Annotated in this window: 50 protein-coding genes, 1 tRNA gene and 1 pseudogene (2 of these 52 cut by a window edge); 15 read left to right on the top strand and 37 right to left on the bottom strand. The window is 39.6% G+C overall.

The window, feature by feature from the left end:
* Positions 1–881: the 3' portion of a HipA domain-containing protein gene (locus VAHSUH02_RS03210; RefSeq protein ID WP_005384442.1), read on the top strand. 313 nt of this gene lie to the left of the window's left edge; only the last 881 of its 1,194 coding nucleotides appear in the window; the start codon falls outside the window, past its left edge; the stop codon is at positions 879–881.
* 164 nt (positions 882–1,045) lie between these two features.
* On the opposite strand, the gene VAHSUH02_RS03205 is transcribed toward VAHSUH02_RS03210, so the two are convergent.
* The 6 genes from VAHSUH02_RS03205 to VAHSUH02_RS03180 all read right to left on the bottom strand — a co-directional run bounded on the left by VAHSUH02_RS03205 (position 1,046) and on the right by VAHSUH02_RS03180 (position 7,752).
* Positions 1,046–2,374, bottom strand: a complete 1,329-nt coding sequence (locus tag VAHSUH02_RS03205; RefSeq protein WP_005384436.1) for an S-layer homology domain-containing protein — start codon at positions 2,372–2,374, stop codon at positions 1,046–1,048.
* A gap of 107 nt (positions 2,375–2,481) precedes the next feature.
* Complete coding sequence (gene pcp, locus VAHSUH02_RS03200; protein WP_005384435.1) at positions 2,482–3,135, bottom strand: pyroglutamyl-peptidase I; 654 nt, start codon at positions 3,133–3,135, stop codon at positions 2,482–2,484.
* Between the two features lie 53 nt (positions 3,136–3,188).
* Positions 3,189–4,118, bottom strand: coding sequence for a DUF979 domain-containing protein (locus tag VAHSUH02_RS03195; RefSeq protein WP_005384434.1), 930 nt, complete (start codon positions 4,116–4,118; stop codon positions 3,189–3,191).
* Position 4,119: 1 nt separating this feature from the next.
* Entirely contained in the window at positions 4,120–4,869 is a 750-nt protein-coding gene (locus VAHSUH02_RS03190) for a DUF969 domain-containing protein (protein WP_038149042.1), read from the bottom strand.
* Positions 4,870–5,026: 157 nt separating this feature from the next.
* The gene (locus VAHSUH02_RS03185; protein ID WP_005384432.1) at positions 5,027–5,512 is read right to left on the bottom strand and encodes a GNAT family N-acetyltransferase; all 486 of its coding nucleotides are present in this window, start codon (positions 5,510–5,512) and stop codon (positions 5,027–5,029) included.
* Positions 5,513–5,751: 239 nt separating this feature from the next.
* Entirely contained in the window at positions 5,752–7,752 is a 2,001-nt protein-coding gene (locus tag VAHSUH02_RS03180; protein WP_005384431.1) for an S-layer homology domain-containing protein, read from the bottom strand.
* 710 nt (positions 7,753–8,462) lie between these two features.
* Here VAHSUH02_RS03180 and VAHSUH02_RS03175 point away from each other — a divergent pair.
* Positions 8,463–8,738 carry a hypothetical protein gene (locus tag VAHSUH02_RS03175; RefSeq protein ID WP_005384429.1) on the top strand — a complete coding sequence of 92 codons (276 nt, stop codon included), beginning with the start codon at positions 8,463–8,465 and terminating at the stop codon, positions 8,736–8,738.
* Positions 8,739–8,863: 125 nt separating this feature from the next.
* Here VAHSUH02_RS03175 and VAHSUH02_RS03170 read toward each other — a convergent pair whose 3' ends face one another.
* The 7 genes and pseudogenes from VAHSUH02_RS03170 to VAHSUH02_RS03140 form a co-directional block, all read right to left on the bottom strand.
* Entirely contained in the window at positions 8,864–9,364 is a 501-nt protein-coding gene (locus VAHSUH02_RS03170) for an ECF transporter S component (protein ID WP_005384427.1), read from the bottom strand.
* A 59-nt stretch (positions 9,365–9,423) separates the two neighbouring features.
* Positions 9,424–9,828: a PACE efflux transporter gene (locus VAHSUH02_RS03165; RefSeq protein ID WP_005384425.1), complete on the bottom strand. Its 405-nt coding sequence runs from the start codon at positions 9,826–9,828 to the stop codon at positions 9,424–9,426.
* A gap of 217 nt (positions 9,829–10,045) precedes the next feature.
* Entirely contained in the window at positions 10,046–11,512 is a 1,467-nt protein-coding gene (locus VAHSUH02_RS03160) for a DASS family sodium-coupled anion symporter (RefSeq protein WP_005381470.1), read from the bottom strand.
* 581 nt (positions 11,513–12,093) lie between these two features.
* Positions 12,094–12,918, bottom strand: a complete 825-nt coding sequence (locus VAHSUH02_RS03155) for a MetQ/NlpA family ABC transporter substrate-binding protein (RefSeq protein ID WP_005384421.1) — start codon at positions 12,916–12,918, stop codon at positions 12,094–12,096.
* A gap of 54 nt (positions 12,919–12,972) precedes the next feature.
* A pseudogene (locus tag VAHSUH02_RS09835) lies at positions 12,973–13,645 on the bottom strand (methionine ABC transporter permease).
* The gene (locus VAHSUH02_RS03145; protein WP_038149040.1) at positions 13,645–14,667 is read right to left on the bottom strand and encodes a methionine ABC transporter ATP-binding protein; all 1,023 of its coding nucleotides are present in this window, start codon (positions 14,665–14,667) and stop codon (positions 13,645–13,647) included. The pseudogene VAHSUH02_RS09835 and the gene VAHSUH02_RS03145 overlap by 1 nt, the downstream one beginning before the upstream one ends.
* A 207-nt stretch (positions 14,668–14,874) precedes the next feature.
* Positions 14,875–15,741 carry a DMT family transporter gene (locus tag VAHSUH02_RS03140; RefSeq protein WP_038149038.1) on the bottom strand — a complete coding sequence of 289 codons (867 nt, stop codon included), beginning with the start codon at positions 15,739–15,741 and terminating at the stop codon, positions 14,875–14,877.
* A gap of 378 nt (positions 15,742–16,119) precedes the next feature.
* Between VAHSUH02_RS03140 and pflB the strand changes: the two genes are divergently transcribed.
* From pflB to pflA, 3 genes are all read left to right on the top strand, one after another.
* Positions 16,120–18,237: a formate C-acetyltransferase gene (gene pflB / locus VAHSUH02_RS03135; RefSeq protein WP_005384415.1), complete on the top strand. Its 2,118-nt coding sequence runs from the start codon at positions 16,120–16,122 to the stop codon at positions 18,235–18,237.
* A gap of 67 nt (positions 18,238–18,304) precedes the next feature.
* Positions 18,305–18,544, top strand: coding sequence for an autonomous glycyl radical cofactor GrcA3 (gene grcA3, locus VAHSUH02_RS03130; RefSeq protein WP_005376651.1), 240 nt, complete (start codon positions 18,305–18,307; stop codon positions 18,542–18,544).
* A gap of 12 nt (positions 18,545–18,556) precedes the next feature.
* Positions 18,557–19,342: a pyruvate formate-lyase-activating protein gene (gene pflA, locus VAHSUH02_RS03125; protein ID WP_005384413.1), complete on the top strand. Its 786-nt coding sequence runs from the start codon at positions 18,557–18,559 to the stop codon at positions 19,340–19,342.
* A gap of 117 nt (positions 19,343–19,459) precedes the next feature.
* Here the strand turns inward: pflA and VAHSUH02_RS03120 are convergent, their stop codons facing one another.
* On the bottom strand, positions 19,460–20,410 hold the full coding sequence (locus VAHSUH02_RS03120) for a 2-hydroxyacid dehydrogenase (protein ID WP_005384412.1): 951 nt from the start codon (positions 20,408–20,410) through the stop codon (positions 19,460–19,462).
* 230 nt (positions 20,411–20,640) lie between these two features.
* On the opposite strand from VAHSUH02_RS03120, the gene alr reads away from it, so the two are divergent.
* Positions 20,641–21,753, top strand: coding sequence for an alanine racemase (gene alr, locus VAHSUH02_RS03115; RefSeq protein ID WP_038149036.1), 1,113 nt, complete (start codon positions 20,641–20,643; stop codon positions 21,751–21,753).
* A 686-nt stretch (positions 21,754–22,439) separates the two neighbouring features.
* On the opposite strand, the gene VAHSUH02_RS03105 is transcribed toward alr, so the two are convergent.
* Positions 22,440–22,515, bottom strand: a tRNA-Thr gene (locus tag VAHSUH02_RS03105).
* Between the two features lie 49 nt (positions 22,516–22,564).
* A complete protein-coding gene (locus VAHSUH02_RS03100) occupies positions 22,565–23,134 on the bottom strand; it encodes a PepSY domain-containing protein (protein WP_005384409.1) in 570 nt (189 codons plus the stop codon).
* Positions 23,135–23,306: 172 nt separating this feature from the next.
* Here VAHSUH02_RS03100 and fliB point away from each other — a divergent pair, with 172 nt between their 5' ends.
* A complete protein-coding gene (gene fliB / locus VAHSUH02_RS03095) occupies positions 23,307–24,224 on the top strand; it encodes a flagellin lysine-N-methylase (protein ID WP_005384407.1) in 918 nt (305 codons plus the stop codon).
* A gap of 74 nt (positions 24,225–24,298) precedes the next feature.
* Here fliB and VAHSUH02_RS03090 read toward each other — a convergent pair whose 3' ends face one another.
* Both VAHSUH02_RS03090 and VAHSUH02_RS03085 read right to left on the bottom strand, forming a co-directional pair.
* Positions 24,299–24,967, bottom strand: coding sequence for a hypothetical protein (locus tag VAHSUH02_RS03090; protein WP_005384405.1), 669 nt, complete (start codon positions 24,965–24,967; stop codon positions 24,299–24,301).
* 180 nt (positions 24,968–25,147) lie between these two features.
* Entirely contained in the window at positions 25,148–26,053 is a 906-nt protein-coding gene (locus VAHSUH02_RS03085; protein WP_005381389.1) for a metal ABC transporter substrate-binding protein, read from the bottom strand.
* 148 nt (positions 26,054–26,201) lie between these two features.
* Here VAHSUH02_RS03085 and VAHSUH02_RS03080 point away from each other — a divergent pair, with 148 nt between their 5' ends.
* From VAHSUH02_RS03080 to VAHSUH02_RS03070, 3 genes are read left to right on the top strand one after another with little or no spacing between them, the layout of a single operon-like run.
* Positions 26,202–26,975 carry a metal ABC transporter ATP-binding protein gene (locus VAHSUH02_RS03080; protein ID WP_005384402.1) on the top strand — a complete coding sequence of 258 codons (774 nt, stop codon included), beginning with the start codon at positions 26,202–26,204 and terminating at the stop codon, positions 26,973–26,975.
* On the top strand, positions 26,968–27,786 hold the full coding sequence (locus tag VAHSUH02_RS03075; protein ID WP_005384400.1) for a metal ABC transporter permease: 819 nt from the start codon (positions 26,968–26,970) through the stop codon (positions 27,784–27,786). Before VAHSUH02_RS03080 ends, VAHSUH02_RS03075 begins: the two co-directional genes overlap by 8 nt.
* A gap of 59 nt (positions 27,787–27,845) precedes the next feature.
* Positions 27,846–28,250 (top strand): Fur family transcriptional regulator, encoded by a 405-nt coding sequence (locus VAHSUH02_RS03070; RefSeq protein WP_005384398.1) that lies wholly within the window; start codon positions 27,846–27,848, stop codon positions 28,248–28,250.
* Positions 28,251–28,310: 60 nt separating this feature from the next.
* On the opposite strand, the gene VAHSUH02_RS03065 is transcribed toward VAHSUH02_RS03070, so the two are convergent.
* The 5 genes from VAHSUH02_RS03065 to VAHSUH02_RS03045 all read right to left on the bottom strand — a co-directional run bounded on the left by VAHSUH02_RS03065 (position 28,311) and on the right by VAHSUH02_RS03045 (position 33,439).
* Positions 28,311–28,607 carry a YciI family protein gene (locus VAHSUH02_RS03065; RefSeq protein WP_005384396.1) on the bottom strand — a complete coding sequence of 99 codons (297 nt, stop codon included), beginning with the start codon at positions 28,605–28,607 and terminating at the stop codon, positions 28,311–28,313.
* Between the two features lie 171 nt (positions 28,608–28,778).
* The gene (locus tag VAHSUH02_RS03060) at positions 28,779–30,119 is read right to left on the bottom strand and encodes an anaerobic C4-dicarboxylate transporter (protein WP_005384395.1); all 1,341 of its coding nucleotides are present in this window, start codon (positions 30,117–30,119) and stop codon (positions 28,779–28,781) included.
* A gap of 124 nt (positions 30,120–30,243) precedes the next feature.
* Positions 30,244–31,632 carry an adenosylmethionine--8-amino-7-oxononanoate transaminase gene (gene bioA, locus VAHSUH02_RS03055; protein WP_005384394.1) on the bottom strand — a complete coding sequence of 463 codons (1,389 nt, stop codon included), beginning with the start codon at positions 31,630–31,632 and terminating at the stop codon, positions 30,244–30,246.
* 75 nt (positions 31,633–31,707) lie between these two features.
* Complete coding sequence (gene bioD, locus VAHSUH02_RS03050; RefSeq protein WP_005384393.1) at positions 31,708–32,460, bottom strand: dethiobiotin synthase; 753 nt, start codon at positions 32,458–32,460, stop codon at positions 31,708–31,710.
* 433 nt (positions 32,461–32,893) lie between these two features.
* The gene (locus VAHSUH02_RS03045; RefSeq protein WP_005376646.1) at positions 32,894–33,439 is read right to left on the bottom strand and encodes a beta-class carbonic anhydrase; all 546 of its coding nucleotides are present in this window, start codon (positions 33,437–33,439) and stop codon (positions 32,894–32,896) included.
* Positions 33,440–33,713: 274 nt separating this feature from the next.
* On the opposite strand from VAHSUH02_RS03045, the gene VAHSUH02_RS03040 reads away from it, so the two are divergent.
* Together VAHSUH02_RS03040 and VAHSUH02_RS03035 are read left to right on the top strand one after the other, a co-directional pair.
* Positions 33,714–34,757: a YeiH family protein gene (locus tag VAHSUH02_RS03040; RefSeq protein WP_038149031.1), complete on the top strand. Its 1,044-nt coding sequence runs from the start codon at positions 33,714–33,716 to the stop codon at positions 34,755–34,757.
* A gap of 134 nt (positions 34,758–34,891) precedes the next feature.
* The gene (locus VAHSUH02_RS03035; RefSeq protein ID WP_005384391.1) at positions 34,892–35,503 is read left to right on the top strand and encodes a LysE/ArgO family amino acid transporter; all 612 of its coding nucleotides are present in this window, start codon (positions 34,892–34,894) and stop codon (positions 35,501–35,503) included.
* 86 nt (positions 35,504–35,589) lie between these two features.
* Here the strand turns inward: VAHSUH02_RS03035 and VAHSUH02_RS03030 are convergent, their stop codons facing one another.
* From VAHSUH02_RS03030 to VAHSUH02_RS02995, 8 genes are all read right to left on the bottom strand, one after another.
* Positions 35,590–36,477, bottom strand: coding sequence for a LysR family transcriptional regulator (locus VAHSUH02_RS03030; RefSeq protein ID WP_005384390.1), 888 nt, complete (start codon positions 36,475–36,477; stop codon positions 35,590–35,592).
* A gap of 57 nt (positions 36,478–36,534) precedes the next feature.
* Complete coding sequence (locus VAHSUH02_RS03025) at positions 36,535–37,728, bottom strand: MFS transporter (protein ID WP_005384386.1); 1,194 nt, start codon at positions 37,726–37,728, stop codon at positions 36,535–36,537.
* Between the two features lie 204 nt (positions 37,729–37,932).
* Positions 37,933–38,544, bottom strand: a complete 612-nt coding sequence (locus VAHSUH02_RS03020) for a hypothetical protein (RefSeq protein ID WP_005384384.1) — start codon at positions 38,542–38,544, stop codon at positions 37,933–37,935.
* A 292-nt stretch (positions 38,545–38,836) separates the two neighbouring features.
* Positions 38,837–39,508 (bottom strand): respiratory nitrate reductase subunit gamma, encoded by a 672-nt coding sequence (gene narI, locus VAHSUH02_RS03015; protein WP_005376692.1) that lies wholly within the window; start codon positions 39,506–39,508, stop codon positions 38,837–38,839.
* The gene (gene narJ / locus VAHSUH02_RS03010; protein WP_038149029.1) at positions 39,505–40,029 is read right to left on the bottom strand and encodes a nitrate reductase molybdenum cofactor assembly chaperone; all 525 of its coding nucleotides are present in this window, start codon (positions 40,027–40,029) and stop codon (positions 39,505–39,507) included. The genes narI and narJ overlap by 4 nt, the downstream gene beginning before the upstream one ends.
* A complete protein-coding gene (gene narH / locus VAHSUH02_RS03005) occupies positions 40,029–41,456 on the bottom strand; it encodes a nitrate reductase subunit beta (RefSeq protein ID WP_005376657.1) in 1,428 nt (475 codons plus the stop codon). Before narH ends, narJ begins: the two co-directional genes overlap by 1 nt.
* The gene (locus tag VAHSUH02_RS03000) at positions 41,446–45,120 is read right to left on the bottom strand and encodes a nitrate reductase subunit alpha (RefSeq protein WP_005384382.1); all 3,675 of its coding nucleotides are present in this window, start codon (positions 45,118–45,120) and stop codon (positions 41,446–41,448) included. The genes narH and VAHSUH02_RS03000 overlap by 11 nt, the downstream gene beginning before the upstream one ends.
* Positions 45,121–45,192: 72 nt before the next feature.
* Positions 45,193–45,879 carry a Crp/Fnr family transcriptional regulator gene (locus tag VAHSUH02_RS02995; protein ID WP_038124720.1) on the bottom strand — a complete coding sequence of 229 codons (687 nt, stop codon included), beginning with the start codon at positions 45,877–45,879 and terminating at the stop codon, positions 45,193–45,195.
* 318 nt (positions 45,880–46,197) lie between these two features.
* Here VAHSUH02_RS02995 and VAHSUH02_RS02990 point away from each other — a divergent pair, with 318 nt between their 5' ends.
* Positions 46,198–47,535 carry an MFS transporter gene (locus VAHSUH02_RS02990; protein WP_005384381.1) on the top strand — a complete coding sequence of 446 codons (1,338 nt, stop codon included), beginning with the start codon at positions 46,198–46,200 and terminating at the stop codon, positions 47,533–47,535.
* A 533-nt stretch (positions 47,536–48,068) separates the two neighbouring features.
* Here the strand turns inward: VAHSUH02_RS02990 and VAHSUH02_RS02985 are convergent.
* Positions 48,069–48,668 carry a TetR/AcrR family transcriptional regulator gene (locus VAHSUH02_RS02985; RefSeq protein ID WP_038149027.1) on the bottom strand — a complete coding sequence of 200 codons (600 nt, stop codon included), beginning with the start codon at positions 48,666–48,668 and terminating at the stop codon, positions 48,069–48,071.
* A 160-nt stretch (positions 48,669–48,828) separates the two neighbouring features.
* On the opposite strand from VAHSUH02_RS02985, the gene VAHSUH02_RS02980 reads away from it, so the two are divergent.
* Positions 48,829–49,614 carry an MBL fold metallo-hydrolase gene (locus VAHSUH02_RS02980; RefSeq protein WP_005384379.1) on the top strand — a complete coding sequence of 262 codons (786 nt, stop codon included), beginning with the start codon at positions 48,829–48,831 and terminating at the stop codon, positions 49,612–49,614.
* 467 nt (positions 49,615–50,081) lie between these two features.
* Here the strand turns inward: VAHSUH02_RS02980 and cooS are convergent, their stop codons facing one another.
* The 5 genes from cooS to VAHSUH02_RS02955 form a co-directional block, all read right to left on the bottom strand.
* Positions 50,082–52,235, bottom strand: a complete 2,154-nt coding sequence (gene cooS / locus VAHSUH02_RS02975) for an anaerobic carbon-monoxide dehydrogenase catalytic subunit (protein ID WP_005381535.1) — start codon at positions 52,233–52,235, stop codon at positions 50,082–50,084.
* 568 nt (positions 52,236–52,803) lie between these two features.
* Positions 52,804–54,432: a phosphoenolpyruvate carboxykinase (ATP) gene (locus VAHSUH02_RS02970; RefSeq protein ID WP_105112043.1), complete on the bottom strand. Its 1,629-nt coding sequence runs from the start codon at positions 54,430–54,432 to the stop codon at positions 52,804–52,806.
* A 219-nt stretch (positions 54,433–54,651) separates the two neighbouring features.
* Positions 54,652–55,980 carry a DUF438 domain-containing protein gene (locus tag VAHSUH02_RS02965; protein ID WP_005384377.1) on the bottom strand — a complete coding sequence of 443 codons (1,329 nt, stop codon included), beginning with the start codon at positions 55,978–55,980 and terminating at the stop codon, positions 54,652–54,654.
* A 223-nt stretch (positions 55,981–56,203) separates the two neighbouring features.
* Positions 56,204–56,554 (bottom strand): energy transducer TonB, encoded by a 351-nt coding sequence (locus VAHSUH02_RS02960; RefSeq protein WP_038149024.1) that lies wholly within the window; start codon positions 56,552–56,554, stop codon positions 56,204–56,206.
* Positions 56,555–56,617: 63 nt separating this feature from the next.
* The gene (locus VAHSUH02_RS02955; RefSeq protein ID WP_038149022.1) at positions 56,618–57,094 is read right to left on the bottom strand and encodes an energy transducer TonB; all 477 of its coding nucleotides are present in this window, start codon (positions 57,092–57,094) and stop codon (positions 56,618–56,620) included.
* A gap of 506 nt (positions 57,095–57,600) precedes the next feature.
* Between VAHSUH02_RS02955 and VAHSUH02_RS02950 the strand changes: the two genes are divergently transcribed.
* A protein-coding gene (locus VAHSUH02_RS02950; RefSeq protein WP_005384370.1) for a metal ABC transporter solute-binding protein, Zn/Mn family crosses the window boundary here: on the top strand, positions 57,601–57,671 show its beginning. The gene runs 871 nt beyond the window's last position; 71 of the gene's 942 nt are visible here — the first part of the coding sequence; it begins with the start codon at positions 57,601–57,603; its stop codon lies beyond the right edge, outside the window.

The following is a 57,671-nucleotide window of genomic DNA, read 5'->3' as shown; positions in this document are numbered from 1 at the left end:
CGACTCATTCCACTATTTCATGGTCAGATGTTAATTTATACGACAATCCATTTAGTGAAATTGTGTCAGGCATCGCTTTCACAGGCGAAGATAGTCATATACAAGGGATTGTGACGACCCCCGAATACACAACAAACGGCATGCTCCGTAAGTGTTGGCATCGTGAAAATGATGTCATTTATTTATATAAAGGTTCAACACCTCGCTATGCCAATGGAGGGCTTGAGGCACTCAGTGAAGTATATGCTAGTCAGATTGCAGCAGCTATGGGGTTAGCACATGTGGAATATAAACTCACTACATTCCACGACCAACTAGTTAGTGCGTGCCCTCTATTCACATCGGAACAGGTCGGATACATGCCTATATCTGGTCTTCTAAAAGAAACGATATCTCGTGACGAGCTTATGTTATATGACACACAGCACGATATAGCTAGCTTGTACGGTATTATCCCATTTTCTGATATGATGGTATTCGATGCACTCATTCATAATACTGACCGACACCTCAATAATTTTGGTGTTCTCATCGATAATGAAAGCAATCGTATCCTAGGTCCTGTACCTTTATTTGATCATGGAAATTCATTATTCTACAATATAACTAACGATGAATATGCCAATTTAAATGGTGTGAAAGATATCAGTTTTTGGGGACTCTCCTTTGATACATTGGCAAAATTATATCTTCACGATTCGCACCGTGCCATGTTAACACCATTACTAAATTTTAAATTTAATCGTATTCCATCAGATATACTAACAGATGCAAAATTAGATATATTAGAATCCTATATCCAACAACGATCTGCTTATTTCATACGTTTACTCGACGAAAAAAACATCAATTTTATTCATCCCAATATAGCTCAACAATAGCAAAAGAGGCTGTCAATAATGACAGCCTCTTATTACATTTTGAACAACCCCTACTACAAAATAGAACAGGCCTGTTCTATTTTGTAGTACCCCTATATATCCTTTCTGAGAATTAGTACAGGCCTGTACTAATTTTGAAACCACATGTATAGGGCGTTCTGAGATTAGAACATAAAGTTCACGTCTGTACGCCAGTAATCACCTAATTTATTACCGTCCATGTCTTTATTGCCAAAGCCATAGTAAGCACCGATGGATACATTTTGGAATGGTACGTAGTTTACATTAGCTACAAAGCCTTTAAAACCATTACGTACATGAGCAACGCCCTTAGTATCCACATAGTGTTGATTGAAGAAGCTATAGGCCGGTGCAAAGGCACTACTGAAGACAGGCGAGTTAGCTTCTTCATAGTAATATTGACCACGTACGCTATAAGTACGAGCTTTACTAATATTGTAATTACCATAACCTACACTAGCCATCCAAGCTTGGGAATTGGATATGCCTGGTGCTGTAAGCCATTCGCCGAATGCGTTCCAACGGTTGAAGTTCATATTCGCGTTAAGGCCCCAAATATTTTTGTACGGGGAATCGATAAAGGATTTAACTTGTTTACCTGTAGCCGCATCAATGTCTTGACCTTGGTATAATTTACCATTATGGAATCGGCCATACATACCGCCAAGGGTAACATGTTTGTTAAGTTTACCTTTCACTTCTAGCATAGCTGCAGAGATAGTGTTTTCCTTATTTTGGTACGTACCTGCACCACCCCACCAGTAACCATAGCTAGCGGATACATCTAGCTTACCATGTTTATACATGAGGCGCGCCCCATCGATGAGGTCATCATACATGAGCCCTAGTGCAGGCGTATAAAGTTGACGACCTACGCGCAATGTTGTGTCCTTGCCAAAATGATGATCTACATAGGCAAGATTTACCTGAGCTATATTAGCATTGCTATTGCCGAGCTCACCGGAACCTTGTACACGGACAACAGCATCGGTTTTATCATTGACCTTAGCATTAAAAATCACACGCGCCCGATAATCAAAGGAGGAATGCTTTCCATAAGCATACGCATCATTTTTCAATTGGCTGCCGCGATAGCGTAAACGATAATTTCCTGTTACCTTCACATTGCCCACTTGATCTTCTAATTTTGCTACACGCACGCCCAATGTATTGAGTTCATTACTAAATTCATCGGCCAAGCGATTAATCATAGCTTGTTGTTCCGCATTAGCGCGGTCTTGATTCGCCATGGCTTTCGCTACCATTTGAGCCATTTCATAGCGTGTAATATCTTTATTGCCTTTGAAAGTCCCATCTGGGTAGCCATTAATAATACCGGCAGATGCCAATTGTTCTACTGATTGATAGGCCCAACTAGAAGGATCTACATCACTAAATGGATTGGCTGCATAGGCACTGACAGAACCCAATACAAAACAAGAAACTAAACTTGCTACTAATTTTTTATTCATAGAGATAACCCACTCTCATCTATACACAAACAAAATATATGAATCTATATTCTCTACACCGCATCATCATACTATATAACATGCGATACACGTATTAAAGATACCGCCTATTCATGAGGTGTTGTATAGTTAATATCTTGTGCCTTGTAGCTTTCACCATGAGCCAATACATGCACGATGGTTTCCAATGTGGCACGCACAGTTTCAACAGCCATGCTAGGTTGATTTGGTTTATCCACCACTTGAGATGGCAAGTACGGAATGTGCATAAAACCAGCCTTGATATTGCCCTTTTGTGCCGCATAATGGCATACACCATACATCAAATGATTGCATACAAAGGTACCAGCCGTATTAGAAACCTTTGCAGGAATGCCATTTTGATGCAATGCGTTAACAATGTTTTTAATTGGCAACGTTGCAAAATAGGCACTAGGCCCATCAGCTACGATTGGCTCATCCTCTGGTTGATTGCCTGCATTGTCTGGAATGCGGAAGTCATCGCAGTTAATAGCAACTCGTTCTACCGTAATATCTGGACGGCCCCCTGCTTGACCTACACATAGAATAAAGTCTGGTTGGCATTTTTCAGCAGCTGCTTTCACAGTATCAACAGAAGTATAACGTACAGTTGGCACCATTTGAGTTACCACCTTGTAATCGCCATCAGTATAACCATCCATCGTTTTTACAGCTTCCCATGCAGGATTAATAGGTTCGCCACCAAATGGATCAAATCCAGTAATTAAAATAGTTTTCATCATAACACCTCATAAGGATATTTCAAAAGATTGTTCATCCACAGAACAAGGTCTTAAATAAAATAGTACATCAATAGGATATTCAACACGAGCATAATCAATGCAATTGGAAGTTGAGCTTTAATAACACCGTATTGATCACGCATTTCAAGAAGCGCTACCGGTACAATGTTAAAGTTGGCAGCCATAGGTGTCATCAAGGTACCGCAATAGCCAGCAAGCATTGCGATAGCACCAATAGCAGCTGGGTTTGCACCATGAGCTACAACGAGCATTGGAACACCGATAGCACTTGTAATCATCGCAAAGGCTGCAAAAGCGTTACCCATGATCATTGTGAAGATGACCATACCGATGCAGTATGCTACAACTACGAGGAATACATTATCTGCAGGCACAACACTAGCTACAGCACTTGAGATAATTTTACCAACGCCAGCCAAATTAAATAGATAGCCTAGGGCCGCTAATAATTGGGACAAGATAGCAGTCCAACCGATAGCATCGATAAGACGACGACCTTCATGGAAACCTTGGTTAAATGAACCCTTAGTGATGTAAAGAGCAGCGCACATAGCGATGATGGCCGCAATACCAATGCCTACAAGAGCACCTAATTTAGTAAAGAAGCCAATGATGAACGTGATGATACCAACAAGTAAAGCCGGTACGAAAATAACATTACCAATACGGACTGCTTCGTCTTTTTTGAATTCAATAGGAGATTCAAAGTAATGACCTTTGCCGAGTTGTTTTACCAAGACGATAGCAGCCATGGCGATAACGAGCCAGCCATTTATTTCCTTTGATAGATAAGAGCCAAAGATAAAGGACACGCTGTACAAGAGCCAGAATAAACCTGTACCAATGCGATATTTATGTTCTTTATCAAGGAATGATTGAATGGCAAAGATAAATAGAATAATCCCTACGAGAAGATATACATAATCTAAGGGCTGCATTTTATAGATAAGTTCTAACATATTATTCAGCCTCCTTCTTTAATTCTTCTGGTGTAACAAGGATATTAAATTCATTAGGTACTAATTTACCAGATTTCATATCCTCTTCGTCACGAGCTACAGAGGCTTGAATTGTTTTATCAAAGATAATAAAGCGAATGAAGTTAACGATATAGGCACAAACAGCAGTTGGCAATCCGTATAACACCATATCTGTTAACTCTACAGAATAGCCTAATTGTTCCATAACGCCTTTGATAAGCAATAACCCACCAGCAGCAAGGAACAAGTTTTGACCGAAGAAATTGCCTGTATTATCTGCAGAAGCAGCTATACCACGCACCTTATCAAGAGTACGTTGAGATACTGGGCGACCTTGAGCTACTGCAGCTTCACTCATAGGTGCGATCAACGGACGTACCATGGCAACCATACCGGACATGTTAATACCAAAAGCCACAGTTACTTGGCGCACAAATAAGTAAATCATAAAGATACGACCAGCCGTAGCAGCGTTGATCTTGCCGATCAAAATTTCTGCCCGTTCACGCAAGCCATGACGTTCCATAAGACCAATAACAGGTAAAATCAAAATAAATAATGACATATAACGATTTTTAACGAAAGCCTCCCCAATGGCACCAACGATATCGTTGATACTGAGACCACCTGCAAGGCCCGTTACAAAACCTGCGGCTACGACAACTAACAAGGCATTAAAGCGCAGCATCAGACCGATGACCATCACTAAAATACCAGATAAGACTAACATAGTCTCACATCCTTTCAATAAACCATCTACCATTCAAAATGAACGCATAGATATGACATACATGTATATATTATATATCCAAATGTAAAAATCCTGCACTATCTTGTACAAAAAAATACACCTCATGAGGAATATCCTTACGAGGTGCTTGTATTAGTTATATCAAGTCTTTTTTAAACAATACCGTTGTATGTTGTTTTCCTCTAAAATGTACTTGATCATAAGCTTTAAATCCAAAGGATTCATACATCTTAGGCAACCATGGATGCTCTTTAGCCGTACCCAATGTAACGGCTGGTGTCTTAAATTGAGTTTTTAACAACTCTTCTGCATAACCAAGTGTTTCCCGTGCATAGCCTTTGCCTTTGAAAGCTGGTGCTGTTACGAAATGGGCAATATGTGGAAATTTATCCGGTGTAGAGTATTTAACCCATGGCATGCAGAATGTAATAGAGCTCACTAATTGTCCGTCAATATACAATCCATATACAGGATAGTTTTCAATCCACCCTTTAGATTCTTCTTCGGTAAAATCGATGGCATCAAAGGTAATTGGAAAATCTTTAATAGCTGCATAACCATCAATTAAAACCTTATGGTATTCCGCTGTATCTTCTACTGTTAATTGTCTGAATTCTTTCATTGTCTTGCCCTCATTTTATATCTTTATCAAACTACTATTTTTATATTTTATACATATATTCTGTATATTTATTATCACGAATGTAATTATACTACTATATGTATCTAAATGCAATAATTCTACATAAATATTTGATGAAGTTTTATAATCTTTATAATAAAACAAAAACAGGATGCATCACGAGGATACATCCTGTTTTGGAGCTTTCACAAGCTCGAAGGGAAGTTATAGTCAATGTATTATTGGCTAATACGGGAACCATATACGTCGCGTTGGTTTTTAGGTTCGTTGTTAACGCGAACACGTTCTGTTTTATGACGGTCATTATCGCCACCAGAAATACGGTCAACACGGTAATGGTTAAGACGAATATTTTGTAATTCAGGTTGGAATTCGTCCATAGCACGACGCATGTTATCATCGATAGGTGCACCGTTTTGAAGAGCACGGTACAACATAGTTGCGAATTCGTAACGAGTCATTGTTGCATCGCCTTTGAATGTGCCATCAGGGTAACCAACAAGGATACCATTACCAGCCAATTGGCTAATGTATTGGTAAGCCCAGTGATTGCGAGGAACATCTGGGAATTCAGCAGTTTTGCTAGGATCAATTGCATGTGGATTCAATACTTGTAACAAGTTATTGTATTTATTTTCAATATCTTGAAGACGTGCGTTCAATTCAGCAATTTCACGGCCCATAGCTACACGGGAACGAGATTCAGGTGCACGTTTACCAAGACGAATGGATACACCTGCATTTAATTGAGGATTACCATTACCTACTGTGCTACCGATGGAGAACATTGTGTCTTCATTAGGACGGTAGAAAGCACCCAATGCAGCAGAGTTAGCATTATGGTAGTGACCATAACCAGCAGCTACTGTCCATTTATCATCTGGGTTGAAGTCTAATGGATGTAACGCAGCCAATGCAGCAGAACCTGCACCTACTTTATTAACGCGTTGTTCTACATCGCCGACACGGTTAGTCAAGTTAGTAATGTTATTATTGATGGTACCTGGTGTAGAGTTATCGATTTGATTTTGTAAATCCTTTGCTACAGAGAACAATTGACTACCATTTACAGCATCTGTAGATGTAGCAGAGATTTCGCCTGCTGCTACGTTCTTAATTTGGCGTTCTTGACCAACTTGACCTACAGAAACAGAGCCTTTAGTTGCAGAACCTACACCAGCAAAACCACCATATGTATGAGTTGTGATTGGAGCACCACTTGTAATGCTAGTTGTTGTGATAGAAGCATTATTTACAGCTGTTGCCGGAGCAGATTGAGATTGGAAGCCAATAGCAACCGAATTTGCATCAGTCGCAACGGAGTGGTCACCAATTGCCATAGCATGGTCAGCTGTAGCATGTGCATCAGAGCCAAAAGCATTAGCACGTAGACCTCGAGCTTGTGCACCCGCACCATAAGCCTGTGCATGGTCACCAGAAGCAATAGCGGAAGAACCGATTGCATTAGTATGTGCACCAGTTGCCTCTGCACTAGAACCAATTGCATTTGATTTGTATCCAGCAGCTTGTGCTTCAAAACCAATAGCTTGGGAACGAACTTCGGATGCATTTGCACGTGTACCAATTGCAGTAGACCAAGTACGTTCAGCATCTGCAGCGTGACCGATAGCAATAGCTTCACTCATTTTAGCTTGAGCCCCATTACCTACTGCCAATGCAGAACTACCTAATGCAGTATTTTCAGAACCAATAGCTACAGAATTAGATTTCCAATCTCCTGGACGTAATGTTGCACTATCTGGTTCGTTATCATAATCACGATCACGGAAATTAGAAGTCGATTCACCTACAGTGTTTTTGTAACCATAGCCAATAGCATGTGTACCATTAATAACATTGCTATCACCAAATGCTTGTGCATAAGAGCCTTCTACAGTATTGCCATCACCAAATGCGTTAGCTTGGTCACCATTAACTGTATTTTGGTTACCATAAGCACTGCTAGAACCAGTAGCACTTGTAATACTATTACCTTGACCAACTGCGATGCTAGTAGCTGTACCAGTTGCAACAGTACCATAAGAAACACTATTGTGCGTAGTATCTGGAGACTCTGTTGCATTACCTGCTGCAAAAATAAAACCTTGTGCAGTTTGGATTTCAGCCGCACTAACAGGCGCCACTGCGGATACGCCTACAGCAGCTGTAGCAGCCAATACTGCAAGCGCTAATTTTTTGGAATGTTTGTTTTCTCTCATCTTACACCCTCACTAAATTAAAATCCTTAACAATATACAATACAATTTTTCAATCTCTCTATTCGCCTCTCTCTTTAGCCTAACCTAAATATATTTTTTCTCTTCAAAAATAATATTTAAGTCAGTTTAAGAAAAATTTATATTGTTAATTACTTGCATAGCATATCAAAATTTTACGATATGTACAAGCTTTTTTTCCATATAAAGTTCATTAATAACTCTTCATATACATTAAAAATAGCATGATTGCCATTGTTCTATGCCATATTGATATACTTATCAATTTTTATGATGAGCTTTAAAATCAGAATATTTTGTGCCCTTTTCATATAATACATCAATTTACTTATAAATAATCAATATTTTAATAAGCATAGTAAATCCCAAACGCATCACTCTCACTATATTTTCATGAATTAATTATGAACACTAGATATTTCTATTCATTTACGATGCTGAATAATTAGTTGTTTTTATGTATTTTTAAATATATTTTAATATTAATTCGAACATTATCTCAACCACATCAAATCTCTATTTTTAAACAAAACATAAACTGTCTTTTCCATTTTCATTTTCACTAACCTTCCATAAGTACTTAATTACGAAAATCATATACAGAATTATTAATTTACATTTATATACATACAGGATATAATCAAGATGAACACTATATATCTTATTTCGTAATATATAAAGGAGAGGATATTATGGAAAAAGTAAATCAACGCGGAAAGTATTTATTCATTGCTGGTATTATCAGTCTAATCATTGCCATTATAATCTTATTTGTTATTCCAGATCCATCAGCTAATAATGTTGAAATTGCGAAAAAGGCTACAAGCGCAGTGCAAGCAGCACAAGAAATTTCTAAAAACAATCAAAGTAGTATTTTAATGCATACAATTGGCATGGGCCTATTAGGTTTTGGTATCACCGGAACTGTGGGTGGTTTCATCCTAAAATCTTTTAAGAAAAAACAATAGAATATCTCATATAAAAAGGTGTTACTACATCCCCCATTGAAACAGTACTAGCTGTTATCAATACAACGAGGATGTGTAACACCTTTTTATTATCTATTTGATGTATTATAAAAGAACCATCAAACCTATTTAACACGTTTCATAATGAGCAATGCCAATATAATCCCTAATGAGGATGTCACAAGTTGTGGCCAACTAGATACAAAGAGCATGGTATTTACAATCTTTGGTGGAAGTTGAAATAAAGAGAAAAACAACGAATATCCACCAAATAGAACGCCTGCTTTCACCAATGCAGCCACAATAATAAGTAAAAGTTTTGGTTTATATTGCAACCAATGTGCGACTAATACATAGGCTGTCGTGCCTAATCCTGTAATAAAAATAAATGGTGGTAATGGTAACATGCCTTGTAAATGTGCTACAACTGGCGCAACCCAAGCAATAACAAGACCATTTTTCCATCCATAACGCCATGTGGCAAGCACAAATGTAGCCGATGTGATAGACCCAATAAGAAACATGCTGATCTGATTTGGAATAAATGGAAACATAAGACGCAAACTTTGCGCTAACAAGGCTACAGCCAACAAAAGGCCGGTACCTGTAATAGATTTTGTAGACATAAGAACCTCCCCTTATACGATATATACTTTACAAGAGGTACTTACCTCAAATACATACATTAAGCTTTCACAAAAAATAAACGTACCCGATCATATACCCAGTTATAAACATAGGTGTACACCAAGATAATCAAAGTCATAGAAATATCCGTAATAAAAGCCATCCACAGGGTGATACTCATCATATACATAATCATTGGCACCGTAGCCGCCAATAATAGACCTTCAAACAATACAGCATGAATCGTGCGAATTACGGGACCTCGTGCCAATCGATCACCTGGTACTAATTTATCAAAGATCCAGTTAAATATGAAATTCCATATGACTGCAGTCAACGAAATTAATATCATCAACAACAATGGTTGCCCCTCATGAGGAATAAATTCAATGACTAGCATCCCGATTAAAATCGCACCCAGTTCAAATATTACTGATTGTATCGTACGTTCAAGAATAGACATATATACCTCGCGTTTATATGCAACCTCTATATGCGTTATTATAACACAATCTAGAGGTTCATTTTAGGTATGAAAAAGCCCTAATATATCTATCGAGCGACTTGCCTCTGAGTGAGTCACTCCACTTTAGGATAAAAAAAGACTCACGGAACATTCTGTGAGTGCGACTTGCGAAGAACTGGAGTGCGAATAGAATGTTCCGTGGGTCCCTATTTTATTATCCTAAAAGTGGCATTACGAACTGAATCCATGGAATCCCTACCACGATAAAGATCGCGAGGTAGATAATCCCAAAGATAGCACCTAATTTCCAGAATTCAGGACCTTTGTTATAGCCACTAGCAAACCAGATTGGGCTGTGACCAGTACCATATGGTGTGAGAATACCCATAATACCCATTGGTACTAACAGAATTAACATAACTTGAGCTGGATCAACACCAGGAATTTGAAGAATTAGAGTAGCAAACAAGCCTACCATAGCTGTTACATAAGCAGTGCCAGAAGCAAAGAAGTAACGAAGCAAGCAGAATGCTAATAACAAACCAAGAACTGCCATTGTAGGATCTAAAGAAACCAAAGAACCACCAGCAGATTTAGCAAGCCATTCCAAGAAGCCTACATTTTTAAGGCCAGAAGCCATAGGTACGAGTGTCGCAAACCAAGTCAAAACATTCCATGCTGGTTTGTTAGCAAGGAAGTCTTGCCATGTCATAATCTTAGTGAAAATCATCAAGATAATAACGATCAAAGCTGTTGTTGTAGGGTTTACTTTGAATGTAGAAGCACCAATCCACAGTACAAGAGCCAATACAGAAATCAAAGCCATGAAGATTTCACTGCGTGTCATGGAACCTAGTTTCTTATACTCATCCTTTGCCCAGGCTGCAATTTCAGGGGAGCCTTTCACCTCTGGTTTGCAGAATACATAGGTCAACAATGGAGTGATGATGAACAAGATAAGGCCTACTGGCAAGAATGCGAGGAACCATGTGCCCCAGTTCGCCGCTACGATGCCAGATTTAGCAGACAATTCTAGAGCCAATGGATTTGGCGCTGCACCAGTCAAGAAGATAGAGCTAGACACACATGTAGTTGCCAACGCTACCCAGTTCAAGTAGGAACCAATTTTACGAGGGTTCTTATCTGGATAGGAGTCAAACATCGGACAAATACTAGATACGATTGGATAAATGGTACCACCAGAACGAGCCGCATTACTTGGAATAAATGGAGCCAATACAAGGTCCGTAATAGCGATAGCATAACCAAGACCTAAAGAGGACTTGCCAAGCTTTGCTACGAGGAACAAAGCAATACGACGGCCAAGGCCAGAGTTTTCATAACCAATACCAATCATGAAAGCGGCAAAGATCAACCATACGATGGCATTAGAGAAACCACTAAGGCCCCAGCTGATAGCTTGCGCATCAGTAATCGCCTTAGCGACACCGGTTGCTTTATCTACCACAGGGGCAGGACCAACCTTAAACAACATAGACACGGTAACAGCAATGATACCGATGAAAGCTGGTGGGATTGGCTCTAAAATCAACCCTACCACAAGGCCTGCGAAAATACTTACATAAATCCAAGAATTTGCGCTAAGACCTTCAGGAGCACCGATGAGCCATACAATAATAGCTACTACAAGCGGTGCGAATAATTTCCAATTCAACTTCATTAGAAACACTCCTTACTTAAAGATATAAATTTGCAAAAATGCTCGTCTAGTATATCAGAATTCTATAGAACGGTACATGATTTTAATCATAAATATTATTAATAGACAACAAACTTTAGGTAATAGTATTTAATAACATTGGATTATTTATAACTTTTTGTGAAAAATGATATTCAAAACTCTATAAATATATACTCTATCTGCATCGATATTAATCATTTCTTTAATATACTCCAATGTAAATATTAGTACTAAAATAAAGATGTTACCAACCTTTCCAAATCCGGTAATGGAAAGGAGGTGCATTATGCGTAGTACGTTTGTTTCTCTTCTCTTAGCAGTCATGATAAATATAATTTCTTATTATATTTGTAAATGGTTAGACTTGCTATTTTTGTTAATTGGTAACTAGCCTCGGGTTGTTCCGTAAAAACAAAAGAACCACTGATAAGCTGCAACTTATCAGTGGTTCTCTTATTTGTGCATATGCATAGCACGTTTCTCTAGTAAAAGTATATCATGAACCTATCTAGAGAACAAGTAGAACACCAAGATACTTTATTTCGATTTAGTATCCCTTCTTATTCACCTTTTGGTACAAACCATAGGCCATTGTTATTTTTTTCCATGTAGTCTTTGAATTCTTGAGAGTGGTAAGCTGCTACGATGTCTTTTGCCCATTGTGCATCTTTGTTTTTCTCATTAACTACGAGTTGTAATAACCATTGTGGCAATACGTCTTCATTTGCCAATGCAGATTTAGGATCAATTTTTGCATTATAAATAATAGCGCCTGTAATAACGATATAATCGAAATCAGTACGTACAGACGGAATTGTAAGGGATTTCATTTCTGTAAATTTAAGATGTTTTGGATTTTCAATAATATCTGCTTGAGTTACTGTTGCTAAATCTTTGTTAGGATCAAGCTTAATCCAACCGATTTTTTGCAATAACGCATAAGCACGAGCCATGTTGGATGCATCATTAGGTACAGCAATAGTGTCGCCATCTGCTACTTGATCTAAAGATGTTTTAGAACCACTAAAGATACCTGCTGGTACTGTTGGAATTGGTGTTAATGCTACAAGATGACCATTTTGTTTTTCGTTAAAGTTTTTCATGTATGCTGTATGTTGTTCAACGTTAAAGTCAACCTCACCATCACTTAACACTTGGTCAGCTTGTACCAAATCAGACATATCTACACCTTTAAAGGTATAGCCTTGTTTCTCCAAAATTGGTTTTACACCTTTTTCAAATAATTCAGAGTAAGGGCCTTGAGATTTACTGTAGGTTAACTCTTTTTTTGCACCATTATCGCTATTATTAGAACCGCAGCCGGCGATAAAAGCTACGCTAAATACTAATGCCGCACCAAGGGCAAGAAGCTTTTTAAATTTCATAGTATTTTCTCCTATACTTTCACAATCAATATAACTAAAATCTATTTCATCAAATTAGGAACGACGCGCACGACGTGCAAAGTAGTTGCCTATTGTTTGAATAATTTGAACAAAAATAATTAAAATAACAACGGTAAATAACATCAATGGGAAGTTCAACCGTTCATAACCATAGGTGAGGGCCAAATCACCTACACCACCAGCACCAATAGCACCAGCCATAGCAGTAGCACCGATTAGACCAATAGTACCCGTTGTAATAGATAAAATAAGCGAACCCTTTGCTTCTGGTAAAAGAAAATGCCAAATCACTTCAAAATGAAGAGGCCCCCATCGATTGTGCTGCTTCGATAATACCTTTATTAACCTCTAGAATCGAGTTTTCAAACAACCGAGCTAAATACGGTGCAATAAATATTACAAGCGGAACAATAGCCGCCATTGTTCCTACGCGCGTACCTACAATCATCTTAGTTAACGGTAATATAAACACCATCAAAATGATAAATGGTACAGAACGCACAACATTAACAATTGTATTTGTAATGGTATAAACAATACTATTTTTAACGATACCATTAGGATTTGTTACTACTAGTGTGACTGCGATAATTAGACCTAGTACTGTACCAATGAATAGAGATAGGAACACCATATATAATGTCTGTTCTGCGGCTAATAATAACTGCGATCCTGGAACACCAAGTTCTTGCATGAAGAAATCCATTATAGTGTCACCTCCTGCCATTCAATACCTTGAGCAACAAGATACTCTTTTACCTTGCCCACCTCAAAATCATCGCCAATAAACTGAACAATGAATATACCAAGTACAGTATGTTCTAACTCTGTTACCGTAGCAAATAATACACTCGTTTCTAAATCAAAGGTTTTATTAATATGATATAGAACATTATCTGTCGTATTATTTCCTAAGAAATGCATCTTAAGAATTGTGTATGGCCTTTTATCACAAGCTAATGTATGTTTCACTGTTGATGGAATTTCATCAGGAATTACAGTCCTAACAAAGCGCTTTGTTGTTTCGTGTTTAGGTTTACTAAACACCTCAAGTACAGATCCGCTCTCTATGAGCTTTCCATGCTCCATAACTACAACTCGATTACATATTTTCTGAATTACATCAATCTCATGAGTTACGATAACTACTGTTACTCCTAATTCACGATTAACACGTTCTAGTAATTGTAATATAGATTCTGTCGTATCAGGGTCTAGAGCGCTGGTTGCTTCATCACAAAGCAATATGGATGGATCTGTAGCTAATGCACGAGCAATACCAACGCGTTGTTTTTGACCACCAGATAATTCTCCAGGATATGCATTTGCTTTATCGCCCAAATCAACAAAGTCTAATAAGGTTTTAACTTTTTTATCAATGTCGGATTTTGGCACCTTATTAAGAATTAGTGGGATAGCCACATTATCATACACAGATTTGGCATTCAACAAATTGAACTGTTGAAAAACCATACCGATGCGCTTACGAACCTTTCTAAGCTCATTAAAACTTAAACCATTGATATTCACACCATCTATTTCAACATGACCAGAGGTAGGTACCTCTAAGGCATTAATCATGCGAAGCAGTGTAGATTTACCAGCTCCACTAAAGCCAATAATGCCAAATATATCGCCTTTTTCTATGGTAAAGTTTACATCAGATAATGCAGTAACCTTTTGCTTATTAACGTCAAACTCTTTCGTTACATTTCGTATAGCAATCACTGTACCACCTCTTTCCCTATACATTAGTAGGAATTAATATTTTTCTAAAACATATCTTTAAAGTATGTTTTAATTGTATACTTAGATTACTACAATTTATAATGACTGTCAAACACAAAAAAGAACCTCAACACTAAATGAACTGCACCTCCAAAAATTGTGTCTAATTTTTGGGATGCAGTTCAAAAAAGGTTGAGGTTCTTTTATTTATCTATATCGATTAAATAAGAATAATGATCCTAGTATAATTGGCGCTCCAATATAGAGTCCCATATTAGGATATTCTCCTAATAAAAAGGCTGCTACTACGGCTGCCACGATTGGCGAAATATACATAAAATTGGTTACATCCGAAACTTTTTCAGCATGTTCAAAGGCATAGCTCCAGAATACGAATCCTAATGCACTGGAAAAGAATGCTAGGTATACCATAGCAAGCTTCGCAGTAATTGGTGCGGCTCCAATCATTTCAATAGCATGATCTGCAAAAGGTAGTGCCATAATGGCACCTGTAAACATGGACCACATAGCGATAGTAATAGAGTTATAACCTTTCAGACTAAGCCCGCGATTTAGAATATTATAAACCGCAAACAGTATCATACCAATCAACGTCCATATGGCCCCCATTGGAATGGTCAAAGTGGAATTCCAAAGAATAATAACGGCCACACCTATAAAAGCAGTTATGGTGAAGATCCAACCTATAGGGCGTATTTTGTCCTTATAGACTACCAATGCCATCAATGCTGTAGTCATCGGTGTCAAAGCCATAATAATACTAGATGTAGCGGCAGGTATTGTTCGCAATCCTTCATTAAAAACGACTTGGTAAACGAAATTTCCTGTAGCCCCTAACAAAATATATATGCCCCACTCACGCCAAGATGTAGGTATATGTAATCCCTTAAATACACCAATAATTAGCATAAGTATAGCACCACCTACAACCCTCGCTACCGAGAGTGTCAATGCATCTACTGATTGCAATGCTACTTTACCAAAAGGAAACGCCGTAGCCCAAACGGCAATGGTGGCAGATGCCCCTAAAATGGCTTTCATACGATTTGTCATTAGCATCTACCTTTCTACGTAATTCCATAATCAATACTATCTAAATATTACCATAATAACGCCCTACAATTCCAAGAAGATCCATCACAATATATCGAATACTTTCCATTTATTGATATAAATTTTCATTATTTAAAGATAATATAAAAAATAATTCTTTCAAATATACACATCCAAATAAAGCAAGTTAAGTACTACACTTTTAATATATTTATGTAGTGTTTTCAATATTATTAAATTACAAATAACATCTATTCTTACGAAATTTGCATAGTATGTATTGAAAATCCATATCATTTATATATTGTGAGTTTTAGATAAACATTGTACACTAGATATATCAAAATCTATAGTTATATCCATTTATGGAGGTGCAAAATGCAACATACTGCATGGAAAGATTTCAACACAGGTGTGTGGGATAAAGCGATTGACGTACGCGACTTTATCCAAAGAAACTATGTTCCCTATGAAGGGGACGACTCCTTCCTAGTTGGTCCTACAGAACGTACTACAAAATTGTGGGACAAGGTAATGAAACTATACGAAGAAGAACGCGAAAAAGGTGGCATGCTTGATGCCGATACTTCCGTGGCAACACACATCACTGCGCATGCGCCAGGATATATCGACAAAGACCTTGAAACAATCGTTGGTTTACAAACTGATAAGCCTCTAAAACGCGCTATGTTCCCTTATGGCGGCCTTCGTACAGCAAAATCTGCTATTGAAGAATATGGCTTTAAAATGGATCCTCAAACAGAGGACTTCTTCAAAAAGCACCGTAAAACGCACAATGACGGCGTATTCGATGTTTACACTCCAGAAATGCGTGCCGCTCGTACAGCACACATCGTAACTGGTTTGCCAGATGCATACAGCCGTGGCCGTATCATCGGTGACTATCGTCGTATCGCTCTATATGGTATCGACTACTTAATCGAAGAGAAAAACCAAGAATTCAATATCACTATGGGTGATATGCTTGAGGACATAATCCGAGACCGCGAAGAGATCAAAGAACAAATTCGTTCCTTGAAAGAATTGAAAGAAATGGCTGCATCCTATGGTTACGATATTTCCGAACCAGCTAAAGATGTTAAAGAAGCTATGCAATGGATTTACTTCGGCTACCTTGGCGCCATCAAAGAACAAAATGGTGCCGCTATGTCCATCGGCCGTAACTCTACATTCCTCGATATCTACGCTGAACGCGACCTTCGCAACGGCACATACACAGAAGAACAAATCCAAGAATTCGTAGATCATTTCATCATGAAATTGCGTATGGTTCGCTTTGCACGTATCCACGAATACAACAACTTGTTCACAGGCGACCCTGTTTGGACTACGGAATCTATCGGTGGTATGGGTACTGACGGCCGTACATTGGTTTCCAAAATGTCCTTCCGTTACCTACATACATTGACTAACCTTGGTCCTGCTCCAGAACCAAACCTCACTGTATTATGGTCCCCTCGCATGCCTATCGGCTTCCGCCGTTTCTGCGCGAAGTTATCTATCGAAACATCTTCTATCCAATACGAAAACGACGAATTGATGCGTCCTAACTCCGGTGATGACTATGCAATCGCATGTTGCGTATCTCCAATGCGTATTGGTAAAGAAATGCAATTCTTCGGCGCTCGTTCTAACCTAGCAAAATGCTTGCTTTATGCAATCAACGGCGGCGTTGACGAAAAACTTAAGAAACAAATCGGTCCTAAATACCGCCCTATTACATCCGAATACTTAGACTTTGACGAAGTATGGGAAAAATTCGACGACATGATGGAATGGTTGGCAGGCGTATATGTAAACGCATTGAACATCATTCACTACATGCATGATAAATACGCTTATGAAAAACTAGAAATGGCATTGCATGACCGCAAGGTAACTCGCTGGTTCGCAACTGGCATTGCTGGTTTATCCGTAGTAGCTGACTCCTTGTCCGCTATTAAATACGCAAAGGTAAAACCTATTCGTGACGAAAACGGCATCGCTGTTGATTTCGAAATCGAAGGTGAATTCCCTAAATATGGTAACGATGACGATCGTGTAGATAGCTTGGCTTCCATGGTTGTATCCACATTTATGAACAAGGTTCGTAAACATCCTACATACCGTCAATCCGTTCCTACTATGAGCTTGTTAACAATTACTTCTAACGTAGTATATGGTACTGCAACAGGTTCCACACCAGATGGCCGTAAGGCTGGTCAAGCATTCGCTCCTGGTGCTAACCCTATGCATGGTCGTGACTCTCACGGTGCTGTAGCTTCGTTGTCTTCCGTTGCAAAAATGCCATGGCGCGATTGCTCTGACGGTATTTCCAATACCTTCTCCATCGTTCCAGACGCATTAGGTAAATCTGGTGAAACATTTGTATCCGTAGGCGATTTTGATATTGAGTTAGACCCTTCTCAATTGCCTAACAGCAATACAAACTTCGCTTGCAGCGAACCAAATGTTACTATAGAGGAAGATAAATAATCTTCCGCCGTATTGTATGCTTTCACCGGCATCAATACTCATATTTTGGTTGAAAGGAGGAATACCCATGAGCAACCAACAACAAGTGGATAACTTGGTAGAATTATTGGATGGCTACTCCCAAAAGGGCGGTCACCATTTGAACGTTAACGTGTTCACTCGTGAAACATTGTTAGACGCTCAAAAACATCCTGAATTGTATCCTCAATTGACTGTTCGTGTATCTGGTTATGCAGTACACTTCAACAAATTGACGAAACAACAACAAGATGAAGTTATTTCCCGTACATTCCATCAACAAATCTAATCGAGGTTTTCTATGACAGGACGTATTCATTCACTAGAAACGATGGGTACGGTTGATGGTCCAGGCATGCGCATGGTGGTATTTCTTCAAGGATGCCCCATGCGTTGTGCCTATTGCCATAATCCAGACACGTGGAATGAAGAAAGCCAAGAAGCTAAGTTTATGACCGTCGAAGAGATTTGGCAGCAATACGAACGTAACCGTCAGTTCTATACGAACGGTGGCATTACTGTCACAGGTGGGGAAGCATTGATGCAAATTGACTTTGTCATCGAGCTTTTCACATATTTTAGTGAAAGAAACGTCCATACCTGTTTAGATACAAGTGGAATTTGTTTTGATCCCCACCAAGAGGTGGCATACCGTAAGTTACTGAGTGTAACGAGTCTCGTCATTTTGGATATTAAGGACATCGATCCTACTGTCCACAAATGGCTAACCGCACAGCCTTTAGAACCAATCCTTCAATTCGCAAAACTGACAGCTGATGTAAATGTGCCGATTTGGGTGCGTCACGTGGTGGTACCTACTATTACAGACAACGCAGATCGTCACTATAGGCTAGGCTTTTTCTTAGGCTCACTCCGCAACTTACAAGCCGTCGACTGTTTACCATATCATGTGATGGGTGTTGCTAAATACAAGGAATTAGGTATCACTTACCGCCTTGATGGCATCCCGGCCGCTACAAAGGATTTAGCTGCCAAAGCGAGCAAAACCGTTGTAGAAGGCATAAAAGCATATCGTAGACATTGGTGGTGTTCCATCAAAACACCAACTAATCATAATCAAGTTTGAGGATAACTACCTCCCTTGATATATATACTATATATATTAAAAACTTGATCTATGATCTAGCCCTAAACGAAAATAACCCCTGACCACACAACCGGTCAGGGGTTATTTGTCTATCTATTAAGAGACCACATTAATAGGTTCACCTTTCAAAAATGCTTGTACATTATCACGAATAATGCCTACCAAGCGTTGACGTGTTTCTAAGCCTTTCCATCCCATATGAGGTGTAATAATAACATTATCAAGTGTATATAAAGGGCTATCCTCTACTGGAGGTTCTACCTCTTGTACATCAAGGCCAGCACCTGCGATGCGTTTAGCAACTAAAGCTTCACATAAATCAGCTTCATTAATAAGTGCACCACGACCAGTATTAATGATGACTGCTGATGATTTCATCTTAGCGATTGTATCCTTATTAATCATATGTTTAGTTTGCTCATTCAATGGGCAATGTAAGGTAATATAATCACTATGTTCTAGTAATTCATCAAGGCTTACATAACGAATGCCATCTCCATCAGCCTTTGGTGTGCGCGTATGAACCAAGATATTCATACCTAGCGCCTTTGCTACTTTGATGACTTCCATACCGATGTGACCAGCACCAACCACACCTAGTGTTTTACCATTTACTTCTGTATGGCTCACTTGTAGATATTTTGTAAAATTACTACGGTCACCTTTAGCGAGCATACCGATTTGTTGCTGCATAGTAGATGAAAAATTGAGAAGCATCATAATCACAGTATGTGCCACACGTTCCGTACTATATGCAGGGATATTGCACACCGTAATTCCTTTTGCACGCGCCGCATCAAGGTCGATATTATTATATCCAGTACCCGCTTCTACGATGAGTTTTACTGAGTCAGGGAATTGTGAGAGTAAATCCGCCCCTACTGGCAATTCTTTGGTCACCACCACACGAGCCCCTTGAATACGTTCAATAACTTCTTCATTAGTGCTATCGTCATAGACCTGTACATCATTTGATAAAACAGAAAAATCTAGTAAATGATCGTAGTTCATCTTGCTAGCATTAACTACTACAACTCGTTCGTTCATCATATCCTCCTCTATGTTTCTATGATTTGTGAAAGCATTTTATATACTAATTATACTACCAAAAGCTATGAATTATACGTCATATTCAATATCATCCTATACTAATTATGACTAATAACATCTAGATAGTAAGTATAAATGAAATTTTAGCATAAACTTTCACAAAAACTATTGTTTAATTCCCTAAAAGTTATACAATAAAAGTAATGTATTTTAGGAGTGAAATTATCATGAGACCAACATATTTAACGATTGATACAAGCTTGGTTCGCGAGAACCTACGCAAAATAAAAGACAGTCTCCCTGAGTGGAGTACATCCACAGCTGTTATCAAGGCCAACGGCTATGGTCACGGTAGCGTTATGATGGGACGTATCGCTGTTGAAGAAGGTTATGAATCCTTAGCTGTCGCGATTCCAGAAGAATCTGTACCACTTCGCAATGCTGGTATTATGGTTCCTATTTATCTATTGGGCCTTACGAGACCACAATCCTTTGAACTTGTAGCGGACACCAATTCTATTCCTGCTGTTTGCGAATCCACAGATTTAGAGGCTCTTAACAAGGTGGCTGACAACCACGATATGATTATCCGTGTCGCCGTAGCTGTTGATACAGGCATGCATCGCATAGGCATTAAACCAGAAGATGTGGTGGAGTTCATTAAGCGTGTTGAATCCTATCACAATCTTGCAGTAGATGGATTCTTTTCACACATGAGCAATGCCGATGCAGCAGATCAAAGCCACGCCCATGGGCAAGCGCAAAAATTCCATACAATGGTGGACGAAATCCGTGCCTTTAGACCTGATGCGGACTATCGCTTTTCCTTGGCAAATAGCGCCGGTCTATTATCCGTAAAGGATAGTCTATTCACAGATGCACGACCAGGTATCATCCAATACGGCATCATGCCATCTCTCGATGTACCAAACCGATTAGGCCTCAAACCAGTCCTATCCCTCCACAGTGAAGTCGTACACGTGCAACATCTCGAAGCAGGCGAAGGCATTGGTTATGGTTCTACCTATATTACTCCAGAGCCGATGACAATCGCTACTATTCCTGTAGGCTACGCCGACGGTTATCCACGCAGCCTATCCAATCGTGGTACCGTCCTCATCCAAGGTACCCGTTGCCCTGTAGTAGGACGTATTTGTATGGACCAATTCATGGTGGCTGTACCTAATACGATTACGGTTAAACCAGGCGACAAGGTTGTACTATTGGGTTCTCAAGGTCATGAAAGCATCTCTGCCCTTGAAATTGCAGCCCTCGCCTCCACTATTCCTTATGAAATCTTCTGTGGCTTCTCTGATCGCGTGCCACGACAATACATATAATACAAAAAGGATGACATTGATGATTCCAATGTCATCCACAAAAGTAAAAGCACCACCGAAAATTCGATGGTGCTTTTTTTCTCCTATACCATACACATATGGATTGTGTGTGTTGTGTGTATTGTGTGTTGTGAGAGAGAGATTTATATACATCATGTATATACTTATGAATTGGGAGGGAACCCTTCATAAGGAGGCCCTAAGGCGACAGACGGCATAGGAGAGAGTCAATGTATGTCTGAACCACCAAAGGGCCCGCATCGGGGTGCACTGGGAGATGTATGCACCCCAAGGCGCCGATGGGATGGCGCGATGTATGTGTATTGGTATAGTAGACTATTTATGAACTTTACTGTTTACCACCTAGGCCTATGGCGGCTAACTGAAACCATCTTAGCCACCGCGTATGAGATGTAAATTAAGATATCTGAACTACCCAATTTATTGCATGAAATATATATGAATTTTTGGCTAAATTTCTATAGAGTTTTTATAAATGCGATTCATGAATCATCAATTCATATTATGGCTGATAATTTCTATGAAAGCCCATGCTATATAACATAACGCAAGCTATCAAATATCAATTTTTTCAATATAATACAAAGCTAGATAATTCATGAGTAAATTTTTAGAAAAAACTCCGCACATACAAAAAAGCCACAAGGCGTTAACCTTGTGGCCATTGGAGCTGATAATAGGATTCGAACCTACGACCTACTCATTACGAATGAGCCGCTCTACCAACTGAGCTATACCAGCATGTGTATAGTAACATCCTACTCCTATTGCAGTAAGATGTCAAATACACCTATTTTACGCCTTTTACAGATACAAGTTCACCTGTGAAAGCGTCTACATGCACTTCAATTTCTTGATGATTAGCGGCACCAAATGCTACATCGTATACAAAACGACCTTTTTCATTTTTTACAGACCAGCTATTAAGGCTTGTTGCTTGGCCTTTTGTTTGAGCAAAGGCAAAGTTTACAACTGCGTCTGGCGTTAAAATACGAGTAGGATCAAAGGCCTTTTTCTCTAAACCAACCTTGTATGCGCCTTCTTTTGTTTCACCAATTTGATTTGTATTGTAATTGTATTTCAACTCATACTTACCTGTTGAATCAAAGCCTTCAACTTCATATTTAATTTGACCATCTTCGCCATCAAATGCAATTTCTGTAATCGCTGCTTTTGGATGTTGTTGAATGAAAGCATTGAGCAATGTATTGGCGCCTACAATGGCTGCATGATTAGCATCAACAACTGCTACTGTCGGTTGTACCGGTACAATACTAGCCGCATCAACAACTGGTGCATTTACCCCAAATGCCGCTGCTAGTGCCAATGCAATACCGCCTTTTACGAACATAGATTTCATAAGTTCCTCCTACATAAATAGTATTAGTAAATATTCCATATACTACTATTATACACAATAATTAGGGCTTTCACGAACAAAATCATAATCTAAAATAACACCCACGAATAGATAGCATATGTTACAATTTAATTAGTAAAACAGTAGTTAATAATATATACAAGTGAGTACTATGATTTCTTTATATCCAACCTTTTACCATACATTTCAATGCAAAGCCAATCAATGTCATCATACATGTTGTCAAAAGTGGACTATCGATGTAGATGAGGAGACAGCTAAATTATATCAAACACTGCCTACACCATTAGGTGAAGACCTACGGAAATTTATGACCGTCGATGACGAAGGCTATTATTTCATGTTTAGCGACAAACAACCTACCTGTCCGTTGCTACGGGAAGATGGATTGTGCCGCGTGGTCTTAGAACTAGGCGAAGATAGTTTATGCGATACCTGTCATATGCATCCGCGGTTCTATAAATATATCGAAAACCTCGAGCTCTGTGGAGTCGGTCTATCCTGCGAAGAATCGGTAGAAAAGCTATTAGCTACCGAAGGCGATCAATTGCTATTCACCATCGAAGATGATGACGGCGAATTTACTGCTGAAGACCGTCCCGTACTCGAAAATATCTTTGATCTCTTAGCATTAGGTATTAATCCTGCTATTTGTCAGTTTACACTCAATCATTCTATCCACTACTGCCAAGAGTTAGTTACTGTATATAAGAAAACGGAGCCTATCGATGAGGAATGGACAAATCAACTAGCCCATTTAGAGGCCATGCTGTCATCGACAACGGCATCAACTACGATGGACTTACTTAAGACCGATACCATCGATGTATCCGCACTCAACAAGGTGTATCAATACATCTTATACCGCCAAATTGATATGCTTGCAGAATACTCGTTAGAAAGCCTTGTGCGATACGCCTTTGACGCCACAGTATTCATCGCATTGCTAACACATCAATTCGGAAATCTGCCAGAACAAATCAGACGATGGTCTGAACAAATCGAATACGATGAAGATAATGTAGCATTCTTATTTAATGAATATGAAAACAACAACCATGACAAATAAAAATTATCGGGCAAATCATGTTAGTGGCTATATAACGATGAAAAGACACATTCCAAAAAACGGAATGTGTCTTTTTAAAATAGTAGTATGCCTAAAAATTTTATGCCTACCCAGATGATGTACGCACCGCATATAACGAGAAGTCCTTCAAAGGCATTGCCCGAAACGGAGGCCCCCACAATACGTCCTACCACGGTGATTAAGGACATGGTAAGAAGAAGGCAAATAATCGTAAGAAATACACCCAATAACAACACGAGGACGACAGGCGCTTTAGCGAAAGCAAAGAGTACACCAATGCTCAACATGTAGATACCGATTACCACTTGCGCATATGCAATACAGTGGAATACACCGGTTAAAATAGTCATCGTATAGCAATGACGAGCACGCCATAATGCATATCCACTGATAAGTATAGCCATAACTAAAGCTTTCACAATCAGCAATAGCCATCTGCTCACATCCCACAGAGGTGTCGTCGTACTCAACTTTTGTAGCAATCCATTGATTTCAATGATATTAACCATAGGAAGTTGTTCAATTTTCATAAATGTTGTGGGATTCATGATGAAGTGTTTCATAGCCTCCGCATATACCGAATCACCTATAGCGGTGAATTGGTAACATATAACGGCTAGCACCATCATCACGACTAATTGAGTTATGCTGGTACGTTGACGATATATGCGTACGCCATCCGTATCGATAGGCCCTACTAATCGATCAAAGAATTCAATCATATGTCCTCTTAATACTTATTAATACAACACAATACAAAGTATGCGTCAATGCACATAAACAGTACATTGTTTCATGAAACGCTCATTCATTATAACATAAAAGCAAGGTATAGAATATACCTTGCTTTTAATTTTATTATATTTTTATGTTATAAATAGTTTAATTTTACTCATAAAAAGTTATTGCAAACTTCCTAAGATTTTAGTCAAATTATCATCCATTCGTTCAAGATATGTTTTATCGTCTTCCTTGCTTTCGATAGTATAAATAGTTTCTACCTTAGCGCCTACTTCTTGAGCTAATGTCTTAGATACTTCTGGACTAGCCATTTCTTCTGCGAAGATTGTGGTAATCTTGTTTTCCTTGCAGTATTCGATGAGTTTAGCCAATTGTGCCGCATTTGGTTCACCTTCTGCAAACACATCTTCTACGCTATTTTGTTCTAATCCAAAGTCACGGCATAGATATGCAAAAGCAGCATGACCTGTTACAAAGTTTTTGTGTGGAGCTTTTGCGAATTGACCTTCATATTTTTGAATCATCGCATCTAATTTTGCTACATAATCATTGTAATTCTTTTCGTAATAATCCTTATTCGTAGGATCTACCTTTACCAATGCATCCTTAATATTTTTAACTTCGATCTTAGCATTTTTCAAAGACAACCATGTATGAGGGTCTTCAGCGCCATGCTCTTTAATTTCGTCAGGATCTGTGTTTTTAATAGCCTCTACACCGTCAGATGCTTTCACAGATACAAGTTTGTCGTTTTTAGCCGCATCAATCGCTTGTTGCGCCCAAGGTTCCATGCCGAGTCCGTTATAAACAAATACTTGCGCTGATGCTAATTGTTTCATATTCTCTGGTTTTAATTCAAAGTCATGTGGTTCCGTACCATCTGGAATAATCGTAGATACCTCTACCTTATCGCCACCGATAGCCTTCGCAAATTCAGACATAGCATTAAAACTTGTTACCACTTGGATTTTCTTACCTGCTTGTTCCTTTGGCGCATCATTACCACAGCCTGCAAATAGAGCAGCCATCAGCACGCCAACTACTAACAATACCAGTTTCTTGACCATAGTAGGCCTCCTTTTTTCTAAATCCTGAGTGCTCATGCTATTATAGTATATATAGTATTCTTTAATTGCAGTTGCGACTCAGTTGCATTTGTAATATAGTTATAGTATAAACGTAGTAATAATTTTGTCAATCAGAAAAGTGGTTTTTATGTTATCAATTCAACATCTTTATTTTTCATACCAAGGTCAACCGCCCTATGTGCTAAATGATTTAAACGTAGAGGTCCATAGTGGCGATTATATTTCTATCGTAGGCGATAATGGTTCTGGTAAAAGCACCCTCTTGCGCCTCATTCTAGGTTTTCTAACGCCTGTAAAAGGTTCCATCACATGCAACACGAACAATATTCGTTATGTATCACAAAAGAATGATTTCTCCCATGCTGGATTTCCTATTACAGTCCATGAAATTCTAGATTCCTATCGCAAGCTATTGAACATCAAAGATAAGCATGAAGTGAATCGCGTTCTTGAGCTCACACATATGACGGAGTTTAAAGACCGCCTCATCAGCAAATTATCCGGTGGCCAAGCGCAGCGCGTTTCTATCGCACGAGCTCTTATCGGTAGCCCAGATCTCATCATTCTCGATGAACCATCAACAGGCATCGACCGCAAGAGCCAAGAAGGCATTTACGCCCTTTTGCGCTCATTAAATCAGGAGCATCATATCACGATAATTTCTGTAGAGCATAATTTAGAGATGGCCCTTGCAAACTCGACAAATATCTACCACATTGCAAACGGTCAAGGTCATCTCTGTTCCCCTGAACAATATGCTAGCGAAATCATGCATAACACAGGACGTAATCCTGTGGACCATGAAAACTGTTCCTGCTTTACAGACGTGATGGCTCAGGCTCAGGCTCAGGCTCAGGCTCAGGCTGATGATACAACAAGTAAGGAGGTGCGCCATGTTTAATTATGATTTCATGCAAAATGCCTTCTTCGTAGCAGTCTGCATTTCTCTATTATGCCCATGCATCGGTATATTTATGGTACTACGCCGGTCCAGTATGATTGGCGACACCATGAGCCACGCATCCCTCGCCGGAATTACCCTCGGTTTATTGACCAATACGAACCCTATATTAGGGGCTTTCATATTCACCGCCATCTGCGGCGCTCTTATCGAGTTCTTGCGAAAATACTTTTCTCATCATCTTGATTTAATTCTTACCATCATCTTATCTCTCAGCATCGGTACAGCCATTACCCTCATCAGTTCGGGCAAGCTGAAAGCTAACGCTAACGTGTTCTTCTTCGGTAGCATCTTAACCGTAAATACTACAGATATGATTAGCATTGCAGTACTCACCATATTATCTGTGTTAACCTTGTATTTCCTCTACAACTCACTGCTCTACATCGCCTACGATGAAGAGGCAGCACGAGTAGCGGGTGTAAAAGTGGATTTGATTAACTATGTATTTGCTATCTTAATGGCGGCAGCCGTGTCCATTTCCATCAAAATCGTCGGCGTTCTCGTATTAAGTGCCATGATTGCCTTACCAGTAGCCTCTGCATTACAATTGGAAAAAGGTTTTAGAACAACCTTACTCTGCTCCATTGGATTTAGTTTACTGGCCATGATTATCGGCCTATTCGGATCCTATTATCTTAACGTGGCACCAGGTGGCTTTGTATCACTTACATCGGTATTCATCCTATTGATAGTACTCATCATCAAGAATATTAAATCCATTATTCGGAGGATGCAATTTAGTAAATAAATATTATGTGTACAAGAGTACATACAGTTAATAGTTAACCCATAATAGAAAGCGTTATTATGAATACAACACATTGGCCAGAAGGCATAAAAAAGACCAAACAGCGCGAAGCTATTTGGTCCGTATTAAACTCAACGGATAAACCGATTACCGCCATCGAAATTGCTGAACGATTAGGCGATGGCAGCACCACCTGGATGTCTACCATTTACCGTACCCTTGAGTTATTAGAAACAAAAGATATCGTTACCCGTACCACCATCATGGGTAGCGACATGGCGTACTACGAAATTACACCCCATACGCACCGTCACTACGCGGTATGTACGAAATGTGGAACTATGATACCTCTACATACCTGCCCCGTCGTAGAAATGCCACAGGAACTTACAGATGCAGGGTTTACAGTAACAGAGCATCACTTAGAAATTGCGGGAATCTGCAAGGACTGTAAAAACAGATAAAACGCCAAAAGGGCCCCTAGTCTAATGTACTAGGGGCCCTTTCATATGGGATATCTAATATTAATCTATATAGTTTTTAATCGCTTCATTGAACAATGTTACCTTATATTCGCGAATCTCATAGGTTGCCAATTGCTCCGCATAATATGCGTCGAATTGTACAGCCTCTTCTAAGTCCTCAGCTGTTCCTTGAGCGATAATAAGGCTTTCACCAGAGTTATCTGGTCTTGTGCCAAACATTAAAAATTTTCCTGCATCAAAATATGTTTTATACCAGATATGATGCTTCTCTCTCATTGCCTCGAATGCTTCCGGCGGGATGCGATTCATATCTAGCTTGATAGAAATCGTATACATAATAGGCTCCTATATACTCTTGCTTAACCACACTATATATATCCCTCTCTTACTTATAGTATAGCATTTTTCCTATAATGTTTCTATTTTATAGAATATAACAGGGCGTAGTCGTATATGACCACGCCCTGTTTATTATGTAAAGTATAGGATTTTATACGCTTTCACCAATTACAACATCAATGGAGCAACAACGAAACCAAGTGCTACAGAAATAGCAATGGCAAGTACGCCTGGGATGAAGAATGGATGGTTAAATACGAGATGACCGATTCGGGTCGAACCTGTATCATCCATTTGTACAGCCCCCAAAAGTGTTGGGTATGTAGGTAGTACAAAGAGTGCAGATACGGCTGCAAAGGATGCGATAATGATATATACAGATCCCGTATTTTCCGGTGTAATACCTAAAGCAAGGATTACTGCCGGTACAAGTGCTTGTGTAGTCGCTGCTTGGCTATACAAAAGCGTACTAGCAAAGAAGAAGGCCACTGCTAACAAGAATGGATATGCCGTTACCATGCTAGAGGCCATGGCTTTAATTTCAGGGATATGACCTTTTACAAAGGTATCGCCTAACCATGCTACGCCGAGAACACAGACACAGGCGGATAAACCAGATTTGAATGTACTTGTGTTGACAAGTTGTGCTGTATCTAGTTTACAGAAGAATGTAATAGCCGCTGCAATAATCATCATGAATCCGACGATGGCATCGTTTCGACCAAATATAACCGGTTTAATGATACCGATATTCTTGGAAATCGCTGTTGCATAGAATACGATACAAATGATACCGATTAAGAAGATTAATACAGATTTTTTCGCACCTGGTTTTAAATGGAAATCAACATTCTTTTCGCGAGGTGGTGCCACATGGCCTGCTGCCAAACGTTCTTGGTAAACAGGATCAGAGGACAAATCATTGTTCGTAAAGGTCGACATGATAAAGGCAGTAATCATAACCGCAATAAATGTTGTGGAAATACAAATACCAAGCAATGTTGGATAGCTAACACCGAACGGTTCAAGGAATCCGCTCATAGCAACAACCGCTGCGGATACAGGGCTTGCGGTAATACCGATTTGGCTGGCTACAACGGCAATCGATAGTGGTACGGACGGCTTGATGTTCTCGCTCTTTGCAACCTCTACAATTACAGGAATCATAGAAAATGCCGTATGACCTGTACCAGCTAAGATTGTCAAGAAACACGTAACTGTAGGAGCTAAATAGTTGATGTGTTTAGGATTTTTACGCAAGATATTTTCCGCAATGCGTACTAAATAATCTAAACCACCAGCCAACTGTAATGCACAAATTGCGGCAATGGCTGACATAATGATTAAGATAACATCCCAAGGAATTTGCCCTGGAAACATCCCCATACCGAGGCTCAGCAATACGACGCCGAGGCCGCCAGCATAGCCGATGCCCATGCCACCGAGGCGTACGCCCAAGAAGATAGCACCGAACAAAATAATGACTTGCATAATTACATAAATGTCCATACGATGACCTCCTTTGAATATCTATGATGCTATACATATATAGTATCATAGATATGCAGAATAATCATCGTATTTTGAGAATGTATAGAATATATTTTACATTATGCAAGTAAAATGCTTTTTATTATAGAATGATTGGCTTCAAATCTTCTAATACGCCCTCTTCTTCTGTGGCACGTTTAATACTTTCACCTACGATGCGAACCATGTCTTCCAATTGTTCCACCGTGGATGCCAATGGTGGCATAAGGATAACCACATCGCCGATTGGACGGCAAATAAGGCCTTGTTCACGAGCTAGAACGGCAACCTTTGCACCTACCGCATCATTTGGGCGATACGCTTCGTGAGTAGCAACGTCCTTTTCAAGTTCAATACCTACAATAAGACCTCGTTGACGTACTTCTTTAACATGTTTTAACTGTTCGATAGGTTTGAGTGCCTTTGTAAAAGCCTCAATCTTCGCAGATAATCCTTCGATAACCTTTTCATCGCGGAATACTTTCAACGAAGCCAATGCAACAGCACATGCCAAGGCATTACCGGTGTAGGAATGGCCATGATAGAATGTTTTCTTTTCTTCAAATGTGCCAAGAAATGCATCGAATACGCGTTTTGTAGTCAATGTAGCGGCCAACGGCAAATAACCACCCGTAATCCCTTTGGATAAGGTCATAAAATCAGGCGATACGCCTTCATGTTCACAAGCAAAGAATTTACCTGTACGACCAAAGCCTGTTGCCACTTCATCAACGATGAGGAATACATCATGTTTAGCAGTTAACTCACGAACGCGTTTTAAATAGCCGTGAGGCATAACAAGCATACCGGCCGCAGCCTGCACTAATGGTTCCATAACGAGAGCTGTAATTTCGTCTCCTTCTTCATTGAGGATACGTTCCAATTCTGCTAAGGAATCTTCAAATGCTTTATCTCGATCTGCTACATCACGGTATACACCAGGGCTTGGCAAGGTTAAAGGTTTGAACAACAAATTATGGAACACTTGATGGAACAACTGAATCCCACCTACAGATACAGTACCTAATGTATCACCATGATAGCCCGCATTGAGTGCAATAAATTTCGTTTTCTTTGTTTGACCTACTAATTGACGGTATTGGTACGCCATCTTAATAGCGACTTCAATAGCCGTACTACCATCATCGGATAAGAATACCTTTTCCAAACCTTCTGGTGCCAATTCAACTAATTCTTTACACAACTGCGCTGATGGAGGGCTCACCAATCCGAGCAATGTGCTATGCGCAATCTTATCAACTTGGTCCTTCAACGCTTGATTAAGCACAGGATGATTATGGCCATGAATATTGACCCACAAGGATGATACACCATCATAATACTTTTTACCCTTGTCATCGATCAAATACACGCCTTCACCGCGTTCGATAACTACAGGTTCTTGTGCTAACCAGTCTTGCATTTGCGTAAATGGATGCCATACAAATTCGTGGTCCCATTGTGCAATTTGTGAAAGTTGTTTCTCTGCCATCATAACACCTCATACTTAAGATTTTATATCTATACTATCTACTTAATTCCAGATTCCTTGTATATAGAGCTTTCACTAAATGCCCCATACAGTTTGCCAAATCTTAGCCGAATCTAAGAACGAACGCCCCCAACCAAGTTTGATATGCGCTTGATTAGGTCCTTGATATGGAGGAAGTACACCGAGCACCGGAATACCGGTATACCGTTCCATATCCTCAATATTCGTCTTTAATAAGAATGGATCCACCACAGTCGTATCATTTACAATGATTCCTTTTACATCAATATGATGCTGTTTTGCATACTCATACGTTAACACAACGCGATTGATAGAACCTAGACGCCCATCAGCAACCAATATGGCAGGATATGCAATATCCGTCATAAGATTTGTAAACGTAATATCCTTAGTAAGAGGCGTTGTAATGCCACCAGCCCCTTCTACAAATGTAATATCGTGTTGATTTACGACCCGTTTCACATGATTTACAATCTCTGGATAATCGATGTCCACACCGGCCAACTCTGCCGCCAAACGCGGTGAATAATCCCCTGCCAATGCAATAGGATTCACCTCGCGACGACGCGACTCAGGAATACCTACAGACTGCATCAAATAGGTAGCATCCTTACTTTCAAGACCCATGCATATTTCATCTTCATCCATCGTTCCGCATTGAGAAAACGGAACCGCACTAGACGACACAGGCTTAATCATGCCCACATCAAAACCATCGTCCACCGCTAACGCCCCAAGCAAACCTGTGACAAACGTCTTACCTACATCCGTATCTGTACCAATAATAGAAACACCTAACTGTCTCATACGAGCACCTCTTTACCATATCGAATCAGCATTAACAACTATGCATATATAATTAGTTGACAATTTAATTACAGTATAAAACTTACAAATAGAACAGTCAACTATATACAATCTATACAGGTTGACAATTTTCAGCTATAACAAGAGCCACCCATACCCTCGCAGCGACTTTGGCCCTGTTCCGTAGGAACAGACCCGGCCGGTGTTCTCTCTCATTAAATGCAGAGGAATTCCGCTACATTGTGGTTATGAGAAAACTCGATGGGACCTAATTACATCTATAGTTATAGCAAGAGCCACGCATACTCTCGCGCGACTTTGGCCCTGCGAAGGCCGCAGGCCGTAGTCAGACCCGGCCGGTGGAGCGAGAGAGTATGCGTGGCTCTTGATAGCCTAAATGTAGAATTGTAATAGGGCCCCATCGAGTAGATGATTAAACCTCAATATAGCGGAATTCCCCTGTATCAGGATCCATCATCCCCCCGTAGAATCCCATGCCTCTTGGGAATAATGGATGGTGACGCAAGAATTTAACTGTATAGCGTACATTTTCTTCAGAAATGTGGAAACGGTCCATCCAATCGATAAGACCTGGTTCAATCATGCGAATGGCATCTTCATTAATGCCTTTGGCTTTCATAGATTCCATAAATTGTTCTGCGGAAAAGTCAATCATACCACAGTTTTCGTGACCGATGACGATTACATCTTCGATGCCCATGCCGTATGTAGATACAAGCAAGCTTTGAACGATGTTATCAATCGGTTGCGTTACGCTGTTGCCGGCCGTCTTAATGGTGATAACCTCGCCGCGATCAAATCCTAAAGATTCTTCGAGCATCCCCACTAAACGCGTATCCATACATGTTACAATGGCTAATTTCTTTGTAGGATGACTAGTTAAACCCTTTTGAGCAAGCTCAGGATGTTTAGCTACATATTCTTTGTTTTTTTCAATAATACCATTAATATCAATCATAATGCACCTCGCATATTCTATGAGACATGTTGATGTTCTCTACGTATTTTACTAGGAATCATATTTCATTAAGTATAATTATCCCGTATAAGATTATATAAAACTTTCACCATAAGATACAATACTATAAGCTATGTATACAAGATACTTAATGAGGAATCCCCCTCGATTAATTCCCCCGATTATGTTACTATTAAGTAGTAGTTTATTTATACATCCTGCGCGATACCACAGCGATGTATGTACCAAGTAGGTACAGTTAGGAGGTTTTATGATGGGTATCAATGCAAAAACACTGCCAGGCATATTGCTCTGTGCAATTCTAGCCATTCCATGTTGGCTATTAGGACAATATTTTCATTTTATCGGCAGTCCAATCTTCGCTATTATCCTCGGTATTATTATTGGTTCTTTATTCACATCTTGGAAACGAGAAAAAACGGGCTCCGGCATTGGATTTACGTCTAAAAAAATCCTACAATGGGCCGTTATCCTTCTCGGCTTTGGTCTTAACATCACCCAAGTATTGCATGTAGGTTGGGTTTCCTTACCAATTATCATCTCAACCATTGCCACATCGCTTATCATTTCTTACATCATATTCAAAGCCACGCATATCGATTCTAACACAGCCGTTTTGATTGGTGTCGGTTCTTCCATCTGTGGTGGTAGTGCCATTGCTGCGGCGGCGCCTGTTGTGAAAGCTAGCGATCAAGATATTGCACAAGCTATTTCCGTTGTATTCTTCTTCAACGTAGTCGCTGCATTCATATTCCCACCTCTTGGCGATGCTATTGGGTTGTCTAACATGGGCTTTGGCCTCTTTGCGGGCACAGCCGTTAACGATACATCATCCGTAACAGCTACTGCTGCTGTTTGGGATAGCATGAAGGGCACAGGCACGCAAGTTCTTGAATATGCAACCATCGTTAAATTGACACGTACATTGGCAATCATCCCTATCTGTTTAGGTCTTGCTAGTTATCAAGTGTACAAAGCCAAACAAGCGGCTAAGGCAAGCGATAACGCTGAATCTGTTAATATTGCAGCTATCTTCCCTAAGTTCGTTCTTTACTTTGTCATTTGTTCTCTTATTACAACTGTATTGTCCTATGCAAATGTAGATATTCACTTCTTAGACATATTCAAAACTATTTCTAAATACTTTATCACCATGGCCATGGTTGCTATTGGGCTTAATACAAATCTTGTTAAGCTTATCAAATCTGGTGGTAGTGCCCTTGCATTAGGCGCTGCATGCTGGATTTGCATCACCCTCGTCAGCCTAGGGATGCAACATGTTATCGGTTTATGGTAAAATAGAATAAAGCTTCGTTTAATACAGAATAGATTTCTATGTAGTACTTTATAACACTACACAGGGGTCTATTCTTTTATTATACGTACCAAATTTACCTAAACGTATTATCCATCAAGAAAGGAGGATTATCTATGTATTTCCTGCAAGGTTTATTAGTAGGTCTCGCCACGTTTGCACCGATTGGGATGCAAAATCTATTTATCATCAATACGGCCCTCGTCCAACCATTGCCACGCATCCTGTTAACCATCACTATTATCGGGCTATTCGATATGACCTTGAGTACGGCGGCCTTTTACGGCATTGGGGCGCTCCTCGAGGCATGGCCAGTCTTCAACCTGATCATTCTCATTGCAGGCGGCTTGCTCGTAGCCTACCTAGGATACAAAACATTTAAAACTACACCTTCACTTAAAAAGGTTGATACGAACATCCCCATCAAAAATATCCTGTTAATGGCACTTCTCGTTACATGGGGCAATCCGCAAGCAGTCATCGATGCATCCATGATGCTCGGCGCCTTTCGCGCTAATATTCCTGCTGAAAACATATATCACTTCTTCTTTGGATTCCTCGCGATGACACCGATTTGGTTTGGATTCCTTGCTGGAACCATGTATGTACTAGCTAAGAAAATTAAGATATCCCATCTCGTATGGATCAATCGCGTATGCGGTACCGTATTAATCATATATGGCATAAAGCTCGTCTATGATGGCATTCTAATGATGCTGTCCATATAAACACAAAACAGGTATCACCTGAAATCACTACACCATAAAGCTGTGAGGTTTTAGGCGATACCTGTTTTATTCATATATGTTGTTATTTAAAATTCATCGAGGACCTGTAGAAAAATATCTTTAAATGCCTCTGCATAGGTATTAGGATTTTGTGAACTCACATAGAAATAGTAATCCTTTTCTATAGGTTTACCATTATTTAATATACATTTTCGCTCAATACCTGGAATGGTATCCACTAAATACTTGAATCGGTCTACCAATAATATACCTTGTCCAGCACCAACGAGAAAACGGGCTTCTTCAAGATTTTTAACTTGTAGGAACGATCCCATAAATCCCATCGATTTTCGATAGTTTTCCTCTTCATCTAACCGTTGGTCATCATGACATACAAGAATTAACGGCAAATCTAATAATTCTTTCAGCTCTACAGACCCCTCCGGAGTATACCCCTTGGGCACCTCTGCTATAACGGTGGCCTTACTAATAAGATATGTTACATAATCATTATCCGACTTAATTTGCCAATAATCATTAAAAATAATATCCACCAAATTATCATCGAGCATTTGATTCAATTCAGAATGGCTGCCACTATACATACGCACATCGAGGTCACGATACCGTTTTGTAGTGCGCATTAATGCCTGTTGCAATGCAATGCCACTATAGCGATTTAAATAGCCAATACGCAAATACTTACGCTCATTTTTACCGACACGCACCGTCTCATCTTGTAAATTTTTGACGCGCGTCATCAGCTGTTTACCATTCCGATATAAATATTCACCAGCCGGTGTTAGATGAAAGCTACGCTTTTCACGTATCATCAATGGAACGCCAAGACTAGCCTCCAAGGATTTAATTTGTTGTGAAATAGCCGACTGAGACACATAGTGCTCATAGGCTGCCTGTGTAAAGCTATTATGCTCTACAACAGAAATAAAATACTCCAATTGTTTTAATAACATGATGAACTCTCTCAATACACATAATCTCAAACAATAAACCTGTCACTATCCAGACATCTAGATACTCTCATGCAACAGGCTACGCCACACAAATATAGCGGCTATAAAAAAGATACTAGCAGTACTCCAAAATACCATGCCATAACCAAACCAATTAGCGATCATACCACTAATCATAGGGCCCAACACATTGCCCATCATGGCTACACTAGATACAGCACCAAAGACAATACTTCGCCGCTCTTTGGGAACAGCCTTTGAAATCAAGGTATTCGCTATAGGCGTAATAAAACCCATAAAGAATCCTGCAATGGTTCTAAATATACCTAAGCCCCACACATTTGGCATAAGATATTGGAGGATAAAAAATCCGCCTACACCACAGGTGGCCGTCAATAATATATTCGGCATAGACATCCATTTAGTAATGCGCCCGATTGAAATCGATGCTAGTGCACTAAACAGACCGGCCCCAAAGATAATAACACCTACAATGGTAGCCACAAAATCATCATTTACTTGCATATAGTGTTTAATGTAAAGTGGCAATATAGGGCCTATACCGGTAATACCAAAATTACATAAAAATTGCATAACCACGAGCAATCGTACACGTGGGATAGCAAGAAATGATTTAATTAATGACCATTGGGACTCATTACTATCTACCTTATGCGTATGCTGTAGATTAGGCATGAGTAGGTACACACCTAACAAGCACAAGCCTGATAAGATAGAAAACATAAAGAACGGAGCCCGATAGCCTAATAAATCGGCAGCAAGACCACCCATAAGAGGGCCAAAAACAAGCCCCATCACCATCGACGCTTGGTACAATCCCATCGCCCATGGTACGCGTTCCTCTGGTGTGATTAATACAATGATACCAAGTCCAATGGGTACAAAACCACCCACTAAGCCTTGTAAGGTACGCAACACTAACAGCTGACTCGGCGTTTGTGCAAAACCGGCAGCCCCTACAGCTAGCATCAAAGTGGCAAGGATGAACATCATCACCAGCCGAGGTCCTAGTTCATTGGCTTTCCTGGACCAAAAGGGAGCACTCAAGGCTACCATACAAGGTGTTACACCAGATACAAGACCGGCCCACATAGCAGCCTCACCTTGATTGGTCAGCCCTAGATCTACCAAATATAAAGGTATAAATGATAATACGCCGATAATAGTAATGCCAGCACCGACTTGTATAGCGCAAATCAAATAGATGATGCGCTTCCATGAAATATCCATACAACCTTCAAGCAATTAATTAAAATACATTATTTAGAATATATTTACCTAAATATATTAAGATAACTTACCTATATATTGTATCGTAAACAAGAAAAAAAGACCATCTCTTATGCACTAATAAGTAAAGATAGGTACGAAAAAAGCTCTCATCTCTTAGTAATAGACGAGAGCTTCTATTTATAAAAAATATATACTACATTCTTAGTATTGCTTTTGTTTGATCATCCAATAGATGTAATAAATAACCAATGCATATGTTAATACATCAAATACAGGTAAGAATGGTACCATTTTGGACAAACGACCAAAACCATGAACATGAATGTTTGCTGCAATGATGGCAATAAGATTTAAACGATGAATCCAAATCGCTTTCTTACGAGATACGGATTTTGCCATATTTCCAATCCAAGGTGTTAAGTATAGTACACCAAAGATAAGAGCAATAAACATGGCTCCAAGGGAGATATAACCGCCCCAAAAACCTAAGAAAGATTTTAGGGCCTTTAAGAAGTATACATACCAGTGAGCACAGACTAAGACAACGCTGACCATACCTACTATACGATGCACTTCAAACATTTCTTTAGGATTATATCGTTTGATAAACCATTTTGGCTTCGTTGCAATGTAGGTTAATACGAGCCATGCAGCATAGGGAATTAAACCTAAATGAACCTTCCAGTTACCAAATGATCTGCCGCTAGTTACATACCCATATTCTACCATTCCCATTAAAATAAGTGCTAACACAGCGATCCAAATAAGAATATGATACTTACTCTTAAATTGTTTCTTCACTACTTCTGCCATTATCGAGACTCCTCACGTTTAACTATATAATTTAAAATAACACCATATAAGATAATACCAATTTTCATTCTCACAGTAAAGTGAAAATGTATACCAATCTCATATAAAAACATGAATGTTACTCATATAGCAGGAATATGCCCATATTACAATATAGACTTTAAATACTATCCAAGAGCAGATAAACACTAAAAGCCCTCACAGCCGTAAAAGCGACAGCTTTCACAACCATGAGGGCTATTAGAGAAACTAGTATACCGTATGCAACCGATATAAAGTTTCAACTATTCAATTATACACGATCACGTTTGCGATATACGATGAACGGACGTGCTAAGTAGTTGAGTGGAACACTCAAGCAGTGTACCAAACGGCTAAATGGGAAGATAATAGCTACCACCATCCACGCTAACATGTGGAATTTAAACATGAATGGTACGCCTTCCATCAAGGATGGATCCGGCATAAAGGAGATTAGGCTACGGAACCAAGGGCCGATGGATACGCGGTAATCAAAGAAACCAGATGCATTAAGTAATGTACCAGCCATACCACTAAAAATAGCTAATGTTAAGAACAAGTATAACCATTTATCAAGGCCAGATGTATTAACTTTCATAGCAGGCACAGTAAAGCGACGTTTCATCAAAAGCAAGAAGCCTACGATGAAAATAATACCCGCTACAGCACCCATGTATAACGCACCTTGATGGTACATATGGTCATTAATACCGATTGCAGCAGTCCAAGTTTTAGGGATTAACACACCTACTACGTGACCACCGATAACGCAAAGCAAGCCAAAGTGGAACAATGGATTGGCAATGCGCAATTGTTTTTTCTCTAAAAATTCACTCGATTTTGTAGTCCAGTTTCTTTCAAAGTAGAAGAAACGAACCAAAGTACCTACGATTAAGAAGGTGAAAGCGATGTAAGGCAAAGCGCCCCAAAGGAATAGATTCATCGTGCACCGTCCTCCAATCCATTTGCAACAGACAAGATAATATCAAACAAGAATGCATAAGGCAATTTAGCCTCAATGAAGCGTTCTCTAATGTATTCCAATTTTGGCTTACAATAGTCGTAAATTTCTTTTGCTTTTTCATCATCGATAACGGCACATAATTCAAGAAGTGCTGGAATATAGTCTGGCATTTCTTTTGGCAAATCATAGTCGTTTTCTAGGAAGAACGCTTTAAATTTAACGAGTTCTTCTGCTTGTTCCCCAGTACCTTGCAATTCATAAGTCGACAAATACATCGTTGTATTTTGACTAAAATCAAAGGTACGAACAAATTGGTCTTCGAATTCTTTTTTATCGGATTCCTCTACATAGTCGAAGAATTCTAATAAACCTTGGCGAAGTTGAGGATGCCCAACGGATTGGGCGTCCTCTCTCCATTCAGGTAATTCGTTATACCATTGTTCATCAGGATAGCGTAGAAGAAATGACGCAATAAGAGCGATTTTCTGAGCATCCTTCATTATTGACATCCCCCTGTAGGGCAAGCAAAACCGCGATTTTGTTGCATTTCTAGGCGACCTTCGCGAGATACTTTCACATCAGATGGAATAACAAAGCGATCATTGTATTTGGACAATGCCAACAATTTGTACATACCGTACATTTGATCCTCTGTTAACTCCACATTGTGATCGATAGGACCGTCACCTGTTTCACGACGACGCATGTATTCACGCATGTCGAGAACACGTTGCAATGTACGAGCTAAAATTTCTGTATTACCTGCTGTAAACAAGTTAGCAAGGTATTGTACAGGTACGCGCATTTCATGCGCATCTGGCAAGTATACATCAGATGTTACACGTTGCAAGATTGGGCTGAGTGGTGGTACATACCAAACCATTGGCAATGTGCGATACTCAGGATGCAATGGCAATGCCACGCCCCACTCTTTTACAAGTTTGTATACAGGAGATTTTTGAGCTGCTTTAATCCATGCTTCAGAGATGCCTTCTGCACGAGCCGCTTTGATAACCTCTGGATCATGAGGATCCAAAATCAAATCTAATGTATTTTCGTAAATATCTTGTTCATTTTTTGTAGCTGCCATAGCTTCTACTTTGTCCATATCGTAGAATACAACGCCAACATAGCGCATACGACCTACACAAGTTTCAGCACAGATTTGAGGCAAGCCATTTTCTAAGCGTGGGTAACAGAATACGCATTTTTCAGCTTTATTAGTTTCCCAGTTATAGAAGATTTTTTTGTATGGACAAGATGGAACGCAATGTCTCCAACCGCGGCATACATCTTGAGATACGAGAACCACACCATCTTCGTCGCGTTTATAAATCGCGCCGGATGGACATGCAGCTACACATGCAGGGTTCAAGCAGTGGTTACAAAGACGTGGCAAGTAGCGCATGAACACTTCTTCGTAATCAAATACGATATCTTGGCCCATCTTAGTTAAGTTCACATCAGAGCGAGCATGTTGACCACCAGCCAAATCGTCATCCCAGTTAGGGCCCCAAGTAACTTCCATTTTTTGTTTAGTCACAAGGGAACGAGGACGAGCAACTGGTTGGTTGTTTTTACGACCACCATGAATCAATGTTTCATAGTCGTAAGTCCAAGGTTCGAAATAATCCTTCAACTCTGGTTGTTCAGGATGGAAGAATAATTTCATCAAACGATTTGTTTTAGAACCTGTAGAAAGAGCTAATTTGCCAGAGTTATCTAATGTCCAGCCGCCTTTCCATTTTTCTTGGTCTTCCCAATGACGTGGGTAACCTACGCCTGGGCGAGTTTCCACGTTATTGAAGTACATATATTCCGCGCCTTCGCGGTTCGTCCATGTATTTTTACAAGTGATAGAGCATGTATGACAACCCAAACACTTATCCAAATTTAGGACCATAGATACTTGAGCCTTAATCTTCAAGCCAATCTACCTCCTTCATTTTACGAGCCACAATTGTCATATCACGTTGGTTACCAGTTGGGCCATAGTAGTTAAAGCCATAGCTCAATTGGCCATAACCGCCGATCATGTGTGTCGGTTTCATGTGAATATGAGTTGGTGCATTATGCGTACCACCGCGTTGTTTCTTAACTTTCGCGCCAGGAACGTTGATGTGACGATCTTGGGAATGGTGCATATAGGAAATGCCGCGAGGAATACGTGGGGAAACTACAGCACGAGCTGCAACGATACCGTTTTTATTGAAAGCTTCTACCCAATCATTATCCTTAACGTCGATTTCTGCTGCATCGTCTTCGTTGAGCCAAATAGTTTGACCACCGCGGAACAATGTCAACATTTGTTGGCTATCGAAATACATACTATGTGTAGACCACTTGTGATGTGGTGTTAAGTATTTCAATGTGATTTCAGGAACACCTTCTTGTTTGTAGTCACCTTGTACTGGTTTATAGGACAATACCGGTTTGTACAATGCCATAGCTTCACCGTAATCGCGCATCATTTCATGGTCGCAATAGAAGGATTGACGACCTGTTACGGTACGGAATGGTACCTTATCTTCTGTAGATGTAGTAAATGGAGAATAACGACGGTTTTTATCGTTCTTACCAGTACTTGTTACAGAGCTAATGATGAAGCGTGGTTGACGAACCATGTCATCGAAGGTAATTTTTTCTTGTTCACGGCCTTTTGCGTTCTTTTCAAGACCGGAAAGGCCTGTTTTTTCTTCCATTGCTTTCCAAGAGCGAACAGCCAATTTACCGTTTGTACAAGAGGACAATGTCAATACAGCATTACAAGCTTCCTTACATTCGTAAATGCTAGGGCGGCCATGAGAAATGAATTCTGGATTATCGATGACACCATTTTGATCATATAATGTCTTATATTCATCAGATACATCCCAAGCCATGCCATGAGCACCCATTTTGTTTTCGATGTTAGGTCCCAATGCAATGTATTTTTCAAAGATTTTACTATAATCGCGTTTTACATGAACGAGGTTCGGCATTGTTTTACCAGGAATTGGTTCACATTCGCCTTTGCTCCAGTCGAGAACCTTACCTTCTGGTTGAGCCACTTCACCTGGGCTATCATGACCAAGAGGTAATGCTACGATATCTTCGTATTCTGTGAAGCCAGACTCTTTCGCTACGCGAGATACTGTTTCAGCAAGGGTACGGAATGTATCCCAGTCAGATTTAGTTTCCCATGCGCAATCAACAGCCGCTTGGAATACGTGTACATATGGATGCATATCTGTAGAAGACAAGTCTTCTTTTTCATACCATGTAGCCGCTGGGAACACGATATCAGAATACAAGCCGGTAGAAGCCATACGGAAGTCGATGTCGATTAAGAGGTCAAGCTTACCAGCTTCATCTGCTTCGCGCCACTTGATTTCTTCTGGTTTTACTGGTGCGTCATCATCTTCGAGAACACCATGTTTTGTACCAAGTAAATGTTTCAAGAAATATTCATGGCCTTTAGAGGAAGAACCGATAAGGTTCGCACGCCATACAAACAAGTTGCGTGGGTGGTTTTCTTTAGCCGCAGGATCTTCTACGCAGAATTGTAATTCTTTGTTTTTCAACGCTTGCGCCACATATTGGTTAATTTCTGCTTCTGTACCAGCACCTGCTGCACGAGCGTCGTTAATCAATTCTTGACTGCCTTTATTGAAAGTAGGGTACGATGGCAACCAGCCTAAACGTGCAGCCAATACGTTGTAATCACCAGGGTGACGGTAACGAGGCTTAGCTAATTTAGATACGCGGTCTGCCAAATCGATGCAATCAGAACGATATTGTTCTGTAGCAAAGTAGAACCAAGATGTACCATTTTGCAAACGAGGCGCTTTACTCCAGTCGTTAGCTGTCATGATACCGCCCCAACCTTCAACAGGACGAAGTTTTTCTTGACCTACGTAGTGAGCCCAGCCACCACCGTTAACACCTTCTGTACCACAGAACATGATGAGATTCAAGATTGTACGGTAAATGATATCCGCATGGTACCAGTGGTTGATACCACCGCCCATGATAATCATGGAACGACCTTTAGTTTTTTCTGCATTATCTGCAAATTCACGAGCTGTAGCAATAGCGATATCTGCTTTTACGCCAGTGATTTTTTCTTGCCATGTAGGTGTGTAAGGAGTGTCATCAGTGTAAGCTTTCGCTACTTCACCACCGATACCACGGTCAATACCATAGTTAGCAAGAATAAGGTCATATACGGTAGTTACTTTTACAGGACCGTCTACAGTTTGTACTGTAATAGTTGGAATAGCACGTTCAATAACGCCTTCGTGCTCTTCATCACCAAAGTATGGCAACTTAACAACAGTCACATCTTGACGTTGGTCAAATACGGATAAGCGAGGGTCAATTTTAGCCCCTGTATTGCGGTTTTCAAGGCGTAAGTTCCATTTTTGTGGATTTGTGTGACGGTCGCCCATTGTACCATTTGGAACAACGATTTCATTTGTTGTTTCATCAATTAATACAGTTTGGAAATCAGCACCGTCTTCTTTGCTACCTAAATCCTTAGCGTTTAAGAAACGACCTGGTTGTACTGCACCGTTGATGTCTTCAACGCGTACAAGGAATGGCATATCGGTAAACTCTTTAGCATACTCTTTGAAGTATGGAGTTTCCTTATCGATGTAATATTCTTTTAAGATAACATGACCCATTGCCATAGCAAGAGCCGCATCAGTGCCGGCTTTCACATTAAGCCAAGCATCGGAAGAAGTTGTAGATTCCGCATAGTCAGGAGATACGGATACAACCTTAGTACCTTTGTAACGAACCTCTGTCAAGAAGTGAGCATCAGGCGTACGAGTCAACGGTACGTTGGAACCCCAAGTCATGATGTAACCAGCATTGTACCAGTCACCAGATTCAGGTGTATCCGTTTGTTCACCCCAAACTTGTGGACTGGATGGTGGTAAATCGGCATACCAGTCATAGAAGGACAATGGTGAACCACCCATTAGGTTAAGGAAACGAGCACCTGCTGCATAGGACAACATGGACATCGCTGGAATTACAGAGAAGCCTGCGTTGCGGTCAGGGCCGTATGTTTTTGCTGTATATAGTAAAGATGCTGCAGTAATTTCTGTCGCTTCGTCCCAAGTGGAGCGCACAAAGCCACCCATACCACGGGCAGATTTATATTTTTTCGCCTTTTCAGGATCTTCTACGATAGATTTCCATGCTTCGATAGGATTTTTAGCTGTTTTCTTAGCTTCTCTCCAAAGCTCAGCCAATTCGCCGCGTACATATGGATATTTTACGCGCAATGGGCTGTATAAATACCAAGAGAATGTCGCACCACGAGGGCACCCACGTGGTTCATAGTCCGGCATATCATCCGGTGTTTCCGGATAATCTGTAGCTTGGTTTTCCCAGGCTACGACGCCATTTTTAACGTAAATGTTCCAGCTACAAGAACCTGTACAGTTTACGCCATGTGTTGTGCGGACTACTTTATCGTAGGACCAACGGTCACGATAAAAATTTTCCCATTCGCGACCGCCTTCTTCTGTGATTTGGTGACCGCTTTGAGATACGTCCTTCTTGCGAAGAAACTTGAATTTCTGAGACAATAAACTCATCTCGTGTCCTCCTTAAAACTACAAAAAAGCCCTTGCGTTAGCAATGCCAACAACAAGGGCGAATATCCACAATTATTCGATATTACTGATATTAGGATCGATCGTGTCGCTATCTAAATCGAGTAATCCGATTAATGCATCTAAGTCACAGATTACCAGATGGTGTTTATCATAGGCTACATAGCCTAATTTTCGTAACTCACTGAGCATGCGGTTTAAACTTTCCCGAGATGTGGCAGCAAATTCAGCTAACTCTTGATTTGTTAACGCGATATCTATATAGATACCGTCATCACGTTGAATACCATAGCTATTAGCTAAACGCAATAGTGTTGAATAGAATGCACCTTTTTTGCCATACAACAACAAATCTCTGTATTTGGCTTGTTGTCGCCGCATATGAAGTGTATAGATTTTCATCATTGCAATGGCCAGTGAATGGTCCTTTGCAATGGCTGGTTCCAAAACATCATAACGGATGGAATATACCGAGCATTTTTCACGTGCAATCGCATTGAACACGTAAGTCCGGGTGTTCGTCTCGTACAAAGGAATTTCACCAAGCACATTATTTGGCCCCACCAACCGATGAGCAAAAATATGACCACTTGCCTCAAATTTCTTAATACTAAGTCGCCCTTCACAGACAATAAAAAAATGATCTGCTATATCACCTTCGTGAAACAAAAACTCGCCTTTTTCAAGGTGAATTGTTTCTCCTGGCAATGCAAGTAACTGGTTAATTAACTCCTGTTCCATACTATCACCGTGCATCTTTCAGTGTCATTTGTCCATATTGATTGTGAAAGTAGCTTTCACAATCAGCCATGCACAAAAGGCACATATACTATATACTTTACGTATATTATCCCTATTATAACCGATTAATTCTCATATAAGTGTGTTTTTCGTCACATTCACATTATATTCTGTCCTATATAATAATGGTGTGATTTTAGGCACACTCTCTATTATTATAGTACCACATTTTACAAGGCTTTTAAACGAGATGTGCCACATATTCGTGTGAAAAGATCTACCCTTTATCACATGTGTTTTAGTTAAAGGAGAGCTCTCATGTCAGAACTAAAAATGCCTCAAGTAGGGGCAAGCCGTAGCGAAATTGTGGCTAATTGGCAACCAGAAAATCCAGAATTTTGGGAAAAGTTTGGTAAAAAAATTGCTAAACAAAACCTGGTTATATCCACAATTGCATTAACCCTTTCATTCTGTGTATGGTATTTATGGGCAACCATTGCAGCACAACTAAATGGCGCTGGCTTTAACTTTACAACAGATCAATTATTTACATTAGCCGCATTACCAGGTCTTGTAGGTGCTACATTACGTTTCGTATATACCTACATGCCGGCCTTAATCGGTGGTAAGAACTGGACATTTATTTCCACACTTATTTTATTAGTTCCTGTTGTATGGCTTGGCTTTGCCGTTCAAGATACAACAACTTCTTATACGACATTCATGATTTTGACTGTCCTTATCGGTTTAGCGGGCGGCAACTTCTCGTCCTCCATGGCGTACATTGGCAACTTCTTCCCTAAATCCGAAAAAGGTACTGCTCTTGGTATCAACGGCGGCGTTGGTAACCTTGGTGTTTCTGTAATCTACTTCTTGGCTCCATTTGCTATGGGTTCTACTGCACTAGGTAGTGTATTTGGTGTAACACCAGCTATCATCAAAGGTAACGCAGTATACCTTGCCAATGCAGCTTTCATGTGGATCGTACCACTCGTTGTTATCCTTGCACTTATGACACGTTTCATGGATAACTTACCACTAGAAAAACCAAATCCTAAAAATCTTGTACAAATCTTTGGGAACAAACACACTTGGGCGTTTACATTACTTTATACATGTTCCTTCGGTGCTTTCTCTGGTTATGCAGCAGCACTTGGTCTATTAGTAGGTAAAGAATTCCCAGAAGTACCATTTGCTTCTATCGCATTCGTAGGTCCACTTGTAGCAGGTGCACTTCGCCCTGTAGGTGGTTGGTTAGCAGACAAAATTAACAGCGGTACAAAAGTTACCTTTGTAAGCCTTCTCGGTCTATGTGCAACAACAGCGCTAATTGCGGTTGGCGTAGATATGCACAACTTCCCATTCTTCTTTGCTATGTCCGTGTTGACATTCGTATGCTGTGGCTTCGCAACTGGTGCTACATTCCGTATGATTCCTCACGTATTTGGCAATCCATTGCTTTCCTCTTTAATTACAGGTTTCGTTGCTGCCGTAGCTGCATACGGTGCCTTTATTACACCTAAAATCTTCGGTTTCGTATACTCCACATTCGGCAACATTCACCCTGCATTCGCAGTACTACTAGCATTCAACATCGTAACAGTTGCGGTTTGCTTCTGGTTCTATGTGAGAAAAGGGGCAAACATGAACGTATAAATTCATGTTCTACCTTATAGCTGTATAGAAAATATAATTTACTATCTAAACTTGGTAATAAAAGACACCCACAATTATCCTCCAGCTACTTTAACGGTCTACGGCCTAGGGCCTTGACCTAGTAAAGTCGGATAATTGTGGGTGTTCTTTTATTGGAATTTAGATCTGTATTAGAGCATCACGTAGTAAATTATATTTTCTGCCACAGCAATTACGGTCGCCCATGAATTTATACGTTCTAAATAGACAGAACGATCTGCGGCCTAGGGCCTTGACCTAGTAAAGTCGAATAATTGTGGGTGTTCTTTTATTGGAATTTAGATCTGTATTAGAACATCACATAGTAAATTATATTTTCTGCCACAGCAATTACGGTTGTCCATGAATTTATTCGTTCTAAATAGACAGAACGGTCGCGGCCTAGGGACTTGACCTCATCCATATACCTCTTCTAAAAATTAGAACAGGCCTGTTCTAATTTCTAGGAGAGCATGTATTGATGCACCAAGAAACTATGTGAAAACTTTATATGCTTATTTTCTTTGTAAGCCACGGCAAACGAGTTCAAAGATAACTTTCTGTGCTTCTAACCATTCATCGCTTTGGGACCACTTATATTGTTTATTAACAGCATATAGTCCGTGCACTAAAAATACAAAAACGGATACACCCACGTCAAATGAAGTCCCAAGTGCTTCTGCCATAACAAGCCCTTGCCGATCTTTTTCACTCCGTATAATTCGTTGCAATACATATTCTGAAATTTGGTCATCTAAAAATAAAGGTAAATACTTTTTATGTCGTATAATACGCTGACATAAGGGCAATCTATCAAAAATAGAATCGTATGCTTCTCTCAACGAAACAGAATTAGAAGCAGCCGATAAGGTTTGAGCTATAGTTTGTAAATTATTATTATCTACCATTCCTGGTCGCGAATAAGCGATTGCATCATCTACTAAATCATCAACAATTTCCATGATATTGCTATAATGTAAATAAAAAGTAGAGCGAGTTATACCTGATGCTTTACACAACAATGTTACGGTTAAAGACTCAAAAGAATGGTTTTCTAAACAACTAAGCAACCCTTCTTTTAACAACATTCGTGTCATTTCTTTTCGAGTTATCATATAACCTCCTACATAGACACATTTATACAATGTGTCTATTAACAAACACAGTGTCAATTATTGTTGAGACTAGTATAACAAAACAAGGTACACTAATTCTAGAGATTACAAACAGTAATCTATTTGATTAGATTTTCAAAATACAATTAAGGAGATACCTATGACACAATATACTCACATTAGAAATGCTACAGGAAAATTAACAATAAAAAACACAACATTTCTTATTGATCCATTCTTAGCACCAAAAGATACTTATCCTGGCTTTGAAGGAACATTTAACTATCAACAAAGAATGCCTATGGTTGATTTACCTGTATCAATGGACAATCTATTAAGCAATGTAACTGCGGTAGTAGTTACACACACACATCTCGATCATTGGGATGACACGGCAATTAAATCTATTCCAAAGTCACTTCCTATTTTTGTGCAAAATACAGCGGACAAAGAACTTATTATCTCCCAAGGCTTTAATGATGTACGCATCATTTTTGAAAGTCTTGAGTTTAATGGTATCACATTAAGAAAAACAGGTGGTTCACACGGCACTATAGAAATGTATGCAAATCCAGTTCTCGCACCATTAGCAGGCGATGCAATGGGCGTTATTTTTGAAGCAGCAGACGAACCAACTGTGTACCTTGTAGGCGATACAGTTTGGACAAGTGATGTAGAGAAGGCTCTCCTTCGCTTCGATCCTAACGTTATTATTATGAACACTGGATATGCTCAAGTTTTAGGCTTTGAAGATAGTATTATTATGGGTACAAAAGATATTGGCCGCATGGTAGTACGCAAACCAGAAGCTAAAATCATCGCTGTTCATATGGATACAGTTAATCATACAGCAACAAGCCGTAAGGATGTGCGCAAATTTATCAAAGGCACCCATATCGAAAGCCATGTAGCAGTCCCTGAGGATGGAGAAACTATTATACTATAAGTTACTATATACCTATGTTGTTTTTATGTTGTTATTGAGGTATACTATAAACATAAAGAGAGTCATTGACGTGTGCAAGCGTTAGGCTCATCTAAAAATTTGGGAAATAAGATGCGCCTAACGTGTAAGTATTACCAGTACTTATTACGTTAGGCGTTATCTTAAGTTTATTTGAATAAACTTAAGATGGAAATTACAATGAAGCGTCAGGTCTGCCTGACGCTTTTATTCTTTCATAAATAATTATTAGTTAATTAGGCTAAAACGTAGAAAATAAAACTCATCATTTAGATTTACTAATTTAGAGTTTACCTCTAATGAAATAACCCTCTCAGTACGTCCGACTTTGCTAGGTCAAGGCTATGCCGCAGACCGTTAAGGCGGTGGAGGACGCACGAGAGGGTATTTCATTACCTCGTAAAGAAGATGAGTTTTATTTTCGGTTAAATAGTCTAATCAATTAATAATTATTTTACTTCTGCCCAACCTAAAGCAGCCCGTTTTGCATCCATATCTGCTAAGATTTTTTCTGCTACTTTAACAGGATCAGTATTTACATACATAACGGAACCTAAGAGATCTTTAGTATCTTCTTTCAACCATTTTGTAACAGCATCAGAGCCTTGTGTAGGTGGCTCAACGCAGTGGTAGGAGTTAATCCCCATCAATCGGAAACCGAGGGATGCACCAACACCTTTTTCGTTAGACCATTCAGGACTAGACATAGCAAATGGTAATTGAGGCAAGTTAAGGCCTAATTCTGCTGCGATACCACCGAAGATACCAGAGGAACGCGCATTATCTACACATTCGCCAACATGCCATACTGGGGGTTGATCATCGCCCAAGAACTCTTGCAATGCAGGGCTACATTTCTTAATAGCATCTGTATTACAATAGCCAAGTTTCATCAATGGGAAGGATGCGCAACCATTAGTTAAGATAAGGCAGCCATTTTTAATAAGTGTATCAACAACATCTACAGTTGCTTTTTCATAGATAACACGAGGATTGGAACAACCTACTACATTAACGATACCACGGACTTTACCTGATTTTAAAGCCTCTGCCAATGGTTTGAAGGAACCGTAATGTTTAACAGTGGATTCCGGAGAGAAACCAACTTCTGCAGTGATTTCATATGGCGGGATGAATACAGGCATCCCTTTACGTAATTCATGAGCTTCAAGAGCGCGATCCAAGATTTTGCGAGCCAATTCTTTAGTTTCGGACAAGTTAGTATGATGATGATCGTAACCGATATGTTCTGCACCTGGCAAGCGAGTTGCATCAGATGTTGTAATAACTTTTGTATTGAAACAACGTGCTACGTCCATAATGGCAGGAAATACGTCTTGTACATCTGCTACCCAACAATCAAGAGCACCTGTACCAAGTACAAGTTCAGCACCAATTGCATTACACAATGGGATAACGTTTTCATAACGATACATACTGGACAAACCAGAGCAACAAATCCCATAGAATTGGATACCTTTCGCACCAATAGCTTTCGCTTTTTCTAAGTACTCTTCAGATGCACCAATTTTACAAATTTGAGATACCAATGTTGGCAAGTGACCATGAACAGCTATGTTAACATACCCTTTTTTCAAAGCACCAATATTAACCTTTGATGTACGGCGGCCGCCTTGACCAAATAATGCATCAGTAGCAATATCTGCAGCTACTACACCAGTAAATGTGAAAGCAAGACCACAACGCAAAAATTGTTTCATATTGCTTTCCCAATCGCCATCTCCACCTACACATGTGCGATGGTATGCATCAAATGCTTCGTTGTATGCGGAAACAGGCAAGATATCTAGATTTTTCCAAACTTCACGACGTTCAGCAGGAGCCATAGCTGTAATCGTCTTATATTCACCTGGCAACGCACGACTCAAGTCTTCTAACAGAACATCTGCTAAATCATTAGCTACATCTTTTAAGGAACGGCCTTCTTCAGGAATGTTGAAAGCTTTACATACGGTACGGATTTTTTCTTCGCCCAAAATCGGAATATCTAATTCACCAGTAGCAGCAGCCTTCAAAGAAATCAAGATTTCACGAGCATGCGCACCATGTTGAGTCAAACCACCAGCAACGGCACGTGTCATGTTACGAGCTACGATAAGATCAGCATCAGCACCGCAGACACCGCGAGGGCTCTTAGGTGTAATTTTACATGGACCCATGAAGCAAACACGACAACATACGCCAGCAATACCGAAAGTACATTGTGGTTGTTGTTTGTCGAAACGGTCAAACACTGTATCGCAACCGATTTGCTCCATACGAAGAATCATTTCACGTACCGCAGGGTCTGGTGTTTGTTCAATTACATCCTGTTTTGTAGGCCAGGTTTTACGATACTCAGCAACGGCTTTCATGTAGTCGTTTACACCATGTTCATGAGGTACCCCTGGTTCATGAGTATGTGGCACCCATTTATCCGTCGGCATAGCCTTTGCATGACTATGGTCGTGACCATGTTCATGATCGTGATCGTGGTCGTGGTCGTGACCATGATGATGATAACCGCCACAATGCTCATGGTCATGATGATGTTCGTCATGACTGTGGTCATGGATGTTTTTGTTTTCCACATCTTTATTCATAATAAACCTCCTAGGGGCCTACATAGGCCAACTGACAATAACAAGAAAACATATTCTACATTTACTTCTAGTTAATTCCACCATAATGATGGGCTTTAAGTCCTATCTTCAAAATATGTTTTAATCTATTACAAGTATATTTTTTGAGAGGACAATTGTCAATCTAATTTTATACATATTATAAAAAATATCGCCTCCAATCCCCCATTATAACAATGTTTTTCAATTATAAAACTCATAATAATTTCATGAAACAAACTTATTTTTAATTCCTATTTATTAAAGGAATTAAAATTACTCATGAGAAATAAACACCTTATAATACTAATTCTATATACACCAACAATTCTCCTGCATCATTTTCACAAAATCTTACTGCTCCATCTAAAATATTTAAAACATTAGCTCCGCTTTAGCGCAGTAGCTTCTCTAACGCAAATGTGCTAAAAACTTTAATGTATAAGCATAAAGGATAAAGTAAAAACAGCCCGTCACAAATGACTTCGGGCTCCGCTTTAGCGCAGTAGCGTGTCATTTGTGACGGGCTGTTTTGTATTTAACTATAGTGTTACATTAAAGTTTTTAGTACATCAAGTACTTCTTGTGGTAATTCATTTTTACCGTCTTTGAGTTTTTCCACGTATTCAGAGCGGAATTCAAAGGCTTGGTGTAGTTGGTGATGGTATTCGCGTACATCAAATGGTGGTTCGAATCCTGGTACTTCTACGTAGGATAGGTTTTCATAGGCACCGAATGGTTCGAATTGTAGGTCTCCTTCTACTAGGCGTTCTAATAAATCAATGGTCACTTCTTTAGGGATTTTCTTTTCAAGGAAGAATCCGGTGTTCATGATATAGCAATCTACACCACATTCTTTGAAGAGTTTTTTGTAGCTTTCATAATCACGAACTAACGGATAGGTACGGAATGGGTTTGCATATGGTTCAATAACGAGTGCATTTGGATCGACGTTGGCATCGAGTTTTTCCGCAGTAGAGCGGCGTGTTGCAAGGGTTGCGCCCATAGTGGAAGCCAATATAGGGTCGTCGATTTTAAGGATTGGTGGCAATGTTTTATCTTTCATTAGCCACACAATGGCATTAACCGGTTCGTCCACGTGGTTTACGCGATTGTCTGTCCAGAATTGGGATTTAATAGCACGGCCATTATTGTTGCGCACGTCCTCAGCCAATACGACCTTATTACCATTTTCATCGAGGGTAACGCCTACGTTTTGCAAGGTTAATAAGTATTTATTAGCAGGGTGTTCCACAGGATAATCCTGCATTTTATCAAAGTATGTTGGTTCCATCGCAACGGAGGACAAATCATTTGTATTGATGATATATGCATCGTCATGCAAGATAGAAATATCATAGCGACCATTGTGTTTTTCGTGAGTCAATGTAGATTTACCGGAACCGGATAGACCAAATACGCCGATTGTGAAAGACTCACCATTTTTAAGGTTATAGCGTTTCATACCGCCGTGGCAGGCTACGTAGCCATAACGGTTTGCTAAAGACCAAGCCAATGTCAATGTGCCTTTTTTATGTTCCCCAAAGTAACGCATGCCAAGAATCATAGCGCAGTTATGAGCAGGATCAAAAATAGCAAGACCACCTGGATGACCTGGTACTACATAGTCAGGGTCAGAGTAGATATAAATATCCCCTTCCGGGATGTCTTTACTGTTGTTATAGAACTCTTTCACTGCATCGTCAAAAAATTTAAAGTTCATAACCCAAGAATACATGATAGATGCATGATCCTTTGGAATCATAAGATGAGCACGAGCCGTGAATTTTCGATCAAGACCAACCACAACTTGTGTAGAAATCCATTCTTTATTGCGACTATCATACACAGCATCACGAGCGATACCGGCTAATTCGACTTCATCAATACCTTCATCACCAATGATACGGCGAGCCTTCGCATAGCGGCCAGTCGTTTTACCATCATTAGTTACGAGAATTTTAGCATCAGCTGGTAAACCTTGTTCTTCTGGTTTAAATACAGGCATATCAAGAAGAATGACACCTGGTTCTTGCGTTGCCAATGTATACGCTTCTGCTACAGATGTAACAGGTTTTACGTTATTGCCATAAAACGCAGTTTCAATGGTGCTGCGTAATTTAGAAAATAACGGATTTGTCTTGATTTCACTTTGATTCCAAATGCGACGTGTTGCCATTCTAATCCTCACCTTTATCGTATAACTTTATAAAAACCTATCGGTACGTGTATTGAAAATACTTCTAATAATTTCTATTTTACCTGTTTTTAACAAATTTGTATACACGAAAGAGATGAATAAAAGTAAATTATTGTATGTTTATTTTAAATTAGTGCAACACATTTTGTAATAATAAAAATTGATAATTATTGTAAGCTCTCAGAGAGTTACTTTTTATTAATAAATGCGTTGATTATCGCCTACAAAGTCAGTTTTATCCCAAGTCAACAATGTACGGGAGCCTTCTAATTCACGGATATGTGTACAATCTTGCATCATTTCTAGTACGCCTCGGAATTTACCATTTTCATCGCGCACGGCCGTGTAGATAACGTAGATAAACAAGCCCGGTTTATTGATCCAAAATTCTGCTTGGCTTTGTTCTCCCGAACGGAATTTCTCTACGATTTCTTCTACAACATGAACAGACTTAGCAGGATGGCAATTCTTCACCTCACGGCCAATAACATTAGCACTACGAGGGAAAATGCGATGTGGTGTATCACTGTAGAATTTAACGAGTTCATTTTCATCTACATAGGATAAATCCACAGGCAGATGACGGAACAACAAATTAATTTGTTCTAAGGTCAATTTGCCAGTGGCCACATCTAGGACAGCATCTTTACTAACGGCTGCACCTCCTACAGGGCCAACATATTTGGATAATAGACCTGCCAAATCGTTTAGGAACTCGTTAGATACAGCACCGTTTTGACCGGAGTTATTTGTATTTAGTTGTGCCGCAGAATCATTGATGCCTGTCACTACATATAAACCCGGTGCGTTAATAATAGCATAACCGATTTCATGGTCATTTTTGCTCATGCGCACAAACTCTTCATCACTTAATAATTTAAAGGATGTTGGCAATAAAACCTCTAACTCCTTAGAGTTCAAATCACGTAACTTTGCCAGTGTTTCTGGAACAGATGCTAGGAATTCTTCATATTTATCTTCACGAAGCAATGCATAGGATGCAGAGATAGCATCGCGCACGCCATCATCAAAGGTCCACATAATCCGCGTTGGACGATCAAACCCATGATTTTCTAACATTGGATATAATTGATTTTGCTTACGAGATAGATGGATACGCCATTCTGCTAAGGAATCAAAAACACCAAGCCAAGGATTTTTAATAAACTTATCTTGTTTTAACAATTCATCCGCTTCAAGAGCTACCTTTTCAACCGCATTAATTTCTTCTAAATAAGCCCACAACGGATGATTCTCTGGGTACTCATTTTCGGCACGCACTAATACACCGTCAAATAAATTCAACAAATCATCCATCTTGTCTAGTATTTCTTCATCCTTATAGAAACCTTTCAAACTTTGCTCTGCATAAGCAAATTCGTCAGGCGTACAAGTACCTAACTTTTCTTTTAAAATACGGTTACCCTCTTCCAAGGATAATTTACCGTCTAAATAATCCTCTTTAATAGATACAATAATTCTGTACCGTTCGTTATTAATATCTAGCTTTTGCTGTAATGGATTCATATGCTTATACCTCCAGGGGTCAAAGACTATTAGTATATACAATATATTATTACTATATTAAATATATTTTTATTATATTTATTTTGAAAGTAATTTTCAGTTGCTGCAGATACATTTCCCAAGATAATTGAGCCACAAAACACTTTCACCCAATATAATTAACTCCTTAAGTACTTTCACCAGCACATAAAAAAGCACCCATACAATGTATGAGTGCCTTCTATTAATTCCTTAAATTAATATATTCAGTTTTAGATGCCTCTACAGGATTGCCATTGCTATCCGTAGCCGGTGTAAATTTCCATGTAGAAATCGTGTTCACAATGGATGCATCCGCATCACTACTACCAGTAGACCCTTGTAATTCTACATGAGAAACGGATCCATCTGTATTAATAGTAAAGTTTACATTAACAACAGTTGCATCACCGGCATAACCATGTAGTACACCAGAATCAAAGCCTGGTGTAGATACTGCTTTTGGCGCTTCATAAGGTGTGGCCGCCAAAGAAACAGCGGCAGACATGGACATTATTAATGCCGTTAAGGCAACACAACGCAATACATTACTCATCATCTTTCTCCTCATTTAGTCTTATGACCACTCTCATTATTGAGTCCTAGACTGTTTCACTCCTTATTTTGCCTTAGGACCATTCGCTTTCGCATTCACATCAGACGCATGATTATCGTTAGACTGTGATTTGTCTATCGTCAATTTACCATTGCCGGACTTAGCTGGAGCATTACCCTTTGGCAATGTAATTGTCATGCCTATGATGGATGCATGGGCTTTTTGATCTGTGCCAATAGCCGGCGTAAATTCCCATTGTCTAATAGCAGCTTTCACAGCCTCATCAACAGGACCATAACCCGAGGATTGTTCTACAAAGACATTTTCAACCTTGCCTTGTTTGTTAATTAGGAATCGTACACGCATATGATCTGCTACGATAATTCCATTTGGAATAGCTGGCATCGTAGGTTTAACGATGGATACCTCGCGAGGTGCTTCTGTAAATCTACCCGCAGCCGCATCAGCATGAGCAGGCATCATAGCACCTACCGCAAATGTAAGAACAGCAGCACACGCGAATCGAGTTAATATATTCATGGTTTGTTCCCCCTCGAAATTAATATAATAAATATACATATATAATACTCGATAAAGATGAAGAAAAAAATACTTAACTGCAAAATGTAATCTATTAGTAAAAAATATATTTATAGAATAATTTTTATTGATAATTTTTCTCATCTATGTTATATTCATATTGACTAAATTGATCGGATTACACATCAAGTTGATGTAACAAAATTACAAAAGGAGGTTCATCATGAGACGTAGAAAGCGTATTCAAATGAAGGTCATGATGGTACTTGGTATCGTTGCCCTCGTTGGGCCGAACCATCTACAAGCTCTTATCCACTAAATGATCGTGACCTTAGCAGAAGACTGTATAACTGCCAATAGCCGCTACGTTAGTAGCGGCTATTTTTCTGTTTAAATTTAGGGAAATATTCTCCACTTCAAATGATTTCATCATTAAGACAGTACAGTTCCCTCAAACAAGATTATTAAAGTTTTTAAAATTAGCATCTATATAAAGGAGGTTTATTATGAAGTTCAACCGAGTCGTATTAGTCGTCGTATCATTAGCACTTATGTTACTAGCCCTTGCAGGCTGTGG

Source organism: Veillonella atypica KON (assembly GCF_002959915.1).
Classification (GTDB): Bacteria; Bacillota; Negativicutes; order Veillonellales; family Veillonellaceae; genus Veillonella; species Veillonella atypica.
This window is presented reverse-complemented; position numbering and strand designations above follow the sequence as displayed.

Coding starts and splice junctions, on each gene's coding strand:
- VAHSUH02_RS03090 (WP_005384405.1), bottom strand. CDS start 24,967: ATGATTGAATTCTTTGATCGATTAGTAGGGCCTATCGATACGGATGGC.
- VAHSUH02_RS03000 (WP_005384382.1), bottom strand. CDS start 45,120: ATGAGTTTATTGTCTCAGAAATTCAAGTTTCTTCGCAAGAAGGACGTA.
- pflB (WP_005384415.1), top strand. CDS start 16,120: ATGCAACATACTGCATGGAAAGATTTCAACACAGGTGTGTGGGATAAA.
- bioD (WP_005384393.1), bottom strand. CDS start 32,460: ATGAGACAGTTAGGTGTTTCTATTATTGGTACAGATACGGATGTAGGT.
- alr (WP_038149036.1), top strand. CDS start 20,641: ATGAGACCAACATATTTAACGATTGATACAAGCTTGGTTCGCGAGAAC.
- pcp (WP_005384435.1), bottom strand. CDS start 3,135: ATGAAAACTATTTTAATTACTGGATTTGATCCATTTGGTGGCGAACCT.
- VAHSUH02_RS03185 (WP_005384432.1), bottom strand. CDS start 5,512: ATGAAAGAATTCAGACAATTAACAGTAGAAGATACAGCGGAATACCAT.
- grcA3 (WP_005376651.1), top strand. CDS start 18,305: ATGAGCAACCAACAACAAGTGGATAACTTGGTAGAATTATTGGATGGC.
- VAHSUH02_RS02980 (WP_005384379.1), top strand. CDS start 48,829: ATGACACAATATACTCACATTAGAAATGCTACAGGAAAATTAACAATA.
- VAHSUH02_RS02955 (WP_038149022.1), bottom strand. CDS start 57,094: ATGAATATATTAACTCGATTCGCGTGTGCTGCTGTTCTTACATTTGCG.
- VAHSUH02_RS03120 (WP_005384412.1), bottom strand. CDS start 20,410: ATGAACGAACGAGTTGTAGTAGTTAATGCTAGCAAGATGAACTACGAT.
- VAHSUH02_RS03030 (WP_005384390.1), bottom strand. CDS start 36,477: ATGTTATTAAAACAATTGGAGTATTTTATTTCTGTTGTAGAGCATAAT.
- VAHSUH02_RS03180 (WP_005384431.1), bottom strand. CDS start 7,752: ATGAGAGAAAACAAACATTCCAAAAAATTAGCGCTTGCAGTATTGGCT.
- VAHSUH02_RS03195 (WP_005384434.1), bottom strand. CDS start 4,118: ATGTTAGAACTTATCTATAAAATGCAGCCCTTAGATTATGTATATCTT.
- VAHSUH02_RS03070 (WP_005384398.1), top strand. CDS start 27,846: ATGAATACAACACATTGGCCAGAAGGCATAAAAAAGACCAAACAGCGC.
- fliB (WP_005384407.1), top strand. CDS start 23,307: ATGATTTCTTTATATCCAACCTTTTACCATACATTTCAATGCAAAGCC.
- VAHSUH02_RS03140 (WP_038149038.1), bottom strand. CDS start 15,741: ATGACAAATCGTATGAAAGCCATTTTAGGGGCATCTGCCACCATTGCC.
- cooS (WP_005381535.1), bottom strand. CDS start 52,235: ATGAATAAAGATGTGGAAAACAAAAACATCCATGACCACAGTCATGAC.
- VAHSUH02_RS02990 (WP_005384381.1), top strand. CDS start 46,198: ATGTCAGAACTAAAAATGCCTCAAGTAGGGGCAAGCCGTAGCGAAATT.
- VAHSUH02_RS03080 (WP_005384402.1), top strand. CDS start 26,202: ATGTTATCAATTCAACATCTTTATTTTTCATACCAAGGTCAACCGCCC.
- VAHSUH02_RS03190 (WP_038149042.1), bottom strand. CDS start 4,869: ATGTTAGTCTTATCTGGTATTTTAGTGATGGTCATCGGTCTGATGCTG.
- VAHSUH02_RS03175 (WP_005384429.1), top strand. CDS start 8,463: ATGGAAAAAGTAAATCAACGCGGAAAGTATTTATTCATTGCTGGTATT.
- bioA (WP_005384394.1), bottom strand. CDS start 31,632: ATGGCAGAGAAACAACTTTCACAAATTGCACAATGGGACCACGAATTT.
- VAHSUH02_RS03075 (WP_005384400.1), top strand. CDS start 26,968: ATGTTTAATTATGATTTCATGCAAAATGCCTTCTTCGTAGCAGTCTGC.
- VAHSUH02_RS03170 (WP_005384427.1), bottom strand. CDS start 9,364: ATGTCTACAAAATCTATTACAGGTACCGGCCTTTTGTTGGCTGTAGCC.
- narI (WP_005376692.1), bottom strand. CDS start 39,508: ATGAATCTATTCCTTTGGGGCGCTTTGCCTTACATCGCTTTCACCTTC.
- pflA (WP_005384413.1), top strand. CDS start 18,557: ATGACAGGACGTATTCATTCACTAGAAACGATGGGTACGGTTGATGGT.
- VAHSUH02_RS02985 (WP_038149027.1), bottom strand. CDS start 48,668: ATGATAACTCGAAAAGAAATGACACGAATGTTGTTAAAAGAAGGGTTG.
- VAHSUH02_RS02960 (WP_038149024.1), bottom strand. CDS start 56,554: ATGAGTAATGTATTGCGTTGTGTTGCCTTAACGGCATTAATAATGTCC.
- VAHSUH02_RS03040 (WP_038149031.1), top strand. CDS start 33,714: ATGGGTATCAATGCAAAAACACTGCCAGGCATATTGCTCTGTGCAATT.
- VAHSUH02_RS03025 (WP_005384386.1), bottom strand. CDS start 37,728: ATGGATATTTCATGGAAGCGCATCATCTATTTGATTTGCGCTATACAA.
- VAHSUH02_RS03060 (WP_005384395.1), bottom strand. CDS start 30,119: ATGGACATTTATGTAATTATGCAAGTCATTATTTTGTTCGGTGCTATC.
- VAHSUH02_RS03160 (WP_005381470.1), bottom strand. CDS start 11,512: ATGAAGTTGAATTGGAAATTATTCGCACCGCTTGTAGTAGCTATTATT.
- VAHSUH02_RS03020 (WP_005384384.1), bottom strand. CDS start 38,544: ATGGCAGAAGTAGTGAAGAAACAATTTAAGAGTAAGTATCATATTCTT.
- narJ (WP_038149029.1), bottom strand. CDS start 40,029: ATGAAGGATGCTCAGAAAATCGCTCTTATTGCGTCATTTCTTCTACGC.
- VAHSUH02_RS02965 (WP_005384377.1), bottom strand. CDS start 55,980: ATGAATCCATTACAGCAAAAGCTAGATATTAATAACGAACGGTACAGA.
- VAHSUH02_RS03065 (WP_005384396.1), bottom strand. CDS start 28,607: ATGTATACGATTTCTATCAAGCTAGATATGAATCGCATCCCGCCGGAA.
- VAHSUH02_RS03155 (WP_005384421.1), bottom strand. CDS start 12,918: ATGAAATTTAAAAAGCTTCTTGCCCTTGGTGCGGCATTAGTATTTAGC.
- VAHSUH02_RS03100 (WP_005384409.1), bottom strand. CDS start 23,134: ATGAAATCTATGTTCGTAAAAGGCGGTATTGCATTGGCACTAGCAGCG.
- VAHSUH02_RS02995 (WP_038124720.1), bottom strand. CDS start 45,879: ATGGAACAGGAGTTAATTAACCAGTTACTTGCATTGCCAGGAGAAACA.
- VAHSUH02_RS03045 (WP_005376646.1), bottom strand. CDS start 33,439: ATGATTGATATTAATGGTATTATTGAAAAAAACAAAGAATATGTAGCT.
- VAHSUH02_RS03035 (WP_005384391.1), top strand. CDS start 34,892: ATGTATTTCCTGCAAGGTTTATTAGTAGGTCTCGCCACGTTTGCACCG.
- VAHSUH02_RS02970 (WP_105112043.1), bottom strand. CDS start 54,432: ATGGCAACACGTCGCATTTGGAATCAAAGTGAAATCAAGACAAATCCG.
- VAHSUH02_RS03205 (WP_005384436.1), bottom strand. CDS start 2,374: ATGAATAAAAAATTAGTAGCAAGTTTAGTTTCTTGTTTTGTATTGGGT.
- VAHSUH02_RS03165 (WP_005384425.1), bottom strand. CDS start 9,828: ATGTCTATTCTTGAACGTACGATACAATCAGTAATATTTGAACTGGGT.
- VAHSUH02_RS03085 (WP_005381389.1), bottom strand. CDS start 26,053: ATGGTCAAGAAACTGGTATTGTTAGTAGTTGGCGTGCTGATGGCTGCT.